48 protein-coding genes and 1 tRNA gene (2 of these 49 running past the window's edge) are annotated in these 57,671 nt (G+C 37.6%); 39 read left to right on the top strand and 10 right to left on the bottom strand.

Annotated features, from left to right (window positions below; all coding sequences use genetic code 11):
* On the top strand, positions 1-952 hold the 3' portion of the coding sequence (locus FNN08_RS02975) for an acyl-CoA dehydrogenase family protein (protein ID WP_143583269.1). 275 nt of this gene lie to the left of the window's left edge; only the last 952 of its 1,227 coding nucleotides appear in the window; the start codon falls outside the window, past its left edge; the stop codon is at positions 950-952.
* Between the two features lie 114 nt (positions 953-1,066).
* Positions 1,067-1,690, top strand: a complete 624-nt coding sequence (locus FNN08_RS02980) for a glutathione S-transferase family protein (protein WP_143583270.1) — start codon at positions 1,067-1,069, stop codon at positions 1,688-1,690.
* Positions 1,691-1,864: 174 nt separating this feature from the next.
* On the opposite strand, the gene FNN08_RS02985 is transcribed toward FNN08_RS02980, so the two are convergent.
* The gene (locus tag FNN08_RS02985) at positions 1,865-2,893 is read right to left on the bottom strand and encodes a DUF1214 domain-containing protein (RefSeq protein WP_143583271.1); all 1,029 of its coding nucleotides are present in this window, start codon (positions 2,891-2,893) and stop codon (positions 1,865-1,867) included.
* Positions 2,894-3,303: 410 nt separating this feature from the next.
* Positions 3,304-4,134: an SDR family NAD(P)-dependent oxidoreductase gene (locus tag FNN08_RS02990; protein WP_143583272.1), complete on the bottom strand. Its 831-nt coding sequence runs from the start codon at positions 4,132-4,134 to the stop codon at positions 3,304-3,306.
* 286 nt (positions 4,135-4,420) lie between these two features.
* On the opposite strand from FNN08_RS02990, the gene FNN08_RS02995 reads away from it, so the two are divergent.
* From FNN08_RS02995 to FNN08_RS03025, 7 genes are all read left to right on the top strand, one after another.
* On the top strand, positions 4,421-5,188 hold the full coding sequence (locus FNN08_RS02995) for an SDR family NAD(P)-dependent oxidoreductase (protein ID WP_143583273.1): 768 nt from the start codon (positions 4,421-4,423) through the stop codon (positions 5,186-5,188).
* A 371-nt stretch (positions 5,189-5,559) separates the two neighbouring features.
* Positions 5,560-6,837 carry an acyl-CoA dehydrogenase family protein gene (locus FNN08_RS03000; protein ID WP_185962552.1) on the top strand — a complete coding sequence of 426 codons (1,278 nt, stop codon included), beginning with the start codon at positions 5,560-5,562 and terminating at the stop codon, positions 6,835-6,837.
* A gap of 88 nt (positions 6,838-6,925) precedes the next feature.
* Positions 6,926-8,044 carry a saccharopine dehydrogenase family protein gene (locus FNN08_RS03005; RefSeq protein ID WP_143583275.1) on the top strand — a complete coding sequence of 373 codons (1,119 nt, stop codon included), beginning with the start codon at positions 6,926-6,928 and terminating at the stop codon, positions 8,042-8,044.
* A gap of 58 nt (positions 8,045-8,102) precedes the next feature.
* Positions 8,103-9,662 carry a class I adenylate-forming enzyme family protein gene (locus FNN08_RS03010; RefSeq protein ID WP_143583276.1) on the top strand — a complete coding sequence of 520 codons (1,560 nt, stop codon included), beginning with the start codon at positions 8,103-8,105 and terminating at the stop codon, positions 9,660-9,662.
* Positions 9,663-9,683: 21 nt separating this feature from the next.
* A complete protein-coding gene (locus FNN08_RS03015; RefSeq protein ID WP_143583277.1) occupies positions 9,684-10,874 on the top strand; it encodes a thiolase C-terminal domain-containing protein in 1,191 nt (396 codons plus the stop codon).
* Between the two features lie 247 nt (positions 10,875-11,121).
* Positions 11,122-13,563 carry a TonB-dependent receptor gene (locus FNN08_RS03020; protein ID WP_143583278.1) on the top strand — a complete coding sequence of 814 codons (2,442 nt, stop codon included), beginning with the start codon at positions 11,122-11,124 and terminating at the stop codon, positions 13,561-13,563.
* A 269-nt stretch (positions 13,564-13,832) separates the two neighbouring features.
* Entirely contained in the window at positions 13,833-16,481 is a 2,649-nt protein-coding gene (locus FNN08_RS03025; RefSeq protein ID WP_143583279.1) for a LuxR C-terminal-related transcriptional regulator, read from the top strand.
* A 20-nt stretch (positions 16,482-16,501) separates the two neighbouring features.
* On the opposite strand, the gene FNN08_RS03030 is transcribed toward FNN08_RS03025, so the two are convergent.
* Entirely contained in the window at positions 16,502-17,509 is a 1,008-nt protein-coding gene (locus tag FNN08_RS03030; protein ID WP_143583280.1) for an AraC family transcriptional regulator, read from the bottom strand.
* Positions 17,510-17,707: 198 nt separating this feature from the next.
* On the opposite strand from FNN08_RS03030, the gene FNN08_RS03035 reads away from it, so the two are divergent.
* The 4 genes from FNN08_RS03035 (at position 17,708) to FNN08_RS03050 (ending at position 21,794) form a co-directional block, all read left to right on the top strand.
* The gene (locus tag FNN08_RS03035; RefSeq protein ID WP_143583281.1) at positions 17,708-18,886 is read left to right on the top strand and encodes a lipid-transfer protein; all 1,179 of its coding nucleotides are present in this window, start codon (positions 17,708-17,710) and stop codon (positions 18,884-18,886) included.
* Between the two features lie 84 nt (positions 18,887-18,970).
* Positions 18,971-19,411: a MaoC family dehydratase N-terminal domain-containing protein gene (locus FNN08_RS03040; protein ID WP_143583282.1), complete on the top strand. Its 441-nt coding sequence runs from the start codon at positions 18,971-18,973 to the stop codon at positions 19,409-19,411.
* 19 nt (positions 19,412-19,430) lie between these two features.
* A complete protein-coding gene (locus tag FNN08_RS03045) occupies positions 19,431-19,841 on the top strand; it encodes a MaoC family dehydratase (protein ID WP_185962553.1) in 411 nt (136 codons plus the stop codon).
* A 207-nt stretch (positions 19,842-20,048) separates the two neighbouring features.
* Positions 20,049-21,794 (top strand): alkaline phosphatase family protein, encoded by a 1,746-nt coding sequence (locus FNN08_RS03050; protein WP_143583284.1) that lies wholly within the window; start codon positions 20,049-20,051, stop codon positions 21,792-21,794.
* A 103-nt stretch (positions 21,795-21,897) separates the two neighbouring features.
* On the opposite strand, the gene FNN08_RS03055 is transcribed toward FNN08_RS03050, so the two are convergent.
* Positions 21,898-22,830, bottom strand: coding sequence for a LysR family transcriptional regulator (locus FNN08_RS03055; RefSeq protein ID WP_143583285.1), 933 nt, complete (start codon positions 22,828-22,830; stop codon positions 21,898-21,900).
* 119 nt (positions 22,831-22,949) lie between these two features.
* Here FNN08_RS03055 and FNN08_RS03060 point away from each other — a divergent pair, with 119 nt between their 5' ends.
* Positions 22,950-23,972, top strand: coding sequence for an MBL fold metallo-hydrolase (locus FNN08_RS03060; RefSeq protein ID WP_143583286.1), 1,023 nt, complete (start codon positions 22,950-22,952; stop codon positions 23,970-23,972).
* 89 nt (positions 23,973-24,061) lie between these two features.
* On the opposite strand, the gene yhbY is transcribed toward FNN08_RS03060, so the two are convergent.
* Positions 24,062-24,358 (bottom strand): ribosome assembly RNA-binding protein YhbY, encoded by a 297-nt coding sequence (yhbY, locus tag FNN08_RS03065; RefSeq protein WP_143583287.1) that lies wholly within the window; start codon positions 24,356-24,358, stop codon positions 24,062-24,064.
* 84 nt (positions 24,359-24,442) lie between these two features.
* Between yhbY and rlmE the strand changes: the two genes are divergently transcribed.
* The 17 genes from rlmE to rpsO all read left to right on the top strand — a co-directional run bounded on the left by rlmE (position 24,443) and on the right by rpsO (position 42,676).
* Positions 24,443-25,078 (top strand): 23S rRNA (uridine(2552)-2'-O)-methyltransferase RlmE, encoded by a 636-nt coding sequence (rlmE, locus tag FNN08_RS03070; RefSeq protein WP_143583288.1) that lies wholly within the window; start codon positions 24,443-24,445, stop codon positions 25,076-25,078.
* A gap of 82 nt (positions 25,079-25,160) precedes the next feature.
* A complete protein-coding gene (gene ftsH, locus FNN08_RS03075) occupies positions 25,161-27,077 on the top strand; it encodes an ATP-dependent zinc metalloprotease FtsH (RefSeq protein ID WP_143583289.1) in 1,917 nt (638 codons plus the stop codon).
* A 163-nt stretch (positions 27,078-27,240) separates the two neighbouring features.
* The gene (gene folP, locus FNN08_RS03080) at positions 27,241-28,089 is read left to right on the top strand and encodes a dihydropteroate synthase (RefSeq protein WP_409574593.1); all 849 of its coding nucleotides are present in this window, start codon (positions 27,241-27,243) and stop codon (positions 28,087-28,089) included.
* A 43-nt stretch (positions 28,090-28,132) separates the two neighbouring features.
* Positions 28,133-29,470: a phosphoglucosamine mutase gene (gene glmM, locus FNN08_RS03085; protein ID WP_143583290.1), complete on the top strand. Its 1,338-nt coding sequence runs from the start codon at positions 28,133-28,135 to the stop codon at positions 29,468-29,470.
* A gap of 107 nt (positions 29,471-29,577) precedes the next feature.
* On the top strand, positions 29,578-30,327 hold the full coding sequence (tpiA, locus tag FNN08_RS03090; RefSeq protein ID WP_143583291.1) for a triose-phosphate isomerase: 750 nt from the start codon (positions 29,578-29,580) through the stop codon (positions 30,325-30,327).
* A gap of 12 nt (positions 30,328-30,339) precedes the next feature.
* Positions 30,340-30,702: a preprotein translocase subunit SecG gene (gene secG, locus FNN08_RS03095; RefSeq protein ID WP_313904980.1), complete on the top strand. Its 363-nt coding sequence runs from the start codon at positions 30,340-30,342 to the stop codon at positions 30,700-30,702.
* A gap of 13 nt (positions 30,703-30,715) precedes the next feature.
* Positions 30,716-30,800: transfer RNA gene (locus FNN08_RS03100), tRNA-Leu, on the top strand.
* A gap of 174 nt (positions 30,801-30,974) precedes the next feature.
* The gene (locus tag FNN08_RS03105; RefSeq protein WP_185962554.1) at positions 30,975-32,147 is read left to right on the top strand and encodes an endo-1,4-beta-xylanase; all 1,173 of its coding nucleotides are present in this window, start codon (positions 30,975-30,977) and stop codon (positions 32,145-32,147) included.
* A 350-nt stretch (positions 32,148-32,497) separates the two neighbouring features.
* Positions 32,498-32,986 carry a DUF3015 domain-containing protein gene (locus tag FNN08_RS03110; RefSeq protein WP_143583293.1) on the top strand — a complete coding sequence of 163 codons (489 nt, stop codon included), beginning with the start codon at positions 32,498-32,500 and terminating at the stop codon, positions 32,984-32,986.
* A 146-nt stretch (positions 32,987-33,132) separates the two neighbouring features.
* Positions 33,133-35,016: a DUF4105 domain-containing protein gene (locus FNN08_RS03115; protein WP_143583294.1), complete on the top strand. Its 1,884-nt coding sequence runs from the start codon at positions 33,133-33,135 to the stop codon at positions 35,014-35,016.
* The gene (locus FNN08_RS03120) at positions 35,017-35,865 is read left to right on the top strand and encodes an alpha/beta hydrolase (RefSeq protein ID WP_143583295.1); all 849 of its coding nucleotides are present in this window, start codon (positions 35,017-35,019) and stop codon (positions 35,863-35,865) included. It begins immediately after the preceding gene.
* A 320-nt stretch (positions 35,866-36,185) separates the two neighbouring features.
* Complete coding sequence (rimP, locus tag FNN08_RS03125) at positions 36,186-36,641, top strand: ribosome maturation factor RimP (protein WP_143583296.1); 456 nt, start codon at positions 36,186-36,188, stop codon at positions 36,639-36,641.
* A gap of 27 nt (positions 36,642-36,668) precedes the next feature.
* Positions 36,669-38,168, top strand: coding sequence for a transcription termination factor NusA (nusA, locus tag FNN08_RS03130; protein WP_143583297.1), 1,500 nt, complete (start codon positions 36,669-36,671; stop codon positions 38,166-38,168).
* A gap of 23 nt (positions 38,169-38,191) precedes the next feature.
* The gene (gene infB / locus FNN08_RS03135; RefSeq protein WP_143583298.1) at positions 38,192-40,849 is read left to right on the top strand and encodes a translation initiation factor IF-2; all 2,658 of its coding nucleotides are present in this window, start codon (positions 38,192-38,194) and stop codon (positions 40,847-40,849) included.
* Between the two features lie 66 nt (positions 40,850-40,915).
* Positions 40,916-41,332, top strand: coding sequence for a 30S ribosome-binding factor RbfA (gene rbfA, locus FNN08_RS03140; protein WP_143583299.1), 417 nt, complete (start codon positions 40,916-40,918; stop codon positions 41,330-41,332).
* Positions 41,333-41,335: 3 nt separating this feature from the next.
* On the top strand, positions 41,336-42,286 hold the full coding sequence (gene truB / locus FNN08_RS03145; RefSeq protein ID WP_143583300.1) for a tRNA pseudouridine(55) synthase TruB: 951 nt from the start codon (positions 41,336-41,338) through the stop codon (positions 42,284-42,286).
* A gap of 120 nt (positions 42,287-42,406) precedes the next feature.
* Positions 42,407-42,676 (top strand): 30S ribosomal protein S15, encoded by a 270-nt coding sequence (rpsO, locus tag FNN08_RS03150; protein WP_143583301.1) that lies wholly within the window; start codon positions 42,407-42,409, stop codon positions 42,674-42,676.
* A 210-nt stretch (positions 42,677-42,886) separates the two neighbouring features.
* On the opposite strand, the gene FNN08_RS03155 is transcribed toward rpsO, so the two are convergent.
* Positions 42,887-44,194: an aminotransferase class V-fold PLP-dependent enzyme gene (locus FNN08_RS03155; RefSeq protein ID WP_143583302.1), complete on the bottom strand. Its 1,308-nt coding sequence runs from the start codon at positions 44,192-44,194 to the stop codon at positions 42,887-42,889.
* Between the two features lie 400 nt (positions 44,195-44,594).
* Here FNN08_RS03155 and pnp point away from each other — a divergent pair, with 400 nt between their 5' ends.
* From pnp to FNN08_RS03170, 3 genes are all read left to right on the top strand, one after another.
* The gene (pnp, locus tag FNN08_RS03160; RefSeq protein WP_221931762.1) at positions 44,595-46,715 is read left to right on the top strand and encodes a polyribonucleotide nucleotidyltransferase; all 2,121 of its coding nucleotides are present in this window, start codon (positions 44,595-44,597) and stop codon (positions 46,713-46,715) included.
* A gap of 162 nt (positions 46,716-46,877) precedes the next feature.
* Positions 46,878-47,762 (top strand): lipoprotein NlpI, encoded by an 885-nt coding sequence (gene nlpI / locus FNN08_RS03165; protein ID WP_143583304.1) that lies wholly within the window; start codon positions 46,878-46,880, stop codon positions 47,760-47,762.
* Positions 47,763-47,774: 12 nt separating this feature from the next.
* Positions 47,775-49,313 carry a hypothetical protein gene (locus FNN08_RS03170; protein WP_185962555.1) on the top strand — a complete coding sequence of 513 codons (1,539 nt, stop codon included), beginning with the start codon at positions 47,775-47,777 and terminating at the stop codon, positions 49,311-49,313.
* A gap of 58 nt (positions 49,314-49,371) precedes the next feature.
* Here FNN08_RS03170 and FNN08_RS16290 read toward each other — a convergent pair whose 3' ends face one another.
* The gene (locus FNN08_RS16290) at positions 49,372-49,548 is read right to left on the bottom strand and encodes a hypothetical protein (RefSeq protein WP_185962556.1); all 177 of its coding nucleotides are present in this window, start codon (positions 49,546-49,548) and stop codon (positions 49,372-49,374) included.
* 176 nt (positions 49,549-49,724) lie between these two features.
* Between FNN08_RS16290 and FNN08_RS03175 the strand changes: the two genes are divergently transcribed.
* The 3 genes from FNN08_RS03175 (at position 49,725) to FNN08_RS03185 (ending at position 52,885) form a co-directional block, all read left to right on the top strand.
* Positions 49,725-51,404: a SufS family cysteine desulfurase gene (locus tag FNN08_RS03175; protein WP_143583306.1), complete on the top strand. Its 1,680-nt coding sequence runs from the start codon at positions 49,725-49,727 to the stop codon at positions 51,402-51,404.
* A 103-nt stretch (positions 51,405-51,507) separates the two neighbouring features.
* A complete protein-coding gene (locus FNN08_RS03180; protein WP_143583307.1) occupies positions 51,508-51,891 on the top strand; it encodes a VOC family protein in 384 nt (127 codons plus the stop codon).
* A 106-nt stretch (positions 51,892-51,997) separates the two neighbouring features.
* The gene (locus FNN08_RS03185) at positions 51,998-52,885 is read left to right on the top strand and encodes a LysR family transcriptional regulator (protein ID WP_143583308.1); all 888 of its coding nucleotides are present in this window, start codon (positions 51,998-52,000) and stop codon (positions 52,883-52,885) included.
* A gap of 156 nt (positions 52,886-53,041) precedes the next feature.
* Here FNN08_RS03185 and FNN08_RS03190 read toward each other — a convergent pair whose 3' ends face one another.
* The 3 genes from FNN08_RS03190 to FNN08_RS03200 all read right to left on the bottom strand — a co-directional run bounded on the left by FNN08_RS03190 (position 53,042) and on the right by FNN08_RS03200 (position 54,746).
* Positions 53,042-53,248 (bottom strand): cold-shock protein, encoded by a 207-nt coding sequence (locus FNN08_RS03190; protein ID WP_143583309.1) that lies wholly within the window; start codon positions 53,246-53,248, stop codon positions 53,042-53,044.
* Between the two features lie 330 nt (positions 53,249-53,578).
* Positions 53,579-54,058 carry an acyl-CoA thioesterase gene (locus FNN08_RS03195; RefSeq protein WP_143583310.1) on the bottom strand — a complete coding sequence of 160 codons (480 nt, stop codon included), beginning with the start codon at positions 54,056-54,058 and terminating at the stop codon, positions 53,579-53,581.
* A gap of 79 nt (positions 54,059-54,137) precedes the next feature.
* The gene (locus tag FNN08_RS03200) at positions 54,138-54,746 is read right to left on the bottom strand and encodes a HutD family protein (RefSeq protein ID WP_143583311.1); all 609 of its coding nucleotides are present in this window, start codon (positions 54,744-54,746) and stop codon (positions 54,138-54,140) included.
* Positions 54,747-54,918: 172 nt separating this feature from the next.
* Here FNN08_RS03200 and FNN08_RS03205 point away from each other — a divergent pair, with 172 nt between their 5' ends.
* Both FNN08_RS03205 and dbpA read left to right on the top strand, forming a co-directional pair.
* Entirely contained in the window at positions 54,919-56,874 is a 1,956-nt protein-coding gene (locus FNN08_RS03205; protein WP_143583312.1) for an ATP-dependent DNA helicase RecQ, read from the top strand.
* A gap of 153 nt (positions 56,875-57,027) precedes the next feature.
* Positions 57,028-57,671: the 5' portion of an ATP-dependent RNA helicase DbpA gene (gene dbpA / locus FNN08_RS03210; protein WP_143583313.1), read on the top strand. The gene runs 745 nt beyond the window's last position; the window shows 644 of its 1,389 coding nt (coding positions 1-644); the start codon lies at positions 57,028-57,030; its stop codon lies off the right edge, out of view.

Below are 57,671 nucleotides of genomic sequence, written 5' to 3' on the forward strand. Positions count from 1 at the left end.
TGAAGAAATTGCATATGTAAGCTCTGGTGTTGCGGCTGCTCTGTTAGATGTTCCGCTTATTTTATTCGGTCACACGTTAAAACATGCGCACCCAAGTGTTAAAGAAAAACTTTTTCCAGCGCTTTGTAAAGGTGAATTACTAGGAGCCTTTGCTACTAGTGAGCCGGCGGCAAGTACTGATTTAAGTGTACGCGCATTACAAACTACAGCTGTAAAAGTTGATGGCGGTTACCGTATTAATGGCCGTAAACGTTGGATCACTAATTCACCTGTAGCGCATCAAATGTTTGTCTTGTGTAAGCAGGGCGATGCCATGACGATGTTATTAGTGGATATGAGCCTTGAAGGTGCATCTGTTGGCGAGCCGGATAAAAAAATGGGTAACCTTTGTCAGTTAACTGCCGATGTTTATTTTGATGAAGTATTTGTACCAGATGAATGTTTAGTTGGTACAGAAGGTAAAGGTTTACGCTCAGCCTTAACCTCACTTACTTTAGGTCGTGTTGGTATTGGTGCCTGTGGCGTTGGTATGGCACAAGCAGCATTTGATTATGCTACCGATCATATGAAAAAGCGTGAAATTTTTGGTAAAACAATTTCGCAATTCCAATACTGGCAGTTTAAATTTGCTGATTATGCTGCGCAATTAGAAAGCGCGCGTAACTTATATATTAAAGCGGCTCTTATTGAAGATAAAAAACGCCCTAATGTACAAACTATGTGTGCTATGGCTAAGCTTATTGGTAGCGCATTACCAGGTGATGTAGTTCGTGATGCAATTCAAGTGTGTGGTGGTTATGGTTTTGTCAAAGAGCTTGCCGCAACAGGGCAGCAGTTCCCACTAGAAGCTATTTACCGCGATTGTAAAATAGGTGAAATATACGAAGGCGCTAACGAAGTACAAAAAATGGTTATCGCTCGTAGTATCTTTGGTAAAGAAAGTATTGGCTGATAAGCAAATTAAAATTAGCTTGCACTAAGGTAGATAACACCATAGTTTAAAAGGGTTAGGTTCAAGTTGATCTGACCCTTTTGATTTTTTAGGTATTAGTTAAGGAATAGCAAAATGCATTTATACACACATAAACCTGCGCCAAATCCGCAACGCCTCGATCTGTTAATGAAGTATAAAGGCATAGAAATTGACACTACACCTTTAGATATGATGAAAGGTGAACACTTTTGTGAAGAGCTGAAGGCTTTAAATCCAAGTTGTACTTTGCCAACTCTGCATTTAGATGATGGCACTGTATTAACTGATACTGTAGCTATTTGTTATTACTTAGATAAGGAATATCCTGAGAAAGCATTATTTGGCAACACGCCACTGGTAACGGCACAAGTGCTTGGTCTAATGCATAAGTTTTATACCGAAGGTATGACGCCTATTGCTGAGATGCTAAGAAATCGTGGTGAAGGATTTAAAGATAGAGCATTACCAGGGCGTATTAACGTTGCTCAAATTCCTGAACTGGTTAATCGCGGTAAAGTTCGTTTAGATGGTTTTTGGCTTGATATGGATGAAAAACTAGCAGGTAAATTATTCTTAATTGACGAACAACTTACCCAAGCCGATATCGATTTATATGTTGTTTGTAGCTTTGCTGGTTGGGCAAAACAAGTAATACCTAGTAATTGCGCTAATATATTAGCTTGGCATAAAAATATTGAGACAATTTTACAAAGCTAAAATCTTGTTATTAATCAAATTGGTATAAGTTTTTAATGAAAGGGATATGTCTTTACATACCCTTTTTTATTTAGACAATAAAAAAGGCATTAGATTATAAAATCTAATGCCTTTAATTAATCTAGAGCTTGCTGTTTATTCAATATTAAAGCAGCAATATACTCATACCTTTTATTACTTAGCTTTAACACCTGCAATAATTGGATCTTCAGATGCTTTAATGATCTTCGGATTTACACCATAGTGGCGTGTAGTAAAGGTAAAGTCTTGACCTTGAGTGTCAATGTTGTTTTTCGCGTTCTTACCACAGTTAAATGAGATAGTTACGCTACCGTCAGAGTTTTTATCCCAAAAATGAGAGTTAACCGCTTTAGAACCTGGAATTAAGTATTTATCAGCATCATACGCAGTAATTGATGTGAAGAATGCATTTTCAGGGTCAGCAAATGTTGATGTGTAACATACACTTGCTTTCATTTTAGGGCTGTTAGAGTACTTGTTACCAACGAAGGCTTCTGGGCTTGCGCCACCCCAACCAGCTGCATTTTCTAAGTTCCACTGATGTAAGTCAGTTACTTTGTCAGAAGTACGAGGGAAAGTATAAGTAAACTTGCTCATGTTGTTTACTTCAGTTGTGTATTTCTTAACCCATTGTTCAACTTCATCGTAGTTGTATGGTTGAACTTTGTAGTCAGTACCAAAGTTAAATTCTTTAACATCTACTTTTTCAAGACCTGCAACAGCTGTAGGGATACCTTTTTCAGTACCTGAACGGTAAATTAGGAATGCATAGTCTGATTCAACAGGTAAGTTGTATTTACCATCTTCAACAACGTAATGTTGACCGTGACCGCGCTCAGTTACTACTTGTACAGCTAAATACGTTTCAGTTTTAGGGATATCAAAACTTACTTTGCCGTCAACAGCCTTAACGATTGCAACAGCATAAAGCGTATCATCGTTCATTTGTACTGTTGGCGCCTTTTTACCACGTGGTGGAAGGTTACGCATCATTGCAAATTGTTTATGTGCACCAGCTTTAGCCCAGTTACGGTAGTTACGTGCAGTTTCTGCATGAGTGAAGTTTTCTTCAGTAATGATTAATGTACCATCTGCAGATTTTGCTGGAGCAGCTTCAGCATGTGCACAAGCTGAAAAACCAGCAACAATTGATAAAGCGATTAAAGAATTTTTTAAGTTCATAACGTGTACCTTTCGATTAAGTATTTAGTAATTGGTAGAAATTATAGTGTTATTTTTAAATTAATCTAATGATGAATAATTATAGCCTATATTCCTTTTAGGAATACCTAGCTCTATAGGAAATAACTCAACATTAGTGGTTCACTAAATGTAACAACTTTTTGTTAACTAAAATTTAACACACAAGAAGAAGAAAGCTAGTTAAATCAACGCTGTTTTACAAACTTTAACATTTGGTTACTTGCTGAATACGCTATTCTTCAATTCTCAATAATTGCTATTAATGAAAGGGATACAATATTATTTTACTTTAGATGTAAAAAATCCCGAAAGGTCACGGGATTCTTATCGCACTTATATTAGCGCCATGTATTTATGGCGTTTCTTAATATAGTTACCACTACAGGCAATTAATCTAAATGCTTATAGATCCAGATACGATTCTTATACATGTACGCCATTAACTTTGCGTATGTTTCTGGCATTAATCGCTTAATTCTCCAGCCCCATTTTGCGTCGTTTTGTGGCATTACATAGAGTTTATTAGTTTTTACGGCATTAAACGCTTTAGCAACAATATCGGCTGAGGTTATCTTAGATTCTGCTAGTTGCTGCTGTAGATTACGTTCAAACGCAGTTTTACCACTAACTGATTCACCTAAGTTAGTTTTAAATACAGTAGGGCACAATACGGTAACGCCAATATTATCCGGCGCAAGTTCAACTTTTAAGGTTTCAGATAAACTAACTACACCTGCTTTTGCTACATTATAGTTGGCCATTTCTGCTGCAGAAAGCGTACCTGCACTTGATGCGGTATTAACAATATGACCGCCACCTTGTTTTTTCATCATTGGAATAAATGCACGACAGCCATATATTACACTCCATAAATCTATGCTTACCACACGCTTCCATTCATCATCGCTAATTTCGGTAATTTTGCCCGCACCGGCAACACCGGCATTGTTAAATACCAAATCTACGCCACCCAACTCTTTTTCCACTCGCTCTGCGGCACTAAACATAGCTTCGGCGTCGGTTACGTTTAATACAATGGTGATCACTTTCGCACCTAATTTTTCCAACTCTACTTTGGCTGAATTTAAGCGTTCTTCATTGATATCGGCAATAGCTAAATTCCAATTGTTCGATGCTAATTGGCTTGCTATTTCTAAGCCAAGGCCGCTTGCGGCTCCGGTAATAAAGGCTCTTTTTAGTGGGAATTTCTGTGCAAACATGGCTTATCCTAAAAATTGATTAGATTTGGTGCTGCTTAACCCTTTGTTTTAAAGGCTAAAAAGACCATTTGTTAATGTTTTATTTGATTTTGAAATTGTCATTTTGTGGTTACATTATTACTGACAAAAAAAACATTAAAATCACCCTTAAGAGTGAAAGCTTAATTTTTTAAACTCAGTATGCTGTTTAACATTAAAAATTATGAGTAATAAAAAGCAGGCCAATTTTTATAAAAATTAAGGTTGAAAAGGCTTATTTGTTACCGCATCACAAAAAGAGGTTAATATGACAGAGTTCACAAATAAAGTAGTAATCGTTACAGGCGCATCAGGCGGAATTGGTCGTGCATCAGCGGTTTCATTTGCTAAACAAGGCGCCAAAGTAACACTAGCAGACGTTAATGCAGAAGGGTTAGAACAAACTGCTGCAATGATAAAAGCTGATGGTGGTGAATCTCTTACCGTAATTACTAACGTAGCTGATTACGCTGCCTGTGAAAACATGGTTGCCAAAACTGTTGCTGCATTTGGCAAAGTAGACGTTATTTTTAATAACGCAGGTATTTCTGGTGAAAGAGCACTTGTAATTGATACACCTATTGAAGAATGGCAACGTGTTATCGATATTAATTTATCAGGCGTATTCTACTGTACTAAAGCCGCTTTACCTGCAATGGTTGAGAACGGTAGTGGTGTAATTATCAATACTGCTTCTGTTGATGGCTTAGTTGGTATGGGAACTCTTTCTCCTTATACAGCAACTAAACATGGCGTTATTGGTTTAACTAAATCAACTGCACTAGAGTACAGCCGTAAAGGTATTCGTGCTGTTGCTATTTGTCCTGGCTATATTGTGACTGACATGACTGAAACAGGTTTTGCTCAGGAAGAAAAAGACGGCTTTAATGCAATGATCCCTATGGGGCGTGGTGCAAGCCCAGAAGAAGCTGCAAACTTTGTTACTTGGTTAGCGTCAGATAAAGCCAGTTACATGAATGGTTCGGCACATCAAATTGATGGTGGTTTGCTAGCAGGTATTGGCTTAGTTGACTAAATCTGCAATAAAAAATAAGTAGTCGACGATTACTTAAAGTTAAATTGAGCGGTTTATGAACTATTCATAAGCCGCTTTTTTATGTCTTTAATTTTATCAAAGTAAATTTTTAACTATTTTTTGTGCTGCAAAGTGAAAGCTTTTAATTGTTTTGTCAAAAAAACCTTCAAGAATTGTTTAAATGTGCAACAAAAATAAATAGAGATATAAAAAATACGTAAAGATATTTGACTTAACTTATTGTTTTTATTTGATAAAAAACCTTTGTTTGATAAGGGTGGTAATTTCACCCCTTAGGGTGATTTTGTAAAAAAACGTAACGTATTACTGTGGATGCATAGAAAAAACCATGACTGATGGAAGAAAATAAAATGTTTGAATTTGAACAAGTACCATTACCAAAACTTGGTATTACAGGCTTAGAAGGCGCAATGAGTGAAGAAGAGTTAGCTATTCAAGATGTTGCTCATCGCTTTGCTGAAGAAGTAATGCGTCCTATCGCTGAGAAGCTAGATAAAATGGACCATGAAGCTGCCGTTGCTGAAGATTCACCTATTTGGGAGTTTTTAGACAAATTAGAACAATCTGGTTTAGTTGATCTTGCAGCGATTGCAGGTATGACTAATGAAGAAAAATCTCGCATTATCCCAATTATTTTTGAAGAACTTGCTTGGGGTGACTCAGGTTTAGCTATGGGATATATCGTAAGTAAATTCCCTGCATTTGCTGCATACCATACAGGTGATCCTGAACTTATTGAACGTTTCGGCCATTTACGTGGCTGTTGGGCTGCAACTCAGCCTGATCGTGGTTCAGATCTTGTTGATATTGAAGCTACTGAATGTCATCCAGGTGAGCGTCAAGGTCGCGGTAACTTAGTGGCTCGTATAGAAGATGGTGAAGTTGTTATCAACGGCCAAACTTCTGCATGGGTTTCTGGTGCGCCAATTGCTGAATCAACACTTCTTTATTGTCAGTTTGATGACGGTAACGGTATTTACAACGACGATGGTACGCATAAATATATTGGTGTATTAGTGCCGTTTGATATTCCAGGTGTTTCGAAGGGTAAACCGCTAGATAAAATGGGCATGCGTGCTTTATGTCAAGGTGAAATTTACTTTGATAATGCTCGTGTACCGCTTAAATATATGATCGCTGATATGGATAAAGGTTACCCTTCATTCTTTGGCGCACTAACGTTTGGTAACATGGAAATGGGTATTTCATTTACCGGTGTTGCCCGCGCTGCATATGACCATGCATTAGCTTATGTTCATGAGCGTAAACAAGGTGGTACAGAATTAATTAATCATCAAGGCGTTCGTGCTCGTTTATTTAAAATGCATCAAAAAGTTGAAGCATGTCGAGCAATGGCTAAACGTGCATTTGAGTATAACTATGGTCCAAATGGCCCACATTTATTAGCGTCTGCTACCTCAAAAACTTTTGTTACTGATACTTGTGTTGAAGTGTGTAGTGAAGCACTGCAACTTTTCGGTGGTAACGGTTTAACTCGTGAATATCCATTAGAAAAATTATTCCGTGATGCTCGTGCAGCTCAAATTGCTGACGGCGAAAACAATGTATTGGGCATGAAGTCTGCTTCATGGTTAAGCAAAGTTTATAAAGATAAAAACGGCTTATAAAAAACACCTAGTGTTTTATTAAAACTCTAAGGAGCCGCTAAAAATAAGGCTCCAACAAACGAATAAATAGAAAACAAAGGAAACAACAATGAACAAGAAACCAGTTATCGTATATGGTGCAAGTGGTTATACTGGCCGATTAATCTGTGAATTTTTACGTGAATACAACGTTCCATTTATTGCAGCAGGTCGAAGTGTAGAAAAGCTTGAAGAAGCAATGGCTAAAGTACCTGGTATTGAAACTGCTGATTACGAAGTTGCTACTGTTGAGCATAACGTTGAAGCTTTAACTGAATTCTTTAAAGGCGCTAAAGTTGTTTGTAACACAGTAGGTCCTTTTGCTCGTTTAGGTACAGATGTTGTTGAAGCATGTTTAAATGCCGAGTGTCACTACATTGATACGACAGGTGAACAAGAGTGGATGATCGAGATGCGTGATACGTTCTCTGAAGCATACGCTGAAAAAGGTCTATTACTAGCTCCTTCAGTTGCTTACATGCATGCTGTTGGTAACATTGCTGCTGAGTTCTGTTTAGAAGATACAACAGTTGATTCAATTAATGCGGTTTGTATTCCTACAGGTGTTCCAACGGTTGCTTCAACGCAAACGGTTATGGATATGGCTCGTAACAAGCAATACTGGTTAGAAAACAATGAGCTTGTTGAAATTGTTGAGCCGATGGCACATGGCCATGAAATATCTGTTCCTGGTCACAATGCAACGGTTATGGCATTACCTTGGGGCGGTGGTAGCATCCCTCTATGGTACGCAAATGATACTCGTGTTAACCACGCACAATCATTAACAGGTTTTACTAACCGTCCATTAATGCGTGCTGTTATGGATATCGCTGCAAATTATAATGCAAACTTAAAAGACTTACCTGCAGAAGAGCAAGAAGCTCAACTTGACGCTATTGCTGCAAGTGTAACACCAGGTATGCCTCCTCGTGAAAATCGCACGATTCACCGTTTAGTTGACCGTGTTTACGGTGTTGGTCCTAAGTCACAAGTTTGTTGTACCATCATTGGTCACAGTGCTTACATTCAAACGGGTGTTGTACAAGCATTTATCGCTAAGCGATTAATTGACCAAGGTCCTGATAATGTTGGCTTCCAATCGCCTTGTAAAGCTGTAGGTCATCGTGAACTATACGGCGCGCTAGAAGGTTTTGGTTTCTGCGACATGAAAGTAGAAAAGTTTTAAGTTTTATCTAAAGCTGTTTAATCATTGATTAAACGGCTTTTTTATTGAGGAAAATTACATGCGTGTAATCGATTTTTTTGATCAAGGTGCAGCGTTATATCCAAATAATGTAGCATTCCATGATCTTGCTGACGGTAGTGAGTCAACTTACGGCGAAGCAAGTGCCGTTTCTCATAAAGTTGCCTCTGCTCTATATAAGCGTGGTTACTCAAAGGGTAGTAAAGTTGGTATTTTAGCGCCAAATTCAAACATCGCGTTTGAGGTATTATTAGGTGCATTTCGTGCTGAGTCTGTTTGGTTACCAATCAATCCAAGAAACCCTGTAGACATTAACATTGATCTTTTATCTCGTTTTGATGGTGACTTATTGCTTTACCATTCAAACTACGAAAAAGAAGCTCGTGCAATTGCTGCTGGCACACCAAATTTAAAAGAAATTGTTTGTATCAACAAAACTGATGTTGAAGGTGAAAACCTTGATGCATGGTTAGCTGATGCTGATGATTTTCATCAAGTAGGCGATGAGCAGAGCGACGACGTAGCTGCTATCTTCCCAACAGGTGGTACAACGGGTAAATCAAAGGGTGTGATCATGTCACACAAAGCGATTGAAACCATGTTTACCAACTTCTACAGCCACTTTAGTTACTACGATAACACTGCGCATTTAGTTGTAGCTCCTATGACTCACTCTGCGGGTCTTATTGGCGCACTACATTTTGCTCGTGGTGGTACAAACGTAATGATGGCTGCTGCTGATCCTGAAGGCATCATGCAGACTATTGAAAAACATAAAATTACTCACTTTTTCTTACCGCCAACGGTTATGTACATGATGTTAGCGCATGAAAACGTGAATAAATATGATTACTCATCATTACAACATTTCTTAGTTGGTGCAGCTCCTACATCGCTATCTAAATTAAAAGAAGCTATCACAGTATTTGGTCCGGTTATGACTGAAGCCTTTGGCCAATCGGAAGCTCCTGCTGCCATTTGTGCTAAAGCGCCTTGGGATTACATCGACAGTGAAGGCAACATTATTGACTCTCGTTTAGCATCTGTTGGTCGTCCTTGTGTGATGAACCAAGTTGCGATTATGGATGACGATGGTAATCAATTACCGAAAGGTGAAGCTGGTGAAATTTGCGTTAAAGGTAACTTAGTTAATCCAGGTTATTACAAAAACGAAGAAGCTACTCGCGAAGCACAAATCAACGGTTGGTTACACACAGGTGATGTTGGTGTGATGGACGATGATGGCTACATCACTATTGTTGATCGCAAAAAAGACATGATCATCACCGGTGGTTTCAACGTGTTCCCGAATGAAATTGAACAAGTTATTTCTGCGCAGCCTGCGGTACAAGATTGTGCTGTTATTGGTATCCCTGATGAAAAATGGGGCGAAGCGGTAAAAGCTGTTGTGCAATTAAAACCTGGTCAAGAATTATCGGATGTTGAATTAGCAAGCATTGTTAAGCAAGAGTTAGGTAGTGTTAAAACGCCTAAGTCGATTGACTTCGTCGCTGATTTACCACGAAGCCCGGTAGGCAAGGTTCTTAAAGCCGAGATCCGTAAACAATATTGGGGTGATAAAGCTAGAGCCGTTAACTAGGTTTTAGCTGAGGAATTTATTATGACTAGAAGAGTAGTGGTTTGTGGCGTTGGTATGGTGCCATTTAAAAAACCAGGTCAAAGCGATAGCTATGATGTGATGGGCGCAGGAGCAGCTATGGCTGCACTTGCTGATTCAACTCTTGAGTACAAAGACATTGATCAAGCATTTGCATCGTATGTTTATGGCGATAGCTGTGCAGGTCAAGCGGCCTTATATCGTGTAGGTATTACTGGGATTCCAATTACCAATGTAAATAATAACTGTGCTTCTGGTTCAACGGCGTTTGCACTAGCTGCACAGGCAGTTGAGTACGGTGTATCAGAGTGTGTTATGGCATTAGGCTTTGAGCAAATGCCAAAGGGTGCCATTGAAATGGCATTCCCTCACATGACTAGTCCACTGCAACGTCATACCGATGCTTTAGCTGACTTAGTCGGTGCATCAGAAGAAGAGCGCAAACTACCTCCAGCAGTAATGATGTTTGGTTGCCAAGCTGAAATCGTGATGGATGAATACAGTATAAGTGAACAAGCTATGGCACAAATTGCGGTTAAGTCTCGCAATCATGCCGAGCATAACCCATATGCAATTTATCGCGATCCATTAACTGTTGAGCAAATTCTTGAACAACCACCACTATATCGTGGTTTAAGAAAGTTATTCGCTTGTCCGCCAAGTTGTGGTGCAGCTTCAGTGATTGTATGTAGTGAAGAGTTTGCTAAAAAACATAACTTAGACATAAAAGTGGTTCTTAAAGGCAGCGGTTGGTGTAGTGATAAGGCTGAATATTTTGAGTCAAATCCATTAGATATTACCTTCCGCGCATTAAGTAAAGAAGCCGCTAACCAAGCTTACAACAAAGCTGGTGTTAGCCCTGATGATATCGATGTTATAGAGCTGCATGACTGCTTTACGAGTAACGAAATTATTACTTACTCAGCATTAGGTTTATGTAGCGACTCAGACATTGAAAAATTCATTATGGAAGGGGATAACACCTACGGTGGCAAGTTTGTTGTGTGTCCATCGGGTGGTTTATTAGCCAAAGGTCACCCTTTAGGAGCAACAGGCCTTTCGCAAATTACTGAATTAGTACAACAGCTACGTGGCCAATCTGGCGTACGTCAAGTTGATGGTGCTCGTTTAGCTTTACAACATAATGGCGGCTTAGGCAGCGCTGGTTTTGTAAATATTTTCGAGCGCGTTTAAAAATATAAGCGCATGAAATCATGCGCTTTTTTTCACCAAAATAAAAAGTGAAACAATCGGTAACAGAGGTTGTTTTGTGGTGAAAAATAAAGTAATCCTATAGATAACAAGTGGTTACACTTGTTTTTTAAAGGTAAATAATCGAAAAAGGACTGTTTCGACAAAAGGAAAATCCTCAGCGTATCTGGGGTAAATAACAAAAAAAATAATAATTATTATAACTAAAAGAAGTACTTTAGGAGAGAAAATGAAACATAACTCAAATGCTATGTCATTACGTAAAAGCAAGTTAGCTCTTGCTGTTGGTACAACATTACTTTTATCTGGTAATGCGATTGCCCAAGAAGAGCAAGCTGAAAATGCACAAGCTAAAGGTAAACTAGAAGTCATTCAAGTTACTGCAACTAAGCGTACAGAAAGCATCCAAGATGTACCTATGTCAATCACTGCTATTAACGGTGATAAAATTGAAAAGGCAGGCATTGAAGATTTATCAGAAATGTCTGGCTATATCCCAAATTTAACGATTTCAGAAGGTGCTATTAACACTAACATCTATATGCGTGGTGTTGGCTCTGGTATTAACCGTGCATTTGAGCAATCTGTTGGTATGTTCATTGACGGTGTTTACATGGGACGTGGTAAACAATTTCGCGCACCATTTATGGATCTAGAACGAGCTGAAGTACTTCGTGGTCCTCAAGGTGTTTTATTTGGTAAAAATACAATCGCGGGTACTATCAACCTTACAACAGCTAAAGCTGAAGCTGGTGGTGATTTTGAAGGTTCAGTAACGGTAGATATTGAACCAGAATACGCTTCAAATGGTATTACTGCCGTTTTAGCAAGTGGCTTAACTGATGAGTTAGGTGTACGTCTTGCTGTTAAAACATCTGAAACTGATGGTTACATGGAAAACACAGGTACTGGCCGTGATGAAGTTGGCAGTGAAGAAGATATCGTTCGTTTATCTGTTAACTGGCAACCAACGGCTGCGTTAGATGTTAATCTAAAAGTTGAACACGCTGAGTTTTCTGCAACAGGTACAACGGCACAAATTATTGGCTTAGAGCCGCTTGACGGTTTAGCTGGTTTTGTTGGCGGTATGCTTGCGCCTGCACTTGACCCTCAATTTAGTGCTGACAAAGAAGACTACAAAAACTCTACAGACCAAGTGTTAAGCCCTGAAAAACGTGAAACCGATGCAGACAACGTATCTATTAATATTGATTATGCACTTGGTGATGGCACATTAACACTTGTTACAGGTTACTCTGCATATGAGTCTGAGTTACTGCAAGATGTTGACTTTATGCCAGTAACATTTATTAATACCAATGATATTGAAGATTTCTCACAAATTTCTCAAGAAATTCGCTACGCTACTTCAGGTAACAATAAATTTGATTATATCACTGGTGTTTACTACCAAGAAAATGAGTTAGATTTTAACTTCTACTCAACGGTTGATATTACACAAATCAATCCAGCTCTTATGGGCGCTTTCATGGGGATTCCATTACAAGCTCTTAACCCGGCAGCGCCTGAAGGTCTGTCAGTTGTTGATGCTGGTATTGTGCCAAATGGTTTCACTCGTTCAACATTATTCCAACAAGATACTGATTCACTTTCAGCTTTCTTCCAAGGTACTTACAACTTCTCAGATGATTTTAGAATTATCGCTGGTGGTCGTTTTACCAAAGAAACTAAAGACGTTACTCGCGATAGTATGAACGCTACGCAAGCGTCAACTTTATATAGCTCAGCTACACCTGTAGGCCCGACAGATGCTCCTGCATCTCCAGGATTTAACAGCTGGTTTACTGCAAATGCATTAGGTGTTGCTGTAACAACCCCTATGGGCGGTGGTAGCCGTGACGAAGAGCAATTCATTCCATCGGTTAAATTCCAATATGACGTAAACAATGACTTCATGGTTTACGGTGGTGTTGAGCAAGGCTTTAAAGGCGGTGGTTTTAACGCTAATGCCGATTCAACTGATGAAAGTAATGAGTTTGAAGAAGAAAAAGCTCTTGGTTTAGAACTTGGTTTCAAAGCTGACTTACTTGATGGCCGTGCACGCTTAAATGCTGCTGTTTTCCATACTAGCTTTGACGACTTACAAGTAACGACTTGGAATGGTTTTGGTTTTGAAGTAGGTAATGCTGCTGAGTCTGTATCACAAGGTCTTGAGTTAGACGGTTCAATTTTATTAACTGATAACTTAACGTTTAGTGGTTCATTCTCTTACTTAGATTCTTACTACGAAGATTACTCAAATGGTCCTTGTACTGCTGTTGCTCAATCTCAAGGCGAAAGTATTTGTGATTTAACAGATGAATCTACGCCATTTGCTCCTGAGTATTCTGCGTCTTTATTCTTAGACTACGTAACAGAAATTGGTGAGTCTATGGAGTTATTTGCACAGCTTAATGCAAACTTCAAAGATGATTTCTTCTACGATACAGATTTAGATGAAAACTTAATGCAAGAAGCTCATACAAAAATCAATGCTCGTATTGCTTTAGCAAACGTTGATGGCATATGGGAAGTGGCGTTAATCGGTAAAAACTTAACTGATGAAACGACATTTGCTGCGGGTCTTGATGTGCCACTTGTTAAAGGTGGTTACATGGGTTACACAGATGCACCACGTACAGTTGCTGTACAAGGTACATTCCGCTTCTAAAACTTACTTTTAGAATAAACTTATTAAAGCTCGACAGATCCCTGTCGAGCTTTTTGCTTTCAGGGATGAAAGTATGCAAATCACCATGGAGGGTAATAGATTTGTAAAGAGCAGGGATGAAAGTATGCAAATCACTAGGGAAGGAATTAGATTTGTACAACGGCAATTCTAACTTTCCTCAACCTATTTACTTACACTATTGCATAAGATTTTTTTTTCTTTTATGTTATGCTCTTTCGCCATAATCATAAAAAGTTACTAGATTTACCATGCAAAAAAACTTGTTGCCTATAAAGCCTGCAAAAAATTTACATCGCCAAGACTTAATTACAGAAATTGAGCAAGCATTAGTAGATGAAAATAAATGTGTGCTTTTAAAGGCCCCAGCAGGATTTGGTAAAAGTTACTTATTAATTGATTACGCATATAAAATTCAACAAACAGAGCAAAAATTGCTTTGGACAACTTTAGATGCCGATGATAATAGCGCTGAGTATTTCTTTACTTATTTCTTACAGGCGTTAAAAGATCTTTCGTTGATCAGCGATAAGTTATATTTTGATGAGAACATCTCTGCACTGCGTTTTATTAATCAATTAACCGAAGAATTAGAAGCATCTCAAACTCCGGTATTTTTATTTTTTGATGATTTTCAATACATAACCGACCCTGTTATTTCTGATTTTTTTCAGCATCTTATGCTTAATACCTCAGACAAAATCAAAGTTGTGGTAGCAAGTCGAGTGGCACTTCCTTTTCCTACTTCGAAAGCGGTAATTGCAAATAAGATACATAAAATTATGGCAGATAAACTCGCTTTTAATTGTGTTGATATTGCAAAACTTGCCAATGAAACATTTCAAACGAAAATTGATGACAATGATTTGCACCGCTTTTTTGATAAAACCAATGGTTGGCCGGCGATCATCTCTTTAGAGCTTAACTCTGGCAATGCCAGCTTTGACCAAGAATTTACCGTAAGTAGCTTAAATGACTCAAATAAAAACTTAACTAAGTATTTTTATGAAGAAGTCATCTCTGCTCTTAATGAAGAGCAACTTGAAGATTTACTTAAACTATCTCTTAGTAACTTTTTATGCAGCGAACTTTCAATTGAGCTTACTGGCAACGATGACTTTTTTACAGGCAGCCTAACTAATGTTGTGCCTTGTATTAAATTAGATGATTCACATTTAACTCAAAACCTCAGATGGTTTTCTATTCACCCCTTATTACGAGGTTTTTTAAGACAAAAGTTTTATGCTGAACCCAAGTTTGACCACAAACAGTTAAATTTAATTGCAGCTAATTGGTTCTTAAAACAAAAAATTTATATTGAAGCTGTTGAACATTACATTTTAGCGGAAGCATTTGATGCTGCTGTTGATATATTGGATGACAAAGGTATAGATATTATTGCTAGTGGTAACTTCCCTAGGTTTACAAAACTAATCAGTCACTTACCTTATAAAACGTTAATCTCAAATGTAAATGTTGTGGCATTAAAAGGCTGGTTTTACGCGTTAAATTATCAACACAGTAGTGCCAACTCAGTGTTAACCACAATGGAGTCTATGTACGATCCTGCATTAGAAGATCATAAAGGTTATCACGAACAAACCGTGGCATTAAAATGTGCTAATGCAGCATTTTCTGATTCTTTGTATTTATTAGAAGATGAACTTAATGAGCTTTTTAAGCAAAGACCACTAATAAACAGTTACGCTGAAAACTCATTACGGGCGATAAAAAGCTTTATTTGTTTGCATAATGATGACTTTGATGGCTTAGATGAATTGATTAATGAAGGTGAGTTTTTTGCTCAAGGTGGAGACCTATTTTATAGCACGATAGTGCTTAAGATCTCTGCTGCAATGTTGGCATTTGTGCAAGGGCGATTTGATGTATCTTTATCTATATGCCAAGCAATTGAAAAGTTCATTAATAAACAAACCCACGAATCACAATTACACCATATTGTGCAAGTAATGCGCGGCATGATTTGCTATGTGCAAGGGGATTTAACGCAAGCTCTTGAGTATTTTGAGCAGTCAGGTAATAAGGTAAGGTATTTAAGTGAACCATCATTTTTGTCTTGGTATTACGCTTGCCATATTCAGTTATTAACCGAGTTGAACCAACAAGAGCAACGTGAGCTTTTAATTGAAGAAATTAGTGAGTTAAATAATAGCCGCAAAATAAGCATTTCTATGGCACCTGTTGTATATGAAGCCATAGATAATTATTTTTATTTAAATCATGATGATGACGCACTTGCTTGCTTTGATTCTTTTAAACTTAAATTAGCAAGTTATAAAGGCGCACAATCAAGGCATTGGATTTTAAATGAAGTAATGGTTGATTGCCTTATTCTTACTCGCCAAGGTAAGTATGATGAAGTTAAAAACTTGCTTATTGAGCAAGCAAATCAATATGAGGCATCAGGCCGAGTCTTACAGCAGGTTAAATGCTTACTTAACTTGGTTAATATCTATGAGCAAACAGAAGAATACTCGCAAGCTAAATTAATGTTAAAGAAAGCGATTTCAATTTCTTATAAACGCAATATTGTGCAGTATTTTTCGCGCTTAAGTAATAAGGCTATCCATTATATACAAGACTGGGCATTAACCGAGTTATCGCCTAAACGTAAAGCTTTTATGGTGGATATTTGTGAGCGTTTCGATGGTTTTGCTGCTAATTCACAAGCAATAGCTCCTAAAGTGGTTGCATTAACTGCCGGTGAGCAAAAAATAATGGAATTGCTTAATGAAGGCTTCTCTAATAAAGATATTGCCGATAAATTGTGTTTATCTATTAACACCATAAAAACCCATTTAAAGGCTATTTACGTGAAACTTGGAGCGAGTAACCGAATTCAGGCCACACGTATCTTTAACCAGAGCAACTTTCTCTAGTTTAGATTAGCTTAGTTTAATCAAACTTGATTATTTTTCTCGCGGTAAGCTAATGGGGTCAAACCTGTCCAGTTTTTAAAGGCTCTAACAAAACCACTCGGTTCACTAAATCCTGTTTTATTGGCTATTTCGGCTATCGAATAATTTTGTTTTGTTAGGTAATAAATCGCTTTATCTTTACGTAATACATCCTTTATCTGTTGATAACTTAACCCCTCATTTTTTAGCTTAAAGCGTAACGTTTTAGTTGTCATGTGCAGCTGTTTTGCTATGACTTCAAAGGTAGGGAATATGCTATTTTCACAGTCTTCAATAAGTAAGCGCACTTTGGTATTAAAGCTATCGTCATTAGCCGGTGTTAGTAATAGATTTTCAAAAGAATGTTTTAAAAATAACTCTAGCGAGTCGCTGTTTTGTACAATCGGCATGCCCAAATAATGGCTGCTAAACTCTAGGCTCAAACAGCTTTTATTAAATTTGCGGATACCGGGAAACATAAACTGATATTCTGTTTCATGGGCAGGAGCTGGGTAGTCAAACTGACTCTGTTTTAAGATAATATTTTTACCAATAAGCCAGCTGGCTAATCGGTGCCAACCAATCAAAATATATTCAGCCAATAAATGATCGGGATCCAGCTCTGGCTTCTTTAGCTTCGCTTGGATACAAGCTGTTTTGTCTTTAATGGTTAACTTAATCGAATAAGCATCAGAGAGTAATTGATAATAGCCCATGCCTAATTCTAACGAGCGCTTTAAACTTGGCGTACTTAGCATTAAGTGACTGCCATAATAAAAGCTACCAATGGGCAATGCCTTATCAACTAAACCAAAGTATTCATCGTTTAATTTAAACATCGTCCGCTGCATTAATTTAGCAAAACTATCTGCAGGAATACGTTGATTATTGTCAGCATAATTTAACCCAATATTACACCTTGCTAATAACGGGGTTGGATCTTCACCATTACGCTGTAATGAATTACAAAATGCGGTGATGTAGTGACTAATAATTGCGTTGTTTTTCATTGCCAAATTTACTCAAGAAACCTAGTTAAATAGTACTTTTTTGTTAACTGGGTGTCTATTAAATAGGGAACATTAAGGTAATTTAATTGTGCTTTTAGGACATTGTGAGTATAGCTCGTTTTTTTTAAATTAGTGCAATATTGATTTCTCTGACCGTTGGCATGGGATTTCTTATTTATATAATATTTAGGAAGAGTAATGACGAATGCACGTGTAGCCGGTGTTGGCATGGTAAAGTTTTCAAAGCCTGGGCAAAATGAGCCATATCGAGTAATGGCATCGAAAGCGATCAAACTAGCATTAGCAGATGCGGGTATAGAATATAAATATATTCAGCAGGCTTATGCTAGTTATATTTATGGTGATAGTACTTGTGGCCAACACGCACTGTATGATGTTGGTATGACAGGTATTCCTGTTGTTAATGTAAATAATAACTGTTCATCAGGTTCTACAGCGTTATTTCTAGCTCGCCAAGCGGTTGAATTTGGCGCGGTTGAATGTGCCTTAGCATTTGGCTTTGAAGAAATGCAAAAGGGCGCACTAGGTTCGCATTGGGATGATAGAGAATCACCTTTTGATCCCATGTTGAGCAAACTTAGCGAAATATCAAATGCGCCTGATGCCCCGTTAGCCTTGCGTATGTTTGGTCAAGCAGGTACTGCTTATATTGAAAAGTATGGCGCTAATCCTGATATTTTCGGCAAAGTTTCGGTTAAAACTCGCAGCCATGCGGTACTGAATCCTTACTCGTTATTTGAAAACGAGCTAACTTTAGATGAAGTGATGCAATCGCCAACAATCTTTCCTCCGTATTTAACTCGTTTTATGGCATGTCCACCAACATGTGGAGCTGCCGCGGTTGTTGTGTGTAGTGAAGCTTTTGCTAAAAAACATGGTTTAACCAACGCCAATGTAGAAATAGTTGCACAAGCAATTGCAACCGATATTGCTGATACTTGGACCGACCCAATGCAGCTGATAGGGTCAAAAATGACCGCTAAAGCAGCTAATGAAGTGTATGAAATTGCCGGTATTGGCCCGCAAGATATACAAGTGGTTGAATTGCACGATTGTTTTACCCCTAACGAAGTTATTACCTACGAAGGTTTAGGTTTATGTGAAGAGGGCGGCGCTGAGCAATTTATTAATGATGGTGAAAATACTTACGGCGGTAGTTTTGTGGTAAACCCATCGGGGGGATTAATGTCAAAGGGACACCCTATTGGTGCTACTGGCTTAGCGCAATGTACCGAGTTAGTATGGCATTTACGTGGCACTGCTGGTAAACGCCAAGTAGAAGGTGCTAATGTCGCTTTACAGCATAACCTTGGCTTAGGTGGCGCTGCTGTTGTGAGCATGTATCGTAAATTGTAAGTGCGGCTTAGCTTTAGGATTTTAATAAAATCGTCATCCTGAACTTGATTCAGGATCTTATTTTAAACTTGCATAGAGAAAATAATGTTAGACAAAACAAAAGTTGGTCATCAATTTAATCCATTTGTTATTGATATTGAAAAGGGGCGCTTAAAATTTTTCGCAAAAGCCATTGGTGAAACAAACCCTATTTACTTTGATGAACAAGCTGCGCTTGAGCAAGGCCATCGTTCTATCCTTGCTCCGCCCACTTTTCCATTTACGATAGAGCTTGATGGCCCGGAACTATTACCTGTTCTGACCTTACTTGATATGGATATTGGTCGAGTGTTACATGGCTCACAAGAGTTTGAATATTTCGACAATATTTATGCTGGCGACCAGATCACGGTAGCGGTAAGTATTAAAACGATTTTTGATAAAAAAGGCGGTGCATTAGAGTTTGTCGTACTTGAGTCAAGCTTTACCAATCAAGCTAAAACCCTTGTTGCTAAAGCCTGTAACACCTTAGTTTACCGTAATTAAATCAGTAGAGTTTAAACACATGTCAAATATTACTTTAGGTAGTCAATTACCGCCTTTAACCTTACCAGCTATTTCTAGAACCACATTGGCTTTATTTGCTGGTGCATCAGGGGATCATAACCCTATTCATATCGATACAGACTTTGCAAAAAAATGTGGCATGAGTGATGTCTTTGCCCATGGTATGCTGTCAATGGCTTACTTAGGTCGGTTATTAACTAATTGGTTGCCACAAGCACAACTTAAAAAATTCAGCGCTAAATTTGTTGCTATAACACAATTACAAGATGTTATTACCTGCTCAGGCGAAGTGGTTGAATTAATTGACAATAATGGCGAGAGTTTAGCTAAAGTAGCAATTAAAGCTGAAAACGCAGATGGTCAAAGTACATTAGTTGGTGAAGCATTAGTGAGCATTTCTATCACTTAAAATCTTTATATTATTTCTACTCGAATACACACCTTAATAAAAGATGATATGTACATAGTGCATATCATTTTTGATTGTAAATCATTTGTTAAGTTGGCCGCTCATCTTTATCATTCACACATGTTTTAAATTTAATTTTCTAAATCGATATATACGGTCTACGCTTAATTGGTTATTCATATATATCTAATGGAAGGATGTGTTTTTATGTTAAAAAGTTCATTGACTAAATCAGTGTTGTCGCTCACTATTTTATCTGCCGCTATGTTTGGTTTATTAGCCACACCAGCTGTTGCAGAGCAAGATAATTCAAAGCCTAAATTGGTATTGCAAATTACTGTAGATCAGTTACGTGGTGATTTACCATTTCGTTACCAAGACAGACTTGGGAAAAATGGTTTTAACTACCTATTAAATCAAGGCACAGTTTATCGTGATGCTCATCATGCCCATGCTAATACCGAAACTATTGTTGGTCATGTTACGCTTGCAACCGGTGCTCATCCAGCAAATCATGGCTTGATTGGTAATATGTGGTATGACCGTAAATCAGGTACAACTGTTTATAACGTTGAAGATGCTAACTATAGTTTATTGTCAAAAAATGCAGATATAGATAAAAGTACTGAAATTGACCCTACGCAAAAAGCGGCAACCGTAGATGGCCGTTCACCTATGAATATCCAAAGCTCGACCTTTAGTGATGAAATGATCATTAGCACCAATGGTAAAGCCAAAGTGTTTGGTGTTTCAGTAAAAGACCGCGGTGCAATCTCACTTGCTGGCCATGGCGGTAAAGCTTTTTGGTTTTCAAAAGCAAATAACGAATTTATTACCAGTAACTATTACTACGATCAATATCCACAATGGGTAACTGATTGGAATAAGAAGAAATTTCCTGAGCAGTTTTCGAATAAAAAATGGGAGTTGATGAATGATAAGTCAACTTACCTTTTTGGTGAAGATGATGATAGTCCTTGGGAATTTAAACTTGGTGAGTACGGTACTACGTTCCCACATGAATTTGGTGATAAAAGCTCTCCTTACTTCAGCACGTTATTAACGGTAAGCCCAATTGGCGATGAAATGACGGTTGATTTTGCTAAAGAGCTTATTGTGAACGAAGATTTGGGTAAAGATAATATTACTGATTTCTTAGCAATTAGCTTATCTTCAACCGATTATATTGGCCACTTCTTTGGCGCATCAAGCCTTGAAAGTGAAGATAACATGCTACGTTTAGACAAAACGCTTGCTGATTTATTTGCTTACGTTGATAAACATGTTGGTTTAGAAAATACCGTTATTGTTTTATCTGCCGATCACGGCGGCCCTGAAGCGCCTGGATATTTACATGAGCACAAAGTAAATGGCGATTATGTATCGGCTAAGCAATGGGATGAACTTGATGTAGTAGCTAAGGTTAAAGCTGAGTTAGGTATTAAAGAGCAACTTATCTCTAACTATTCACAGCCTTATGTGTACCTTGACCATGAGGTGATCAAAAAACATAAATTATCGATTGCTGTAGTACAAGATAAAATTGCTAGTGCTTTAATGTCAATGGATGACGTGTTTTTAACGGTAGCGAGTAATCGTTTAGCAACAGGTGACTTTCCGGATACTAAGTTACATCGTGCGATCTTAAAAAATTACAGCCCGAAACGCTCAGGTGATGTTTACATGGTATACAAGCCTCATGACTTTATTAACAATCTTGATGGCTTAAAGGTAGCGGTAGTTCATGGCTCACCTTGGACTTATGACACATTTGTGCCTGTAATTTTTGCTGGTAAAGGTATTCCTGCACAGCACATTTACCGCAAAGTAAATACGGTTGATGTAGCGCCAACGCTTTCAGCTATTTTGAATATAAAACAGCCATCAGCTAACGAAGGTTTAATCTTGAACGAAGTCTTTAAAAAGGAAGAAGAAAAAGGTTTCTTTGACTAATACTCAATAGCATTAAACAAAAAGGCCGAATAGATTAATAATCTTTCGGCCTTTTATATTTGAACCCGTTGAAATATCAAGGTGTCAGACACCTTGATAATATTTACAATGTCATGGTGGCCATTAAACGCTGTTTAAACCATTGATGAGCTGGACTTGCGGCAACCCGCTTATGCTCAATTAAGTACAGGTCTATTAAATTCTCTGGCGTATGATCAAATTCAAATACAGGCTCTAAAATACCTTTCAATTCATCCGATTTCATCAATGAGTTTGGCCCCATTAACAAGGCATTTGATGACTTTAAATACTCAATAAGCACAAATATTTGGCTGGTTCTTAATACGATATTTCGAGTGACACCTTCAGTAGATACAATATTATCTACTGGATTACGAAATTGAATGTTGTCATCATTTTCTAATATTAACGCAGCAAAATCATATTTTAAGCAATTGGCTAGCTCAACTTTTTTCTGCTCAAGTAAAGGGTGGCCTTTGCGTCCATATATAACCAATTTTAATTGCGCAAATGGCGTAGAGGTAAAGTGGGCGTCGTTAATACTGGTTAAATTAATGGCAAAATCTAAAGCGCCACTTTCCAATAAAGGAAAAGGATTCACTTTAGCTGCGTGATCATTTAATTTTACTTTGGGTGCTTTTACTCTTAAATCTTTTATTAAAGGTAAAATAACCGATTGTGTAAAAAGAGTGGGTAGAGACATGGTGAATGTTTGTTCACACTGCTCAGGAATAAAGTCTTTATTGGTAACTAACTCATTAAGTGAGTCGATAATTTCAGGTAATACTTTAGCTATTTCTAACGCTTTAACTGTTGGAGTGATACCTTTTGAGGCCCTAATAAATAACTGGTCATCGAATACTTCGCGAAGACGTTGTAAGGTTCGGCTCATTGCCGATTGCGATAAAAACAATAGCTCAGCTGCACGGCTTACGTTTTGCTCTTTAAGTAAAACACTTAACGCAATTAATAAATTAAGATCTATACGGGATAGTTTTTGCTCAACTAAACTCATGTTATGTATCAGCCGACTATTTAAATAGGTAATTATTGTATTTCAACACATATCACTAAAGATTTAAACTTTTTTAAATGTTATGGTGATATCACCCAAGTAAATGAATATCATGATTAATGTCAAAAATTAAATACCTTGTAGAACAAGCTGCGCCACTAAATCAATTACAAGAAATAGCTCCGCGAATATATTGGTTGCGTTTAGCTATGCCTTTTGCGCTTGACCATATCAACCTTTGGCTAATTGAAGATGAAAACTTTTGGACTGTGGTTGATACTGGACCAGATGTTGAGCAAGCACGAGAAAGCTGGTTGAACATTATTAATGAGCAACTTAAAGGTAAGCCGATTAAACTAGTGCTATGTACTCACTTTCATCCAGATCATTTAGGTTTAGCTGGGTGGTTATGTGAAGAATTTGATGCGCAATTACTTATATCTAAAGGTGAGTATGATATTTACCATCATTTGTTTAGTGAGCTAAGTCATACTGAACGAGGCGATATTGAAGCGTTTTACCAATCAATAGGTGCAAGTGATAAGCAAATGGCAAGTTATGAAAAGCACATAACTATGTTCGGTAAAATCATCCACCCTTTACCTAAACATTATCAACCACTTGCAGATAAACAAAAGCTAAATATTGGCGGTTATAATTGGCTGTTGGTGACAGGTAAGGGGCATTCGCCTGAACATATCTGTTTATATAATCAAGAGTTAGACTTATTTATCTCTGGCGATCAATTATTGCCAACAATTTCTTCTAATGTCAGTGTTTGGCCAACAGAGCCTTTAGCTAATCCTATGCAGGATATGCTAGATTCTTATCAATATTTATTAGCGACGATTAACGATAACACTAAAATATTGCCAGCCCATGGCTTGCCTTTTACTGGCGGTATAATACGTACTAATAAATTAATTAATGATACTGAGCAAGATATTAAAAATTTATTGGCACATTGCCAACAACCAAGCAAGCTAGCAGATACATTCCCTGTTTTATTTAAATCACAAATTACTAAACACAATTTGATGCTGGCGTACGGTGAAGCTTTAGCCTGTATTAATTATTTAATTGAGCAAGATAAGTTAGTTATTAATGTTGTCGATGGTGTTAATCACTATCAAGCGGTTTAAATTGCTGTAAAAAAAAGCACCTGTAAGCATAGGTGCTTTAATATAAATTAAATGCATGTAGCTAGTTTTAATAAGCTAGATTCATTAAATTAGATCTTAGGAATTGAAATTTTCTTTTCCGCAGATTGACGGTAAACAATTAATGTTTTACCAATAGTTTGTACTTTGATTGAGTTAGTTTCTCTTACAATAGCGTCAACGATAAGTTGTTTAACTTCTCTGTCATCTGTAGGAATTTTAACTTTAATCAACTCATGGTGGTTTAATGCGTAGTCAATCTCTGCAACTACAGCTTCTGTTAAACCATTATTACCTAATAACACTACTGGTTTTAGGGAATGAGCTAAGCCTTTAAGGTGTTGAATTTGTTTCTTAGATAGATTCATTTAAAAAATTTCGTTTAAGTTACTTGAATTCTTTACATTTTAACGCCATCTTGTGATTAATACTAATTTAAATCAAAAAATATTATGTCAAATCCAAAAAAAGGCAGATCAGCCAGCTCAAATCGATGGATGCAAGAGCATTTTGATGATGAATATGTAAAAAAAGCGCAAAAGCTTGGTTTACGTTCACGCGCTGTATTTAAAATTGAAGAAATTAATAACAAAGACAAACTTATTAAACCGGGAATGAATGTTGTCGATTTAGGTGCAGCTCCTGGCGGTTGGTCTGAATACGCGGTTAAAGTTCTTGGTGATAAAGGCATTGTTGTTGCCTGTGATATTTTACCTATGGAGCCATTACCAGGTGTTGCCTTTTTGCAAGGTGACTTTAGAGAAGATGATGTTCTTGACGCTCTATTGAATAAAATAGGCGGTCGTAACGTTGATGTGGTAATGTCAGATATGGCACAAAATTTCAGTGGTAATGAAGCAACTGATCAACCAAGAAACATGTATTTAGTGGAGTTAGCATTAGATATGTGTCATCAAGTTTTAAAGAAAAATGGCAGCTTTGTGGTGAAAGTTTTTCAAGGGGAAGGGTTTGAACAATACATGAAAGATGTAAAATCATGTTTCACAACGGTCAAAACCAGAAAACCAGAGTCTTCCAGAGCACGTTCAAGGGAAGTATATATAGTAGCTACTGGTTACAAACTGTAGTAAAGTTAGTGAAGTTAAAGTCTATAATTAAATAGACAGTGACGAAAGTCATCGCAGTATTTTTAAAGTAGAGGTTCTCAAATTGAGCGATATGGTAAAAAATCTTATTTTATGGTTAGTCATAGCCATTGTTTTAATGTCAGTATTCCAGAGTTTTACTCCGGGAAATAATGCTGATTCTCAGTTAGATTATACAACTTTCATTAATCAAGTTAACCAAGAGCAGGTTAGCGCGGTTGAAATTGAAAGTAATGGTGTGATCACCGGTACTTTAAGTAATGGCCAAAGTTTCACCACACTTATCCCAACTCAATACGACCCTAAATTACTTGATGATTTAATTAAGAATAACGTTAGCGTTAAAGGTGTACCACCAGAAGAGCCGAGCTTACTTGCTAGCATCTTCATTAACTGGTTCCCAATGTTACTGTTAATTGGTATTTGGATTTTCTTCATGCGCCAAATGCAAGGCGGTGGCGGTAAAGGCGCAATGAGCTTTGGTAAATCAAAAGCACGTCTACTTAGCGATGACCAAATTAAAACTACTTTTGCTGATGTTGCCGGTTGTGATGAAGCAAAAGAAGAAGTATCTGAGTTAGTTGAATACTTAAAAGATCCAACCAGGTTCCAAAAACTTGGTGGTCGTATCCCGTCAGGTATTTTAATGGTAGGTCAGCCTGGTACTGGTAAAACTTTATTAGCTAAAGCGATTGCTGGTGAAGCTAAAGTACCATTCTTCTCAATTTCAGGTTCAGATTTCGTTGAAATGTTTGTTGGTGTTGGTGCATCTCGTGTACGTGACATGTTTGAACAAGCGAAAAAATCTGCACCTTGTATCATCTTTATCGATGAGATTGATGCGGTAGGTCGCCAACGTGGCGCTGGTCTTGGTGGTGGTCACGATGAACGTGAACAAACCCTAAACCAAATGTTAGTTGAAATGGATGGTTTTGAAGGTAATGAAGGCGTTATTGTTATTGCCGCAACTAACCGTCCAGATGTATTAGATCCTGCATTACTTCGCCCTGGTCGTTTTGACCGTCAAGTAACCGTTGGTCTTCCTGATATTCGTGGACGTGAACAAATCCTTAAAGTTCATATGCGTAAAGTACCTTTAGGTGATGACGTTAAAGCTGACGTTATTGCACGTGGTACTCCAGGTTTCTCTGGTGCTGATTTAGCAAACTTAGTAAACGAAGCTGCGCTTTTTGCTGCTCGTACAAGTCGTCGTTTAGTTAGCATGACAGAATTTGAAAAAGCTAAAGATAAAATTCTTATGGGCTCTGAACGCCGCTCTATGGTGATGAGCGAAGAAGAAAAAGCAATGACGGCTTACCATGAAGCAGGGCATGCCATTGTTGGTCGTTTAGTACCAGAGCATGACCCTGTTTACAAAGTAAGTATTATCCCTCGCGGTCGTGCTTTAGGTGTAACTATGTACTTACCTGAAAAAGATAGAGTAAGTCATACTAAACAACATTTAGAAAGCATGATTTCATCACTTTACGGTGGTCGTATTGCTGAAGAAGTAATTTACGGTGCAGATAAAGTATCAACAGGTGCTTCAAATGATATTGAACGTGCTACTGATATTGCTCGTAAAATGGTTACCCAATGGGGCTTATCTGAAAAAATGGGACCTATGTTATTTGCTGAAGAAGAAGGCGAAGTTTTCTTAGGTCGCACGTCATCTAAGTCTTTACATATGTCTGATGAAACAGCTAAAGCAATCGATGCTGAAATACGTGTATTTGTTGAGCGTAACTATCAACGTGCTGAAAAACTGATCAAAGATAACATGGACATTTTACATGCCATGAAAGATGCTTTAATGACGTATGAAACAATTGATTCACTACAAATCGATGACCTTATGGCACGTGTTGAAGTACGAGCTCCAAAAGGCTATGGCGATGAAGACTCTTCAACTAAGCCACCAAGTAGTTCATCAAAGCCATCGGTGGACTCAAGTAAGCCGGATGATGTTCCTGCAAGCTAATAGCAAACCTTTTTAAAAACCCGCTTTGCGGGTTTTTTTATATCTGAAATTTATCAAATAGATAGCTCAATTTTATTAACTGCAGACTATATTTATAGCCATTCATCCTCTATAATAATGCGATAAATCAATAGCTTTAAGCTTACTTATAACGCCAATAAAAATGACCAACTCTTCAAATTTCATGCAATTTGCAGACAAGCAACTTAACCTTACTGATGTCCAAGTGATGGGCATTTTAAATGTGACACCCGATTCTTTTTCTGATGGTGGTAAGTTTGCTCATGTTAATAATGCCATAGAGCAAGTTGAACGCATGATAGAAGACGGTGCCAGTATTATCGATATTGGCGGCGAATCAACAAGGCCTGGCGCAAAAGATGTTAGCTTAACTGAAGAGCTCGATAGGGTTGTACCTATTATTGAAGCGATTAAACAACGCTTTGATGTTGTGATCTCTTTAGATACCAGTAAAGCTGAAGTCATGAACGCTGGGATTAATGCTGGTGTGGGCTTAATAAATGATGTTAGAGCACTACAAAACGACAATTGTTTAAGTGTACTTGCAAAGTGTAATTTACCGGTTTGTTTAATGCATATGCAAGGCTTGCCAAGAACCATGCAAGCTAATCCACAATACAAAGATATTGTCACTGACATTATCGAGTTTTTTCAGCAGAGAATTACTGCCTGTGAACAAGCTGGAATTGCAAAAGAACGCCTTATCTTAGATCCGGGTTATGGTTTTGGTAAAACCTTAGAGCAAAACTATGAGTTATTAGCTAGGCAAAAAGAATTAACAAAGTTAAATTTACCTATACTTGCTGGCATCTCACGCAAGTCGATGATAGGTAATTTATTACAACGCGATGTAAATGAGCGCTTAGCTGGTAGTTTATCTGCCGCGGTACTAGCAACAATTAATGGCGCAAAAATTATTAGAGTGCATGACGTTAAAGAAACTGTCGATGCAATAAAGGTATTAAATGCTACGCTTAATTATGATTTATAATACTCAAGCGTATAAAAGAATTAATAAAATGGAGTTAAATTAAGTGTCGAATAGAAAATATTTTGGAACAGATGGCGTTCGTGGTTTAGTTGGTAAAACACCTATTACTCCTAAATTTGTGATGAAACTTGGCTGGGCTGCAGGTAAAGTTCTTGCAACAGCTGGTACTAAAAAAGTTCTCATAGGTAAAGATACTCGAATCTCTGGTTACATGCTTGAGTCTGCACTTGAAGCGGGCTTTTCTGCTGCTGGTATTGATGTTGGTTTAATGGGGCCAATGCCAACACCTGCTGTTGCTTATTTAACCAAAACATTTCGTGCTGAAGCGGGCATAGTTATTAGTGCTTCACACAATCCTTTTTACGATAATGGCATTAAGTTCTTCTCTACAACAGGTGAAAAATTACCTGATGATATCGAACAATCAATTGAAGCCATGATTGATGAAGAAATGGACTGCGTACATTCTGCTAAATTAGGAAAAGCTAATCGAATTGATGATGCAGCCGGTCGATATATTGAATTTTGTAAAAGTAACTTTCCTTCTGAATACTCACTAAATGGTCTAAAAATTGTTTTAGATTGTGCTAATGGTGCAACTTATCACATTGCTCCAAAAGTTTTCCGTGAGCTTGGCGCTGAAGTAGTTGAATTTGCCTGTGCACCAAATGGCGTTAACATCAACGATGATTGCGGCGCTACATCAATGAAAAATATTAAACGCTTAGTGTTAGAGCACCAAGCGGATTTAGGTATCGCTCTTGATGGTGACGGTGACCGTTTAATGATGGTTGATCAAAATGGTGATGTAGTCGATGGCGATGAAATCATTTTTATGATCGCCAAAAATGCCCAATACCACAATAAACTTAAAGGTGGTGTTGTGGGTACATTAATGAGCAACATGGGCTTAGAGCTTGCTCTTCAAGATTTAGGTATTGAGTTTACTCGAGCTAAAGTTGGTGACCGTTACGTTATGGAGCAATTAAAAGCTAAAGGTTGGCAACTTGGTGCTGAAAATTCAGGCCATGTGATTAATTTAAACTGCACCTCAACAGGTGACGGTATAATTGCTGCCTTAAATGTTTTAGAAGCTATTTGCCAGTCAGGTAAAAGTTTAACTAAATTACGCAAAGGCATGACTATGCTACCTCAGGTTTTGGTTAACGTAAGATTTAGTGGTGATAATGATCCTCTATTAGATCCTGCTGTTATTGCAAGTGCTGAAGAAGTGGAAAATGAGCTTGCTGGTAAAGGGCGGGTTCTTCTACGTAAATCGGGCACAGAACCATTGATCCGCGTTATGGTTGAAGGACCTGAATTAGAAAATGTTACCGCCTTAGCAAATAAAATTGCTGATAAAGTAAAACTAGTTAAATAGTTAAGTATTGAACGATAAATAATCAAAAAAACGGGCAAGTTATTTAATTTCTTGTATCTTGCTTTTAACGCAGGTAATATCTCGCCCGTTTAAATAAGAGAATTAACATGAGTAGACAAACAATTGTAGCTGCTAATTGGAAAATGAATGGCAGTTTAGAGCTTGCAACGCAAATGTGTAATGGTTTAAATGATGAAAATTTTAAAGACAATCATCAGGTAATTATTTGTCCACCAGCTCCTTATTTATCAACAATACAAGCAAATTTGAAAAACTCGCAAATTGCCTGTGGCGCTCAAAATATAAACGAAAATGAAAAAGGTGCCTATACAGGTGAGATTTCAGCTTTAATGCTGAATGATTTGCAGGTACAATACGTAATTCTCGGCCATTCAGAGCGACGAGCTATGTTTGCAGATAGCTCAGAAATCGTTGCTGAAAAGGTTGCTTATGCTTTAGCAAGTGGCTTAAAACCAATTTTATGTATTGGTGAAACCGAAGAAGAACGAGAAAGTGGTGAAACTGAGTTAAGACTTAGTTACCAACTTGCTCCAGTAATTGCAAAAATTGGTATTGAAAGTTTTAAAAATGTTGTTGTTGCCTATGAGCCTGTTTGGGCTATTGGAACAGGCAAAACAGCATCTACAAAAATAGCTCAAGAAACTCACGAATTTATTCGAGGTTATTTAGCTGGTTTTGACGCTGATGTTGCTCAACAAGTACCTCTATTATATGGCGGTAGTGTTAATGCGACTAATTGCAAAGAATTATTTGCACAAGCAGATATAGACGGTGGTCTGATCGGCGGTGCAAGTTTAAAAATTGAAGAATTTAAAAAAATCTGCCTAGCAGTATAGGATTTAAAAAGTATGTTGTATCAAGTTTTAATCGTTGTTTATTTAATTATCGCACTAATCTTAGTTGGTTTTATTTTAATTCAACAAGGTAAGGGTGCTGATATGGGCGCTTCATTTGGCGCGGGTTCATCTGCTACTATTTTTGGTTCAGGTGGCTCAGGTAACTTTATGACAAAAACAACGGCTATATTAGCAACGTTATTTTTCGTAATTAGCTTAATCTTAGGTAACTTAACTACTCATCAATCTAATGAAGGTAGTGAGTTTGAGAACCTAGCAGCACCAGCAGCAGAGCAAACGCAAAGTGCTGAAGTTCCTGCTGCAACAGATGTACCTGCTAGCGATAGCAAAAAAGAGAACGACATTCCAAACTAGTTCTATCATATTTGCGGATGTGGTGGAATTGGTAGACACGCAGGCATGAGGTGCCTGTGCCGCAAGGCGTGAGAGTTCGAGTCTCTCCATCCGCACCATATTTAAAGCCTAGCTATAAGCTAGGTTTTTTTGTATCTGCAGGTAAATTAACTTACTCAGTGTAAAGATATGTAAAAACAGTCGATACCTTGATTTATATACTTTCTAATAAACTCTTCTTAAACTTTATTTTCATTGTTTAAACATTGATGCCCTACATTATTGGATTTTGTATGTTGTTTTATCGTCATTTGTTCATTTTATTAATTACCATTTTTACTCTAGTGAGTTGTTCTTTATCTAAACCGTTACCTGAGCCACAAGGTGAACCGTTACGAAAAATCATCGATAATGAGCATTTTGATAATCTATACATAGGTGCGACAACAGGGTTTAAGGATTGGGATACTCCAGTTGATCAGATCCTAAATAGGGAATTTAGCTATATTTCACCTAACAATGATTTTAAACAATCTCGTATACATCCTACTTTTGGAGTATGGAATTGGGATGTTTCTGATGAATGGGTCGCTCGTGCTAAACAAAATAATCAAGTCATCCGTTTACATGGTCCTATTAGCCCTCAAAGCTCAAAATGGGTGCTTAGAGATAACCGTACACCAGCAGAGCTTGAAAAAATGCTGGTTGAATTTATGACTGCTATTAGTCAACGCTACAATGATGATGAACATGTTGTTTGGATTGATGTAGTTAATGAAACCATTACTGAAGAAGGTACTTGGTTTGGGCCAAAGCCGGGGGTAAAGAACTGGGAGAATCCGTGGCCTAAAATGGGCTTTGAAACCGATATTCCTGAACAATTCCCGTTACTACAAGAACAAGGCGTGCCACTTTATATTATTAAAGCCTTTGAGGTCGCTCAGCAGCATGGACCAAATAAAAAGTTAGTCTTAAATCAGCACCGCATGACAACACCAGAGTCTATTGCCTTAGTGAAAGAGTTAGTACTTTATTTAAAATATCGAGGTTTAAGAGTTGATGCTTTAGGCTGGCAAGCTCATATTAAAAAGGAGTTTGCTGACTTTGCAAACCCTAATAGTAAAGCGTTACAAACACTTGATGGTTTAATTAAATGGGCACATAGCCAAGATATTGAATTTCATGTTACTGAAAAAAATATCCACCAACCAAAAAATAAAGTTTACAGTGAGCAGGATATTGCCGATGTATACACAAATATACTGCAAACTTTATTACAAAATAGAAAAACAGGAATCGTTGCTTGGAATTTATGGAATGTTGTTGATGATCCTGATTTTTCTAAACGCTCGATTTCTCGAAATACAAAACGTTTAGGTTTATGGAACGTCGATTTAGAGCCTAATATGGCGTATGAGAATATTAGAAAGTTATTGTTAGATGATGCAAGGGCAAATCAACCGTAGTTTTGAAACTTTTATAGCAATAGCTTTGTTAAATTAACGCTATAAAGCAATCTATGTAAATAGAGCCTGATTAATATAACGTTAGTCAGGCTTTTATATATGAAGTAATCTTTGACAAGTATGCTTGATTATTTCCTGCGTCTTTCTCACTTATCCCTGTGCTGGTTAAAAAATAAACTCTATAACTATCAGCTAAGTAGTTTAAAAAAGAGTCAATAAAGTGTTTCAATTTTGTTAAAGGTGTACTACAGTTAATTTAACTGCTTCTACGTTAAGTGGTTTTTATGATGTGAATCATATGCTTGCAAAGCAAAAACTTTAACAATAATGACCTTACAGGGAATATCCTTATGAAAAAGATTTTAATTACAGCAGCTTTATTAACTATGTCATCATCAGCTTTTGCTGGTGCTCCAGGTGGTCCTAACTGTGGTTGGGGTAACATGTTATTCAAAGGCCAATCAGGTACGCCTTCACATATCATGGCTTCACTAACAAATGGTTCTACTGGTAATGCAACATTTGGTATGACGTTTGGTACAAATGGTTGTTCTACATCAGGTACTCTTTCTTACGGCGGTAAAGAAATGGTTGATGTAAGTATGATTATGGATGAGTTTTCTGAAGATGTTGCTCGTGGTGACGGTGAAGCAATGACTGCTGTAGCTGTTTCTATGGGTGTAGAAGAGCAAGACCGTGCAAACTTTAAACGTACATTACATACTAACTTTGATCGTATGTTCCCATCAGAAGATGTAACGACTGAGCATGTAGTTGCAACTATGTTTACAGTTTTAGAAGAAGATGAAAAATTAGCGAAATACACAGTCGCACAATAATTTTTATTTGAAATCTTAAGAAAGGGGCTATCTAGCCCCTTTTATTTTGCGTAAATTAATGTAAAAGTAAAGTTAACGTCACTTATCTATTACTGACTGTAACGATGGGTTTAAGATAAAAATAATAAATTGGTATTAAATATTATATGAAAAAACAATTAGCCTCTCTTTGTGTTGTGTGGGGTATGGTTTTTTTTGCTCAAGCCAAGCCAGATTCTAATTTAAATGAGTCATCTGTAGCAGACACGCCAAATCCTTTTTTGTCAGCCAAACAACAAGCTGTTGCAAAACACCCTTTATGGCTTAAATTACTTTATTATAAAGGTGATGCACAAGAAGGTGATGCTGAGAGCTTTGTCGATGATGATCGTTTCTTTTTTGCGGCAAATGGTAAGTTTGATCCAAAAGCTGAGTTTATAGCCACACTTTCTGCTTTTAAAAACTCTCCCGAAACTCAGTGTTCATTTCCAGCTCGTAAAAAATGGTTAGCAACACAACTACCTGAATTTATCGCCAGCTTACCCAAAGCCGACTGTGCTGAATATGACTTATGGCGTAAAGACTTAAATACTGAATCTGTGATCTTGGTGTATGCATCGAGTCAGTTAAACAGTCCATCGTCTATGTACGGCCATACATTTATTCGCTTTGACCCTTTTAATGTGGAAAAACATTCGACTTATTTATCACACGCGATTAATTTTGGCGCCAATATCCCACCTGATGTAAACAGCATAGCTTATACCATTAAAGGTTTAGGTGGTGGTTACCCGGGTAATTTTGCGGCGAACCCTTATTTTGAAAAAATAAAAGAATATAACCGCGCAGAAAATCGTGACTTATGGGAATATAAACTAAATTTAACCGCGCAAGAAATAGATCTGATGCTTGCTCATGTGTGGGAGCTTCGCGGTATTAATTTTGATTATTACTTCTTTGATGAAAACTGTGCTTACCGTTTACTTGAACTAATTGATATTGCTCGTCCAAGCTCGAAACTTACCGATGAATTTCCTGGCGTAGTTATTCCAATTGATACCGTAAGAGTAGTGCGCGATAAAGGCATGGTTGACGATGTACATTATCGTCCATCTCATCGTACTCACTTAGATAATCAGTTAAACCATTTACCGAAAGAAAATCGAAAGTTAGCTGTGGAATTATCTGAAGATATCCAGGTTCGTGATTCAAAAGAATTTAAAGCACTTAACATAGAGCAGCAACAAAAAATTGTGCATGCCAGTTATCGCTTAATACGCTATTTAACCAATAAAGAAGAGCGTAGTCCTGAGGTATCAAAACGCAGTTTTCAACTGCTTAAAATGATCCGTAAACACGCCAGTATTTTACCGCCTGAACCTGAGCAGCCTTACCGACCAGACTTAGGCCATGAAACGACCATGATGTCAGTGCAGGTAGGGGAAAGTAACGACGAACTGTTTAGCGATTTTACTTACCGCGCAAGCTATCATGATTTACTCGATAACATTGATGGCTATGACAACGGCATGTCATTAAATATGGCGAAAATAACCTTACGTGTTGTCGATGATTCGGTGCAATTACAACAAGCTGAGTTACTTGATATTACGTCGTTATCACCGCGCAAAGATTACTTTTCGCCTTGGTCATGGCAAGCGAATATTGGCATTGAGCGCCATTGGTTAGAGCAAAATGAGGATTTAGCCGTACAAGCCAATGGTGGCGGTGGTGTTAGTTGGGAGTTGTTCGAGCAAGACCGACTCTATTTTATGGCAACTGGGCGTTTAGAATATAATGAAGGATTAGACAATAACTGGTCTGTCGCACCGGGAGTTGAAGCTGGCTATATGCTAACGTCTGTACTTGGTAAGTCATTACTTAAAGTATCACAATATGTGTTTATTGATGGCATCACCCGTAAAACTTACCAATTTGAGCATAGTATAGCGCTAGGGCAAGACTTTGCGCTGAGGTTGCATGCTAAACGTAATAATAACGACGATGTAGATTATGATGAGTTTGGCTTGTCAATGCGGGCTTATTTTTAGATGCATTGCCTAAATAAATTACTTATTAGCTTTTTACTATTGTGTATAAGTGGTTGTAGTACTTTATTCTTCTATCCAGAAAAACAGTTAGTAAGAACTCCTGAACAAGTTGGCTTAGCTTATCAAGATGTTGATATAAAAGTCTCTGATGAGGTTTCTATCCATGGTTGGTTTTTACCTGTTGAAGATAATGTAGAAGTTAAAGGCACGGTTTATTTTTTACATGGAAATGCGCAAAATATAAGTACTCATCTGCGCAGTGTTTATTGGTTACCAGAACGCGGGTATCAGGTTTTTTTAATTGACTATAGAGGTTATGGCAAGTCAACTGGCGAACCATTAATCCCTGATGTTTTTCATGACATCAATGCCGGGTTTTTATGGTTAATCAAGCAACCAAGTGTTCAGCAAAAGCCTATATACTTATTGGGGCAGAGTCTTGGGGCTTCTATGTCAGGTTACTTAGTAGGCACGCAGCCCGAAATGCGAGATAGACTCTCTGGCGTTATACTCGATGCTGGTTTTACATCATATTCTGAAATTGCCCGCCATATTGCCAGTGACAATTGGCTTACTTGGTTATTTCAATACCCAGCGGCATGGTCGATGCCAAGTGATTATGACTTAATCGATGTGGTGCAAAATATTAGTCCAACGCCTTTGTTGATAGTACATGGCACGCAAGATGTGGTTATACCTTATCAGCATGGCAAGAAATTATTGGCAAAAGCTAAGCAGCCGAAAGCATTTTTAAGCTATACCGGCGGTCATATAGCCACTTTTAATGATGTAGGTAATCAAAACTTGCTATTAGAGTTTATGCAAAAATTTACGCCAACAAAACCTTAACAGCGGTAGATTAACTTCCCTTGATATAAAGGTTTTTATTGCGATTTATGTTTACTCGATCTATAATCTGCTCGCTTTGACGTGAAATCTTATTTAGCCTACAACTCTAAGGTAAATAAACATCGTATTTCACGTTGCCATTACACAGATTATATCTTGTACTGGTTACACAAGGGGTTCATTTGCAAAGCCCCATGTCAAAGGGGCTTTTTCGTATTTGTAGGTTTATAATATGAATAAGTTTATGGATTCATTTATCAATATTATTATTGATATTTTTAATGGGCTTAAAGCCCTTTTTTTGTTTTTGGAGAAAGTGATTGAGCAATTTTGAACAAAAATTAACTGAAATGTTACGTCCATCTGTTGAGATGACAGGTGTGGAATTGTTAGGTATTGAGTTTATCAGTGCGGGCAATAATTCAGTATTACGTTTGTATATCGATCATGAAAACGGTATCGATGTTGATAATTGTGCTGACGTATCTCGTCAAGTAAGTGCAGTTTTAGACGTTGAAGACCCAATTAGTTCAGAATATAACTTGGAAGTATCATCTCCAGGTGTAGATAGACCATTATTTGAAAAAGCACATTACTTAGCGGTAGTGGGTGAAACGATAGAAGTTAAGCTAGGCATGCCACAAAATGGCCGCCGTAAGTTTAAAGGCTTATTAGAAGCTGTTGAAGGTGACAATTTAGTTGTTATCGTTGATGGCCAAGATTATGAGTTGCCTCTGGGCAATGTCGACAAGGCTAACCTTGTAGCAAAATTATAGCAGTATTAAGAAGCGAGGCTAAAAAGGATGAGTAAGGAAATATTACTAGTTGTAGATGCGGTTTCAAACGAAAAGGCTCTACCACGTGAAAAGATTTTTGAGGCGATGGAAGTAGCCCTAGAAACAGCAACAAAAAAGAAATATGAAGGCGAAATTTTAGTACGTGTTGAAATTGACCGTATTTCTGGTGAGTTTGATACATTCCGTCGTTGGTTAGTAGTTGATGATAGCGTAGAAGGTGGTGTTGAAAACCCTTACGCTGAAATCGGTTTAGCGGCAGCTCAATACGATAACCCAGAGATTGAAGTTGGTGGATTTGTTGAAGACCAAATTGAATCAGTTAAGTTTGACCGTATTACTACGCAAACAGCTAAGCAAGTAATCGTACAAAAGGTACGTGAAGCTGAGCGTGCTAAAGTTGTTGAAGAATACGAAGACCAACTTGGTGAAATCATTACTGGTGTAGTTAAAAAAGCTAACCGTGAAAGCGTAGTTTTAGACTTAGGTAACAATGCTGAAGCGGTAATTTTCCGTGATGAAATGCTACCTCGTGAAGTGTTCCGTCCAGGAGATCGTGTTCGTGGTTTATTATTTGAAATTAAACCAGAAGCACGTGGCGCACAATTATTTATGAGTCGTGCAAACCCTGAAATGCTTATCGAATTATTCCGCGTTGAAGTGCCAGAAATTGGTGAAGAAATGTTGGAAATTAAAGGTGCTGCTCGTGATCCAGGTAGCCGTGCTAAAATCGCTGTAAAATCTAACGACAAACGTATCGACCCTGTTGGTGCTTGTGTTGGTATGCGTGGTTCACGTGTACAAGCTGTTTCTGGTGAATTAGCTGGTGAGCGTGTTGATATCGTATTATTCGATGACAACCCGGCACAATACGTTATTAATGCTATGGCCCCTGCAGAAGTTGCTTCAATCATTGTTGATGAAGACACTAACTCGATGGATATCGCCGTAGAAGAAGGTAACTTAGCAATGGCCATCGGTAAGAGTGGTCAAAACATCCGTTTAGCTAGCCAATTAACTGGTTGGGAATTAAACGTGATGACTGTTGAAGATATGAAGTCTAAGCATGAAGCTGAAAATGATAAAGTTCTTACTTTATTTACTGAAAAATTAGACTTAGATGAAGATTTTGCCACTATGCTTGTTGAAGAAGGTTTCTCAACACTTGAAGAAATTGCATATGTACCAATGGCTGAGTTATTAGAAATTGATGGTTTAGATGAAGAAACTGTAGAAGAGTTACGTGAGCGCGCTAAAGCGGCATTAACTACTCAAGCATTAGCTTCAGAAGAAACTTTAGAAAGTGCCGAGCCTGCAGCTGATTTATTAAATCTTGAAGGAATGGAGAAGCATTTAGCGTTTGTATTAGCAAGTCGCGGTGTAGTTACTCTTGAAGATTTAGCTGAGCAGGGCGTAGATGATATCGCTGATATCGAAGAGCTTAACGAAGAGCAAGCGGGCGAGTTAATTATGGCCGCACGTAATATTTGCTGGTTTAACGAAGAGTAAGCTCTAGCAAGGAGAAAGAATTAATGACAGATGTAACCGTAAAACAACTTGCTAGCGAAATTGGCACTGATGAAAGTAAATTATTAAGCCAATTAGCTGATGCTGGTATTAAAAAAAGTGCTAGCGATAGCGTGACAGAGCAAGAAAAAGAAGCCTTGCTTGTACACCTTAAAAAGCAACACGGTGATGATACGGAAGGCAAGCCTAAACGTATGACACTTAACCGTAAAACTAAATCAACACTTTCTGTTGGCTCTGGTAGCAAAGCTAAGCAAGTTCAAGTTGAAGTTCGTAAAAAGCGTACTTACGTTAAAGCGAGCGATGTTGAATTAAAAGCGCAAGCAGAAGCTGAAGCAAAAGCGGCTGAAGAAGCACGTATTGCAGCAGAAGAGCAAGCAGCTGCAGAAGCGAAAGCAGCTGCTGAAGCTAAAGCTAAACTTGATGCTGAAAACAAAGCAAAAGCAGCGGCTAAAGCAAAAGCTGACGCCGAAGCTAAAGAGCGTGCAAAAGCTGCCGCTGCTGCTAAAGCTAAAGAAGCACCTGCTGCTCCTAAGCAAGAAAACGAAGAAGAGAAAAAGATTCGTTTAGCTCAGGAAAAAGAAGCTGCGGCAAAAGCTGAACAAGAAGCATTAGCGTCTGCTGAAGCGGCTAAAAAACTTGCTGAAGAAAATGAAGCACGTTGGAAAGAGCAAGAAGCAGAGCGTAAGAAAAAAGAAAAAGAAGTTGTTCATGTAACATCTTCTAAATACGCACAAGAAGCTGAAGATAAAGTTGACGCTCAAGAAGAAGGCGGCGGACGTCGTCGTCGTAAGAAGAAGTCAAACAAAAATGATGACCGCGGTAATCGCAACTCTAGAGGCAAAGGCAAAGCGTCTTTAAATGCTCCTACATCTTTACAGCATGGCTTTACTAAACCTGCGAAAGCAGTTGAACGTGAAATCCGTATTGGTGAAACAATTTCAGTTGCTGAACTTGCCGATAAAATGGCAGTTAAAGGCGCCGCAGTTGTTAAAGCGATGTTTAAAATGGGTGCTATGGCAACCATCAACCAAGTAATCGACCAAGAAACTGCCGCTTTAGTGGTAGAAGAAATGGGGCACACTGCATTACTAGTTAATGAAAATGCGCTTGAAGATGCCGTTTTAGAAGATCGTGGTATTTCAGGTGATGCTATTACTCGTGCTCCTGTAGTAACTATTATGGGTCACGTTGACCATGGTAAAACATCATTACTAGATTACATCCGTAAAGCAAAGGTTGCTGCTGGCGAAGCTGGTGGTATTACTCAGCATATCGGTGCTTATCACGTTGAAACTGGTCACGGTATGATCACTTTCTTAGATACTCCAGGTCACGCGGCGTTTACTGCAATGCGTTCACGTGGTGCAAAAGCAACAGATATCGTAATTATCGTTGTTGCTGCTGATGATGGTGTAATGCCACAAACTGTTGAAGCAATTCAACATGCGAAGGCATCTGAGGTGCCAATTATCATCGCAATTAACAAAATGGATAAAGAATCAACTGATGTAGAACGTGTTCGTAGCGAACTTTCTCAACATGACGTTCTTTCTGAAGAGTGGGGCGGTGACGTTCAATTCTGTCCTGTATCAGCTAAAACTGGTTTAGGTGTTGATGACTTACTTGACGCTGTATTACTACAATCAGAAGTTCTAGAACTTACTGCTGTAGTAGATAAAATGGCAAGTGGTGTTGTGGTTGAATCTAAACTTGATAAAGGTCGTGGTCCTGTTGCAACTGTACTTGTTCAAGAAGGTACATTAAAGCAAGGTGATATCGTACTTTGTGGTCTTGAATATGGCCGTGTTCGTGCAATGCGCGACGAAAATGGTAAAGCAATCACAACTGCTGGTCCTTCGATCCCGGTAGAAATCCTTGGTTTAAGTGGTGTGCCACAATCAGGTGATGAAGCAACCGTTGTTAAAGATGAGAAGAAAGCGCGTGAAGTTGCATTATTCCGTCAAGGTAAATTCCGTGATGTGAAACTTGCTCGTCAACAGAAATCTAAACTAGAGAATATGTTCTCTAACATGGAATCTGGCGATATTTCTGAGCTGAACTTAGTAATTAAATCTGATGTTCAAGGTTCACTTGAAGCGATTTCAGATTCATTACTTAAACTTTCAACTGAAGAAGTTAAAGTTAAGATTGTTGGTTCAGGTGTAGGTGGTATTACTGAAACTGATGCCTCTCTTGCTGCTGCATCAAATGCAATCGTAGTAGGTTTCAACGTTCGTGCCGATGCATCAGCACGTAAAGTTATCGAATCAGAAAACTTAGACTTACGTTATTACAGCGTTATTTATGCGCTTATCGATGAAGTTAAATCTGCTATGAGTGGTATGCTTGCACCAGAATTTAAACAAGAAATCATTGGTCTTGCACAAGTGCGTGACGTATTTAAGTCGCCTAAGATTGGTGCTATCGCTGGTTGTATGGTTACTGAAGGTACAATTAAACGTAGCGCACCAATTCGTGTATTACGTGAAAACGTTGTAATTTACGAAGGTGAATTAGAATCACTTCGTCGCTTTAAAGATGACGTACAAGAAGTTCGTAAAGATACTGAGTGTGGTATCGGTGTTAAGAACTACAACGACGTTAGAGTTGGCGATCAAATCGAAGTATTTGAAACTGTTGAAGTTAAACGTTCACTATAAGCTTGATAGTTTATTAAATTTTATCAAATAGGGGCTTAGCCCCTATTTGCATTTGTGGAGTCAAACATGGCTAGAGAATTTGCTCGTACCGATCGAGTATCACAAGAAATCCAACGAGAAATCGCGGTTATTTTACAACGCGAAATTAAAGATCCTCGTCTTGGTATGGTTACGGTTTCATCGGTAGATGTAACTCGTGATTTAGCTTACGCAAAAGTATTTGTTACCTTTTTTGGTGATGACGAAGAAAGCGTTAAGCAATCTGTAAATATTTTAAATGATGCAGCAGGTTATATCCGCTCATTATTAGCTAAAACGTTGCGCGCTCGTATTATGCCGCAACTTCGTTTTGTTTATGATAAGTCATTAGTTGAAGGTGTTCGTATGTCTTCACTTGTTGACCAAGTAATTCGTGATGATGAGCGTAAAGCAAATCAAGACGAACAAGCTACTGATGCAACAGACGAAAGCAAGGAAGACTAATTAATGGCTAAGCGTAGAAAAGGTCGTCAAATTGATGGCATTTTATTGCTAGATAAGCCATATGAAATGTCATCTAACTCTGCTTTACAAGTTTGTAAACGCTTATTCTTTGCTAACAAAGCTGGGCATACTGGTGCTCTTGATCCAATGGCCACTGGCATGTTGCCTATTTGTTTTGGTGAAGGTACTAAGTTTTCTCAGTTTTTATTAGACACAGACAAAACTTATATAGTTACCGCTAAACTTGGTATTCGCACGACAACAAGTGATGCTGAAGGTGAAGTAGTAAGTGAAAAACCAGTAAATATTACTGAGGCAGAGTTACTGCCTGCACTTGATTCATTCAGAGGTGACTCTAAACAAGTACCGTCAATGTACTCAGCATTAAAGTATCAAGGCCAGCCTTTATATAAATATGCACGTGAAGGTATAACTATTGAACGTGAAGCACGTGATATAACTGTATTTAATCTTGAGTTACAACGCTTTGAAGGTGATGAAGTTGATTTAGAAATTCACGTTTCTAAAGGCACTTATATTCGCACCATTATTGATGATTTAGGTGAGCTGCTTGGCTGTGGCGCACACGTTAGTATGCTACGTCGTACTAAAGTAGGTCCGTATCCAGTGGCTAAAATGGTAACATTAGATCATTTAAAATCATTAGTAGAAGATGCTAAAGCAAAAGGTGAAGAGCCTTACGATGTGCTCGATTCGTTACTTGTTCCTATGGATACAGCGGTATTTGAGCTAACTGAAATTAATGTTGATGCTGACTCTGCTCGCTTTTTGCGATTAGGTAACCCCGTTTCCGCTTCTGGTCTTCCTGCTACAGGAACTTTAGTTAAAGTAACTTTAGGAGATGAGAAAGAGTTTATCGGAGTAGCCCATATTAATGATGATGGTATGCTCGCGCCAAAACGTATTGTTGTTGATCATAGCCTAAACTCGTAAAAACAATATAAATGACTTGCAAAGTGCATTTATATTGTTAGAATACGCGCTCTTTTGTCGTCTTGCTGAATTAGTGTTTGGCTTGACGGGATTTTAAACTAAAACACTAAGGTATATATTATGTCTTTAAACGCTACAGAAAAAGCTGCAATCGTTGCAGAATACGCTCAATCTGAAGGTGATACTGGTTCTCCAGAAGTACAAGTTGCTTTGTTAACTACTCAAATCAACCACTTACAAGGTCACTTCAAAGAGCACATCCATGATCACCACTCACGTCGTGGTTTATTACGCATGGTATCTCAACGTCGTAAATTACTTGATTACTTAAAAGGCAAAAACGTTGAACGTTACACTGCTTTAATCGGTAAATTAGGTTTACGTCGCTAAGACAAGATCTATTCAAGAAAAAAGAGCCTTACGGCTCTTTTTTTTTGCTCTTCACGACGTGGAGTATGCCGAAACACCATGGACCATTCCTTCGCATCCGTGCGATCATGGCATTAGTATATCCATATACGTCGTGGCTTAGTTTTGCTAGACTACAACCCACAACTAGACTTTAAAAGCTGTACTTCTAATATTTTCAAACAACTCAAACTAAACCAAACTTCTAATATGAGCGAGTGTTTGCTCAATCTCTTGTTCGTTGTTTAATAATGAAGGGGCAAAGCGAGGATAGCTGTCTCGGTAAGGTGTACTACTCATTATTACTCCTTTTTTATGCATAGCACGAACTATCTCATCAGCTTTTTTGCCTTTAATATCAAAGCATACTAAGCCAGAAGATAATTCAGTTGAAGTCGGTGTGTAAATAGTTGTGTTAGGGATGTTAGCTAGGCCTTCTTTTGTTTGTGTGTTTAATTGATGTATACGTTGTTCGACATTATTTTTACCTAGTTGCATATGTAGTTTAAACGCTTCTGGTAATGCCCACCTGTGTTCAAAAGAATGAAATCCACCTGGTGTCATATGCTCACCCACAGGAACCATGTCTTGGGTTGTTCCACCAAGCCAAACATCATAAGATGCGCTGAAGCTAGGGATAACAACTTCACATTGTTGCCAAGCCTTATCATTTCCCCAAATAATACCAGTGCCCCTAGGGCCAAATATCCACTTATGTGTGCCAGCAATAAAAAAATCACAACCTAAGTTACTAATATCTTGGTTCTCTATACCAAAGCCATGCACTCCATCGACACAAAAAATTATTTGTTTAGCTTCACTCCTTTTATTGTTTATTTTAGCAATGGCATCTGCCATAACTCTAATGGGTAGTTTTACACCTGTTGATGAATGAACCCAAGTAACCGCTATAACTTTAGTATTTGATGTGATTGCTGCAGTTAGGTTATTCACGATATCTTTGATATTTGCTTGAGCTGGATCTTGGTAAAGCGATACTCTTTTTACTATTGCACCTGTTCTTTTTGCTCGAGAAGCTAATGATAGATCGGTGGAGTAATGATCATGAGTTGTTTGTAATATCTCTTCACCGGGCTCTAACTTTAAACCACTATAAACAAGCCCTAGTCCCATGGTAGTACTATCAGTTAACGCTATGTTTTCTGGCTTTCCTCCCATATATTGAGCTGCAACTTTGGCGATATCAGCTTCAATAGTTAAAAACCGATCGTGCCAATAATCAGCGGGGTTCTCATCTAAGCCTTTACGGTGCATTTCAATTGCATCACTTACCGGTTTTGGGTGGGATGCTAATAAAAATGTCGATAGTTGAATATAGTCTTTTGTTAAAGGGAATAAGGTACGTAGAGTTTTCCAATCGCCCGGTTTTATCTGTTGATTAGTTAGACTTGAATTTGCAGCCGCAATTACTGATGTTGAATTTAATAGACCTGTGCCTAGAACCAAGCCAAGTCGATTTAAAAATTGACGTCTTAACATGTTATCCTCACTCAAAAGCGGGTACCCAAGTCACCGTTACAATATTTATATTTACCCGCTAATTTAGGTTAGTTTCAATTATAAATTAGTTAACAACCAGTAGAGTTGAATGTAATTACTTTAGGTTAAAATAGCGGCTTATACCAATTTTTAGTTAGTCGGGGTTGCTAGGTTAAATTTTTACTTATAAAACATAGTAGATATTGGTGCTTATTTTGTACTTAATAGCACATTTAACTCAATGTAATAACTAGCATTCACAGTACAAATCAGTATAATTAGGCGCGACTATACCAATTGGATTAATTATCTGCCAAAGCATTGGCACATACTTAACCCAATTGGTATTTAACAACGATGAAACGAAATAGGGCATAGGGCCCTTAAAGAGGAAAATATAGTGACTCCGATTACTAAAACATTTGAGTACGGACAGCATACAGTAACACTAGAAACAGGTGTTATCGCTCGTCAAGCAACAGCTGCTGTAATGGCAAGCATGGATGATACTAGCGTATTAGTATCTGTAGTAGGTAAAAAAGATGCCAAAGAAGGCCAAGACTTTTTCCCACTTACAGTAAATTACCAAGAAAAAACATACGCAGCAGGTAAAATTCCTGGTGGTTTCTTCAAACGTGAAGGTCGTCCTTCAGAAGAAGAAACATTAACTGCACGTTTAATTGACCGTCCAATTCGTCCTTTATTCCCTGAAGGATTCAATAACGAAGTACAAGTTATCATTACTGTTGTTTCAGCTAACCCTGAAATTGCACCTGATATCATCTCTTTATTAGGTACTTCTGCTGCATTAGCTATTTCAGGTATGCCTTTTAGTGGCCCTGTTGGTGCGGCTCGTGTTGGTTACTTAAACGATGCTTACGTGTTAAACCCAACTCAAACTGAGCTTGAAGAAAGCAAGTTAGACTTAGTTGTTGCAGGTACTGAAGCTGCAGTACTTATGGTTGAGTCAGAAGCTCAAGTGTTATCAGAAGACGTTATGCTTGGTGCTGTTGTTTACGGCCATGAGCAATCGCAAACTGCAATCAATGCAATTAGAGAATTTGCTGCTGAAGTAAACACTCCTTCTTGGGAATGGGTTGCTCCAGTTAAGAACGAAGAATTAACGAATAAAATTGCTGAATTAGCAACTGCTGACGTTAACGACGCGTACCAAATTACTGAAAAAGCTTCTCGTTACGAGAAAGTTGCTGAAATTCGTAATGCAGTAGTTGAAAAATTATTAGCAGAAGACGAAGAATTAAATGTTCAAGAAGCTAAAGATTTATTCCACGACTTAGAGAAAAAAGTTGTTCGTGAACGTATTACTTCTGGCGCACCTCGTATCGATGGTCGCGATCCTGAAATGATCCGTGCATTAGACGTAATGACTGGTGTTCTTCCTCGTACCCACGGTTCAGCTGTGTTTACACGTGGTGAAACACAAGCATTAGTTGCTGCTACTTTAGGTACGCAACGTGATGCACAACGTGTTGAAACTATCTTAGGTGAGAAAACTGATAACTTCATGTTACATTACAATTTCCCTCCATACTGTGTAGGTGAAACTGGTTTTGTTGGTTCTCCAAAGCGTCGTGAAATTGGTCACGGTCGTTTAGCTAAACGCGGTATGTTAGCTGTTATGCCTACAATTGAAGAATTCCCGTACTCAGTACGTGTGGTTTCTGAAATTACTGAGTCTAACGGTTCATCTTCAATGGCTTCTGTTTGTGGTACATCTTTAGCGTTAATGGACGCTGGTGTTCCAATTAAAGATTCTGTTGCTGGTATCGCTATGGGTCTAGTTAAAGAAGGTGACAGCCACGTTGTTCTTTCTGATATCTTAGGTGATGAAGATCACTTAGGTGACATGGACTTTAAAGTAGCGGGTACTAAAGATGGTATCACTGCACTGCAAATGGATATCAAGATTGAAGGTATCACTAAAGACATCATGCAAACTGCATTAACACAAGCTAAAGGCGCACGTATTCATATCCTTAGTGTTATGGATGATGCACTAGCTTCTGCTCGTGAAGATATCTCTCAGTTTGCTCCACGCATTCATACGCTTAAAATCAATGCAGATAAGATTCGTGACGTTATTGGTAAAGGTGGCGCAACAATTCGTCAACTTACTGAAGAAACTGGCACAACAATTGAAATCGAAGATGATGGTACAGTTAAAATTGCAGCAACTGATGGCTTACAAGCTGAAGATGCAATCAACCGTATTAAAGCATTAACGGCTGAAATCGAAGTTGGTACTATTTACACTGGTAAAGTAGTACGTATCGTTGACTTTGGTGCGTTTGTTAACGTATTACCTGGTAAAGATGGTTTGGTTCACATTTCACAAATTGCTGAAGAGCGTGTGAACAACGTGACTGACTTCTTAAAAGAAGGTCAAGAAGTTACAGTTAAAGTACTAGAAGTAGATCGTCAAGGTCGCGTACGTTTAAGTATGAAAGAAGCGGTTGAGAAATCAGCCGATTCTGCAGAAGAAGCACCAGCTGCTGAGTAAGCATTAACGCTTATAAGTAACTAAATTTCTTTTGTTACAATAAATACTTAATAAAAAGGGAGCCGAATGGCTCCCTTTTTTATATACTGGTTAATACCAATACTAATTCAACGAAATTGGTATAGACTATGATATATAAAGTATTTTCTCCTAGGAGCTTATGTGAAGCTAAAATTACCCGCTGTTTCAGCGTTACTTTTCTTACTTTTACAAGGTTGTGCTACAACTAATAAGTCTGATCCAAATTTTTCTAACTTAATTATTGCTGAGCCGTTACCTATCAGCCAACAAAGTGAAATCGCTCTAGCACGCTTGTCAGAAATTTTAACTCGTGTAGAGGTTACTAACGAGCAAAGAGCTAAGCTTTTTTATGACCGCGGCGTTATTTATGACAGTGTTGGTCTTCGTGGTTTGGCTAGTTTTGATTTTCAACGGGCAATTCGTCTGCAGCCAAATTTAGTTGATGCCTATAACTTTATTGGCATTCATCACACCCAAAGACAAGATTTTTTACAAGCCTATGAGGCTTTTGACTCTGCTATTGAGTTAGACCCTATGCATGAGTATGCTTATTTAAACCGTGGTATAGCTTTATATTACGGCGCTCGCCCGCGTCTAGCGATTGATGACTTATCACATTTCAAAGAAGCACAAAAACATGACCCATATCGTATCGCTTGGGTTTATTTAGTCGAAAATGATATTGATAGGGTTAGTGCTAAAGCTCATTTAAAAAGTAACTTAGATGCAATTGAGCATAATAGTTGGGCAAATAACGTTTTAAGATTATTTTTAGATGAAATGAGTGAGCAAGAGTTTATCGCGCAGTTAGGTGTTGGTGTAACTAGCCATAAAGAATTAACTAACCGATTATGTGAAGCATACTTTTATTTAGGTAAATATCACCTTCTTAAAGAGCAACCAAGCATTGCTGCCGATTACTTTAAGTTAGCGTTGAGCACCAATGTTTATGAATTTATTGAACACCGCTACGCGAAGTTAGAGTTGCAACTCTTAAATGCGACAGTTGGCCCACAAATTAACTAAATAAGCCATTCTGTGAGCTTACGAGTTGTTGTTATTATTTTATTGAGCTTGTTGTTATCAACAAGCTCTTTTTCTTTGTTAAAAAGCTTAGATAGTTTTTTATCTAGCGCTGAATATAAGTTAGCGCCGGAGCACTATACAAGCCAATACTTATTAGGTTTAAGCCTTGGCTTAGACGTTGCCCAGTATCAGCATATTAGAGAAGTGGAGCATGGCTCTAAAAAGTGGCAAAAATTAGCTACAAACTTAGCTCGGAATGATGCCGATATCGCATGGCAATTGAGCCAATATTATAAGCTAAAGCAGCAACAACGTAATTATCAATACTGGTTTGATAAAGCCGCAGAGCTTGGCTCTGTAGACGCCTTAATTACCAATATTGAAAATAAGCTAGCAGCACAGCCTCAGCAAAAACAATACTTAGAGGCTAAGCGTGCATTAAGTGAGTTGCTAGATAGTAATGATGATGCACTTATTCTTAGTACTCATTTAGCTATTGAATTTAACGATCTAGAGCAGTTAAGCCATAACATTCGCCTGTTAAAATCTGACCGCGGTAAGCATTTACGCCAATTGATCAATCGCTATAGGGTGTTACCTAGCCAATATCATCTAGAACAGCCGGCAAACTCGCTTTTATCTAAAGCAAATTCTAGCTCATCTAAAGCGCTTTCTTGTGATAACAAAATCCAATTTTTTGCGACTTCAATTCCGGCACTATCAAAATTAGAGCAACAAATCGCATTATTATCTGTTACTCCGTTTTATTCACAGAAATTTTGTTTTTCTACTCCTAGGTTTATAAGTAAAGCTGAGCTTAAATGCTCACATTCTGATGAGCAGAGAATTCAATGTGATGAGTCTATTTGGCAAGATAAAGCGCTAGAGCCAGACATTAAATATCTTGGCGTACTTGTTGAAAAAGGTGGGGCAAATGTTAATCATGGGATTTTATATATCGATGAGCAAGACAGCCAGCAAGTAGTCGAACATGAGTTGATGCATTTGATTGGCTATGTCGATGAATACCCTTTACATGCTAGTCATAATGTATGCTTAGCTAGCAATGATGAAGCTATCGCTAATAATGTGATTAAAGTTGATAAACGCTATTACAATAATGAAACACAAGCTCGTGCAATCTTACTTGCTAAATTGCCATGGCGAAATCTAATAGCTTCTGATACACCATTAACAACGCCTGTAACTATGAATAACACCACTAAGTATAAAGTTGGCACTCCAATGTCACATAAGCAAAAAGTTGGTTTATTTCCTACTAATACTTGTAATAATCATGAAGCATTAACATTTAAACCTGTAAGTATTGCTACTAAATTAGAATACTTTGAGCAAAGCCTTCCAGATACATATCAACAACTTAGTTTTAATGCTGCTGATAAGTTTAATATGCCTTCGTATCAATATAATATCGGCTTATCTTTATTGCGCCAGGAGCAGGGAGAGTTAGCGCAACAGTGGTTTGTTGAGTCGGCTAAATTAGAAACAGATCAGCGCAGGCAAAAAGTAATATCACAAGGAGGGTTTTAAAAGTAGTTGTGTTGCTTAGAGTTTCTAATTGGGCATTTGGTGCTTAGTGTGTTGTCCTTTATTGCTTTTCTATACCTTCTTCATTTGTTGGTTTTGAATGATCGACTAAAGAGTTGGTAAATTTTATTTTAGCAACGGGCCACATAGATGTTTGTTTCAGTGCCACAGGTTTTATCGTTATTAATTTATCATCATTAATTTCATCTACACGGTTAAACCAAGAAAATAAAGTCATAAAGTCCATCTCACAGTTGTTTTATCTAATTTTTGTTTGGACTTTAAGTTATAGTAAAGAAACTAAAAGTTTGCCAAAATTATTGTAATTTACTGATTGAAATTACGAATATTTATTCTTAAAGCTAGGTTATAATAAAACCAAATAGCCTTACTTAGATGTCAAAATACAATCTTATGAATACTTTTTCAGAAACTGAATTTAGAAGAAAATTTCCGATTTTACAAAAGCTTAATAAAGATTCAGGCCTCATTTATTTTGACAACGCGGCAACGACACAAAAATATAAAGCTGTCATAAAAACTTCACAAAACTTTTATCAAGAAAGTAATGCAAATGTTCATCGTGGCTCTCATTTTCTTAGTGCAAAAGCGACAGAGTCTTTTGAAATAGTCCGCTTGCAAGTTCAAAAGTTAATAAACGCGAAATCTGCAAAGGAAATTATTTGGACTAAAGGCACAACGGAAGCAATCAACCTAGTCGCTCAGTGTTTCGGCTTAACTAACTTATCTGCGGGGGATGAAATTGTTGTTTCCCAAGCGGAGCATCACGCCAATATAGTGCCTTGGCAAAACCTTGCTAACCAAATAGGTGTTGTTATAAAAGTTTTGCCATTAGATAAATGCGGACGAATTGATCTGGTGCAGGCGCAACGTATTATTTCTTCAAAGTGTAAGTTATTAGCAATCAACCATATTTCTAATGTGATTGGTAAAATAAACCCGATAGAGCAACTCATTGCGCTTGCTAAAGGCGTTGGCGCTAAAACATTAATTGATGGCGCCCAGTCAATTGCTCATACGATTATTGATGTACAAGCGCTAGATTGTGATTTTTACGTGTTTTCAGCCCATAAAATGTATGGGCCAACTGGCATTGGCGTACTTTTCGGCAAACAAGAGCTGTTAGAGAAAATGCCGCCGTATCAGTTTGGCGGAGAGATGATCAAGAAAGTAAGTTTTACTGGCACAACTTACAATACCTTGCCTCACAAGTTTGAAGCAGGCACGCCCAATATTGTTGGAGTAGTAGGCTTAGGTAGTTGTCTTGAGCTCTTTTCTCCATCGTTTTTAACCCCTATGACTGAATATGAACAAAGGCTATGTCAATATGCCTACCAAGGGTTAACTACAATTCCTGGGCTTGAATTTTTAGTCGAACAGCAACCCGATATTCCTTTATTTAGTTTTACCATCAACGACCTGCATCATCATGATGTGGCAACCTTTCTTGATAGTAAAGGTATTGCGGTTCGCAGTGGTCATCATTGTGCTATGCCGCTGATGGACTTGTTTAAATTAGATGGTAGTGTGCGTGTTTCTCTTGCCCCATACAATACCTTTGCTGAAATTGATGAACTTATTAAGCAGTTAAAGTTACTTGTGCAAGGAGATGAAACTGACCAAACATCAACATCTATCAAGCCATCGCTAGAAAGTATAAATACTCCAGATCAAACTCAAATAATAAACCTATTTAACAAAGCTAATTCTTGGGATTTAAAACATAGGCAAATCATGTTACTTGCCAAGCAATTACCTAGAATAGATAAACAACAGCGCACTGATGACGATTTAATTAATGGTTGTGAAAGTAACTCATGGCTTCAGGTAAGTCTTGATTTGACTACTAAACAGCTGTCTTTTATGGCAGATAGCGATGCAAAAGTTATCCGTGGTTTAATGGTCATTATTTTAAGTGCTTATCAGCATAAAACAGCAGAGCAAATTATTGCTTTTGATATATCTAACTTTTTTAGCCAGCTCGGTTTAATGCAACACTTAAGCCCATCGCGAGGTAATGGCGTAAGAGCTATTGTTGAACGTATCGAACAACTTGCCGCAAGCTACCTCTAAATCAAGAGGGTCAGATCAACTTGAAATGATATTTTAAATCATTTGCTCACTGTAAATTAAACGGCTAGTTTTAACTATGAAGCTTAGCTGTTATGGAGATTTTATGAGTGCATCAATACAGTCTATCGGCCAAATAGCAATTGCGGTTAATAATATAGAGCAAGCTAAACAATTCTATCGAGATAGTTTAGGCTTAACTTTATTATTTGAAGCGCCGCCTGGCTTAGCTTTTTTCGATTGTGGTGGTACTCGTTTAATGTTGACCACATTACAAGGCCATGAGCAAGATCATAAAACCTCTGTTATTTATTATAAGGTTGATGATATTAAACTTTTTTCTGAGCAACTAAAGCAAAAATTAATAGTCTTTGAGCGAGAGCCTGCACTTGCGGTAAAAATGCCAGATCATGAACTATGGATGGCATTTATTAGAGACCCAGATAATAACTTGATCGGAATTATGGCTGAACTTCCTTTATCTGAGTAGCCACAGCAAGATTAAAACATTAAATCTTTTAGATTATCAATTACTGCATTAATAATAATTTTTTGTTATTGTTTATCTGTTGTTACATCTACAAAAGAGCAGGGTAATGTTAAATAATAAATGGTTGCACACATTTTATGTTTTGGTTGAAGTAGGGCACTTCACTAAAACTGCTAAGAAGCTTTTTATGACTCAACCAGGAGTTAGTCAGCATATAGGCAAGTTGGAGGCACAACTTGATGTAGCTCTGATAAACCGTATAGGTAAAAGCTTTGAGTTAACAGAAGCTGGTAAAACCTTATACGAATTTGTAAAGCAGCAAAAGCAGCAAGAACAAATTCTTAAAACGAACATTAAAGAAGACTCCGAACATAAGGGTATGTGTACTCTTGCTTGCTCTGGTGCTGTTGTTACCCAAATTTATCCTCATTTACTGTCTCGACAAGCCCAATACCTTGAACTGTCTATTCATATACAAGCTGACTCTAACCAAGGGATTATTGATAAAATTATTAGCAATAAAATTGATTTAGGTGTTGTCAGTCAGCAATTTGCTGCAAGCGAACTGCACTTTGAAAAAATTGCTAATCAACCTTTTTGTTTGATCCTTCCTGCAAGTTATAAAAATAAAAAAGTGAGTTTTAACGATTTGCTTAGTTTAGGTTTTATTAATCACCCTGATGGGCACCAATATGCTGAGCGGTTGTTATCGGCAAACTTTAAAGGTGAATTTAAAAGTATAAGTGAGATCAAGCAAAGTGGTTTTGTTAATCAATTAAACCAAATTTTATTACCGGTAGCATTTGGCCTTGGTTTTACTGTTTTGCCAGAGTTTGCTGTTAAGCAGTTTAATGAGCCAAATAAGCTATATACCTTACCATTAAATAATTCTATTAGTGATGATTTATACTTGGTCCATAAGGCGAATAAAGATTTACCTAAGCGCTACAATTGGCTTAAGCTCAATATTGGGAAGTTTTTAACTGTGAGTTAGAAAGTATGGAAAGAGGCATAGGAGAGAATAAAATGAGCAGGGTTTCAAGTTGATCTGACCCTCTTGATTTTTGGTAAATTTTAAGCAAAAAAAAAGGTAAAACCTAAGTTCTACCTTTATCATCAAACCAGTTTAAACTGGCATACTCATTTAAAATTAAAGAGCTTTGATGTTTTCAGCTTGAGGACCTTTTTGACCTTGAGTTACAGTGAACTCAACTTTTTGGCCTTCAGCTAAAGTTTTGAAACCTTCGCCAACGATTGAACGGAAGTGAGCGAAAACGTCAGGACCATTTTCTTGCTCGATAAAACCAAAACCTTTAGCTTCGTTGAACCATTTTACTGTACCAGTTGTAACAGACATATTAATTTCCTATGTATTTAAGAGTAATTTGAGTCTTCAATATGAAGACAATTTTTGGAAGCACACTATATTACTTATAAACACATCGCGATATCTGTAAAGGTATCGATTTAGCAAAGATAAATATTTTGTAGAACTTTCAATTCGAGAGTCATTATATAGAGGACTAAGCCCAAGTCAATAGAATTTTGGTTATGTTAATTAATATAATCAAAATTACATTTTTAATTACTTGTATTTTATCAACTAAAATTTATTACAAGAAAGTGTAGTAATTTGTAATAACAATTTTTTAATACCTTTTTGATGAAATAATGGCCTTTAAAGTCGCTATTTTGGCACGTATATCTGCATTTCTTCACTAATTTGCTTACGCATTTCCATTAGTTTTTTAGCTGTTTCGTACTGCTTAATATCTTCTTCACTTTCTGGTTGCCACTGTGGAATACCAACCGGTTGGCCAGATTCATCAACCGCAACCATGATTACGATACAATGTGTGGTTAAACGACGGTTCATTGATTTAGGGTCGCATGCGAATACTTCAAGCGCTATATGCATAGAAGAATTTCCGGTATAAATGACCTTAGCATTTACTTCAACTAAGTTTCCAACGTGAATAGGGGCAACAAATCTAATGCCACCAGCATAGGCCGTAACACAATATCTACTACTCCAGCCCGCTGAACAAGCATAAGCAGCTAAATCTATCCATTTCATTACTGCGCCGCCATGCACCTTTCCACCAAAATTTACATCTTGTGGCTCAGCTAAAAATCTTAAGGTTAAATCTCTTTGCGGTTTATTCATTTTATCCTCTGTGCACTCTTATAAGTTGTTTTTCTACTCAGGACTAAGTTGAGTAATTACTTTAATTTAACATACTATGCTATAAATCATTGAAATGAACAACGATCAATTCAGTTCCGGTAACTTTATATTGCTGTTTTTTTATATTATTAAGCTCTATTAAATGTCCTGGTCGAATAATATGCTCAGTGTTAAGTGCGTCGCTGATGGTTATATTTGAATGTGTCGGATAAATAAAACAGCGAGAACATGCGTCTATTATATAGCTAGTTTGTGCTTTTATAGTATGAATCGATAACTGGTGTTTTTTGTCGTTATGGATGACATTAAAGTCAGTAATAGTGCCATTTAACAGTTTGCCAAAGGTTTTAGCATCGCCGTCAAATGTCGCATAACTTAATTTATCCTTTAATGTGTGGCTAAGAATTTGATTACCCTGAAGATCACACAGTGAATTTTTATCGTAGCTAAGCTCAATACCTGTACCACTTAATAAAAATAAGTTACGTTGCAAACCACTAAAATTTGAAAACAAACCGTCTTCACTTACTGTGGCAATACTAAGTCGATAGCTAAAATTATTTAAGTCGCCATTGTCATTGATGGCAAGCTCTATGGTTTTACCTTTACCATTTTTCCAAGGCGTAGTTTTAAATTGTTCAGGGGAGGTTATTTTCATAGTATCCATTTATTCACCGATCGGTTTACAAACTTATCGAATAAGTTTATTAAGAAAGTAGAGTATATCGGCAAAACTTACTGTAAGTAACATTATATCAAAGATATTAGTAACGATATTCTCAGTCATTAATGATACTCTAAGTTAACTATTTAGAATCGGCTAATACACGTTTTCGGCTATGCAATCACATCAATTATTAAAACAATACTTTGGATTTAACGACTTTCGTCCAGGACAGCAACAAGTTGTTGAGCATATTTTATCAGGTCAAAGTGCTGCAGCTATTTTTCCTACAGGCTCAGGTAAATCGCTATGTTATCAACTGCCAGCAATCGCTCTGCCGCATTTAACGTTAGTTATATCGCCACTTCTTGCTTTAATGCAAGATCAACTGGAGTTTTTACAGGCACGTGGTATTGCCGCAGCAAGTATCGATTCGATGCAATCAAAAGAGCAAAGCCAACAAGTAATGCATGGCGTGCGCTCTGGTGAGATTAAAATTTTAATGATTTCCGTTGAACGTTTAAATAACGAGCGCTTTCGTCAATTTTTACAACAAATTCCAATATCATTATTGGTCGTAGATGAAGCCCATTGTATCTCAGAGTGGGGCCATAATTTTCGCCCAGACTATTTAAAACTGCCAAAATATAAAAAGCAGTTTAACATTGCACAAACCTTGTTGCTTACCGCCACTGCAACTGAAAAAGTTATTGCTGATATGGGCAATAAGTTTGCTATCTCTGATGAAAATATTACCTTAACTGGTTTTTATCGAAATAACTTAAATCTGCATGTACAAGGCATTAGCCAAGCAGATAAAGATAACTATTTAGCCCATTGGCTTAACGATAAAACTGAGCAAGCTGGGATTGTCTACGTTACTTTGCAGCAAACTGCCGAAGAGGTGGCACGAACCTTATCAGCGAAAGGCTATCAGGCTAAGGCATATCATGCCGGTATGGACAGCGAGCTAAGACAATCGATTCAACAAGATTTCATGAGCGGTAAGGTTAACCTCATTGTTGCAACGATTGCCTTTGGTATGGGCATAGATAAAAGTGATATTCGATTTGTTGTTCATTATGACTTACCTAAATCTATTGAAAATTACGCGCAAGAAATAGGTAGAGCAGGGCGTGACGGTTATCAATCAGAATGCTTAGTACTAGCGAATTATGACAACCTGAATATTTTAGAAAACTTTGTTTATGCTGACACGCCAGAAGAAACAGCCATTAGTTATGTTATAAATGAAATTCACAATGTTACAAAAGCCCAGTCGCAATCCTCTTTGAGTAAAGCAAATCAATGGGAAGTGGTGCTTAATAGTTTATCAAGCCAGTCAAATATACGCTTACTTAGTTTAAAAACATTATTGGTATATTTAGAGCTAGCCGGATTAATAAAACCTGCTTACAGCTATTTTGCTGAGTATAAATTTAAACTAAAAGGCAGCGAATCAGACTTAATCAATAACTTTAGCGGTGAAAGACAAACCTTTATTAAAGCCATATTTGACTCATCAGATAAAGCCAAAATATGGTATACGATCAATTTTGAGAAGCTGCAGCAGCTCTACCCAAGTGAAAGAAACCGAGTGATAAGTGCCATTGAATATTTTGATGAAAAATCATTAATTGAGCTACAGTCAAAACAGATGACTGAAGTGTATCAAGTTAATCCCAACCTAATAGATTTAGCAGGTTTACAGGCAAAAGTTTATACTCAGTTTAAACATAAAGAAGCCAGTGAAATTGCTCGTATTGAGCATTTGCTTGCCTTTTTTGCTTCAAATACATGTTTAAGTCTTCAGCTAGCGCATTACTTTAGTGATAATCGTTTACAGCAACCTTGTGGTCATTGCTCTGTTTGTTTAGGACATGTTGCACAAATGCCGCCTGTTATTACATTAAAACCGCTTACGGAATTTAACTTTAATGAATACGCACAAGAGATTATTAGCAAGCTAGGGCAGCAAACCTCGGCAACGCTCGTTAGTCGTTTTTTATGTGGCTTAACTACTCCAATATTTACTAAATTACGGGTCCGTAAACTTAAAGGCTTTGCTGTATTCGAGCATTATCGTTATGGCGAAGTGCTTAATTGGGTACAAACAAACTTGGGCAATTAGCTCTATTAATTGCACGAAGTTATTAATTTATTTGCCCTTTTACATTATTACTCTAGATTTAAAGGTGAGTATTTGGCAGAATCGCGCCTTAGTTTCTGCGTATATTAAATAAACAGCATAAATCGAATCATTCTAACCAAACGAGATAACACATTGAGCCAATCAAAATTTTCAACTTTAGGTTTAAAACCTGAATTAATAAGCAACCTTGAATCATTAGGCTATAACGAAATGACGCCTATTCAAGCTCAAAGTTTACCTGATATCATCAGCGGTAAAGATGTTATTGGCCAAGGCAAAACCGGTTCAGGTAAAACCGCCGCGTTTGGTTTAGGTATGCTGCAAAAATTAGAGGTGAAACGTTTTCGGGTTCAGTCATTAGTATTATGTCCTACGCGTGAACTTGCTGATCAAGTAGCTAAGGAGATCAGAAAGCTCGCTCGTGCAATTCATAATATTAAAGTATTAACTTTATGTGGTGGTATGCCATTTGGTCCTCAAATCGGTTCATTAGAGCATGGCGCGCATATCATTGTTGGCACTCCAGGGCGTATTGAAGAGCACGTGATAAAAGGTACTTTAAATTTAGAAAACCTAAACTTGTTGGTACTTGATGAAGCCGACAGAATGCTTGATATGGGCTTTCAACCAGCCCTTGATAACATCGTAAAACACTCTCCAGAAGATCGCCAAACCTTATTGTTTAGTGCCACATTCCCGAACCGTATTAAACAAATTTCTGAACGAATCATGACTAAGCCAACTATGGTAAAAGTTGAATCTCGTCATGAAGAAAG

The organism is Thalassomonas sp. M1454 (assembly GCF_007097525.1).
Lineage (GTDB): Bacteria > Pseudomonadota > Gammaproteobacteria > Enterobacterales > Alteromonadaceae > Thalassotalea_A.

What these genes read in the sequence shown, in the direction of transcription:
- FNN08_RS02980 (WP_143583270.1), top strand. Translation starts at nt 1,067, where the DNA reads ATGCATTTATACACACATAAACCTGCGCCAAATCCGCAACGCCTCGAT.
- FNN08_RS02985 (WP_143583271.1), bottom strand. Translation starts at nt 2,893, where the DNA reads ATGAACTTAAAAAATTCTTTAATCGCTTTATCAATTGTTGCTGGTTTT.
- FNN08_RS02990 (WP_143583272.1), bottom strand. Translation starts at nt 4,134, where the DNA reads ATGTTTGCACAGAAATTCCCACTAAAAAGAGCCTTTATTACCGGAGCC.
- FNN08_RS02995 (WP_143583273.1), top strand. Translation starts at nt 4,421, where the DNA reads ATGACAGAGTTCACAAATAAAGTAGTAATCGTTACAGGCGCATCAGGC.
- FNN08_RS03000 (WP_185962552.1), top strand. Translation starts at nt 5,560, where the DNA reads ATGTTTGAATTTGAACAAGTACCATTACCAAAACTTGGTATTACAGGC.
- FNN08_RS03005 (WP_143583275.1), top strand. Translation starts at nt 6,926, where the DNA reads ATGAACAAGAAACCAGTTATCGTATATGGTGCAAGTGGTTATACTGGC.
- FNN08_RS03010 (WP_143583276.1), top strand. Translation starts at nt 8,103, where the DNA reads ATGCGTGTAATCGATTTTTTTGATCAAGGTGCAGCGTTATATCCAAAT.
- FNN08_RS03015 (WP_143583277.1), top strand. Translation starts at nt 9,684, where the DNA reads ATGACTAGAAGAGTAGTGGTTTGTGGCGTTGGTATGGTGCCATTTAAA.
- FNN08_RS03020 (WP_143583278.1), top strand. Translation starts at nt 11,122, where the DNA reads ATGAAACATAACTCAAATGCTATGTCATTACGTAAAAGCAAGTTAGCT.
- FNN08_RS03025 (WP_143583279.1), top strand. Translation starts at nt 13,833, where the DNA reads ATGCAAAAAAACTTGTTGCCTATAAAGCCTGCAAAAAATTTACATCGC.
- FNN08_RS03030 (WP_143583280.1), bottom strand. Translation starts at nt 17,509, where the DNA reads ATGAAAAACAACGCAATTATTAGTCACTACATCACCGCATTTTGTAAT.
- FNN08_RS03035 (WP_143583281.1), top strand. Translation starts at nt 17,708, where the DNA reads ATGACGAATGCACGTGTAGCCGGTGTTGGCATGGTAAAGTTTTCAAAG.
- FNN08_RS03040 (WP_143583282.1), top strand. Translation starts at nt 18,971, where the DNA reads ATGTTAGACAAAACAAAAGTTGGTCATCAATTTAATCCATTTGTTATT.
- FNN08_RS03045 (WP_185962553.1), top strand. Translation starts at nt 19,431, where the DNA reads ATGTCAAATATTACTTTAGGTAGTCAATTACCGCCTTTAACCTTACCA.
- FNN08_RS03050 (WP_143583284.1), top strand. Translation starts at nt 20,049, where the DNA reads ATGTTAAAAAGTTCATTGACTAAATCAGTGTTGTCGCTCACTATTTTA.
- FNN08_RS03055 (WP_143583285.1), bottom strand. Translation starts at nt 22,830, where the DNA reads ATGAGTTTAGTTGAGCAAAAACTATCCCGTATAGATCTTAATTTATTA.
- FNN08_RS03060 (WP_143583286.1), top strand. Translation starts at nt 22,950, where the DNA reads ATGTCAAAAATTAAATACCTTGTAGAACAAGCTGCGCCACTAAATCAA.
- yhbY (WP_143583287.1), bottom strand. Translation starts at nt 24,358, where the DNA reads ATGAATCTATCTAAGAAACAAATTCAACACCTTAAAGGCTTAGCTCAT.
- rlmE (WP_143583288.1), top strand. Translation starts at nt 24,443, where the DNA reads ATGTCAAATCCAAAAAAAGGCAGATCAGCCAGCTCAAATCGATGGATG.
- folP (WP_409574593.1), top strand. Translation starts at nt 27,241, where the DNA reads ATGACCAACTCTTCAAATTTCATGCAATTTGCAGACAAGCAACTTAAC.
- tpiA (WP_143583291.1), top strand. Translation starts at nt 29,578, where the DNA reads ATGAGTAGACAAACAATTGTAGCTGCTAATTGGAAAATGAATGGCAGT.
- secG (WP_313904980.1), top strand. Translation starts at nt 30,340, where the DNA reads ATGTTGTATCAAGTTTTAATCGTTGTTTATTTAATTATCGCACTAATC.
- FNN08_RS03105 (WP_185962554.1), top strand. Translation starts at nt 30,975, where the DNA reads ATGTTGTTTTATCGTCATTTGTTCATTTTATTAATTACCATTTTTACT.
- FNN08_RS03110 (WP_143583293.1), top strand. Translation starts at nt 32,498, where the DNA reads ATGAAAAAGATTTTAATTACAGCAGCTTTATTAACTATGTCATCATCA.
- FNN08_RS03115 (WP_143583294.1), top strand. Translation starts at nt 33,133, where the DNA reads ATGAAAAAACAATTAGCCTCTCTTTGTGTTGTGTGGGGTATGGTTTTT.
- FNN08_RS03120 (WP_143583295.1), top strand. Translation starts at nt 35,017, where the DNA reads ATGCATTGCCTAAATAAATTACTTATTAGCTTTTTACTATTGTGTATA.
- nusA (WP_143583297.1), top strand. Translation starts at nt 36,669, where the DNA reads ATGAGTAAGGAAATATTACTAGTTGTAGATGCGGTTTCAAACGAAAAG.
- infB (WP_143583298.1), top strand. Translation starts at nt 38,192, where the DNA reads ATGACAGATGTAACCGTAAAACAACTTGCTAGCGAAATTGGCACTGAT.
- rbfA (WP_143583299.1), top strand. Translation starts at nt 40,916, where the DNA reads ATGGCTAGAGAATTTGCTCGTACCGATCGAGTATCACAAGAAATCCAA.
- truB (WP_143583300.1), top strand. Translation starts at nt 41,336, where the DNA reads ATGGCTAAGCGTAGAAAAGGTCGTCAAATTGATGGCATTTTATTGCTA.
- rpsO (WP_143583301.1), top strand. Translation starts at nt 42,407, where the DNA reads ATGTCTTTAAACGCTACAGAAAAAGCTGCAATCGTTGCAGAATACGCT.
- FNN08_RS03155 (WP_143583302.1), bottom strand. Translation starts at nt 44,194, where the DNA reads ATGTTAAGACGTCAATTTTTAAATCGACTTGGCTTGGTTCTAGGCACA.
- FNN08_RS16290 (WP_185962556.1), bottom strand. Translation starts at nt 49,548, where the DNA reads ATGACTTTATTTTCTTGGTTTAACCGTGTAGATGAAATTAATGATGAT.
- FNN08_RS03175 (WP_143583306.1), top strand. Translation starts at nt 49,725, where the DNA reads ATGAATACTTTTTCAGAAACTGAATTTAGAAGAAAATTTCCGATTTTA.
- FNN08_RS03180 (WP_143583307.1), top strand. Translation starts at nt 51,508, where the DNA reads ATGAGTGCATCAATACAGTCTATCGGCCAAATAGCAATTGCGGTTAAT.
- FNN08_RS03185 (WP_143583308.1), top strand. Translation starts at nt 51,998, where the DNA reads ATGTTAAATAATAAATGGTTGCACACATTTTATGTTTTGGTTGAAGTA.
- FNN08_RS03190 (WP_143583309.1), bottom strand. Translation starts at nt 53,248, where the DNA reads ATGTCTGTTACAACTGGTACAGTAAAATGGTTCAACGAAGCTAAAGGT.
- FNN08_RS03195 (WP_143583310.1), bottom strand. Translation starts at nt 54,058, where the DNA reads ATGAATAAACCGCAAAGAGATTTAACCTTAAGATTTTTAGCTGAGCCA.
- FNN08_RS03200 (WP_143583311.1), bottom strand. Translation starts at nt 54,746, where the DNA reads ATGGATACTATGAAAATAACCTCCCCTGAACAATTTAAAACTACGCCT.
- FNN08_RS03205 (WP_143583312.1), top strand. Translation starts at nt 54,919, where the DNA reads ATGCAATCACATCAATTATTAAAACAATACTTTGGATTTAACGACTTT.